The organism is Streptomyces sp. NPDC014870 (genome assembly GCF_043081505.1).
Classification (GTDB): domain Bacteria; phylum Actinomycetota; class Actinomycetes; order Streptomycetales; family Streptomycetaceae; genus Streptomyces.
Window position 1 is genome coordinate 224416 of record NZ_JBIBWQ010000007.1, and the last position, 55558, is coordinate 279973.

Consider the following 55558-nt stretch of genomic DNA (forward strand, 5'->3'; position numbering starts at 1 on the left):
ACGTCACGGTAGAAGGCGAGCGCCTTGTCGTGGTCGTCGACCGCGATGAAGCACTGTGCGAGCTTGATGGTCATGGCTCCGACGATAGGAGCCGGTGCCGGATTCCGCTGCCGCTACGGAACGTGGACCGCCGTGCCTTTCCTGACCGGGCGCGTGTGGATCTTCGCGAGGCAGGCCGGGATCGGCGCGCCCGCCTCGTGGCAGCGGGCCCGGTAAGCGCTCGGGCTCTCGCCGACCAGCTCGGTGAAGCGGGTGCTGAACGAGCCCAGGGACGTACAGCCGACGGCGAAGCAGACCTCGGTGACGCTCATGTCTCCGCGGCGCAGGAGCGCCTTCGCCCGCTCCACGCGACGGGTCATCAGATAGCTGTACGGCGTCTCCCCGAAGGCGGCACGGAAGCTGCGGGAGAAGTGCCCGGCCGACATGAGGGCGATGCGCGCGAGCGCCGGGACGTCGAGGGGCTGCGCGTAGTCGCGGTCCATCGCGTCGCGTGCGCGGCGCAGGCGCACCAGGTCTTCGAGCGTCACGTCACCAGCATCGCAGACGGGTCCGACAGTGGGGGATCACGGCGGGCTCCGGGGAGCGCCCTGAAGGCGACGGGGGCGGCAGCCCGGGGGCAGCGGGAGGTGGGAGCCCGGGGGCGACGGGGGCGGCAGCCCGGGGGCGGCGGGAGGTGGGAGCCCGGGGGCGGGGGCTTCGGGCGGGGAGCGTTCTGCCATTCTTGCGCCGTGCCGCAGCCCGAGCCGTTCGTGCCCAAATCCGTCGTGCCCGAGCCCGTCGTGCCCGAGTCCGTGGCCCCCGAGTCCGTGGCCCCCGAACCCGTCGTGCCCGACGCCCCCACCCGTATACGCGACCCGCTCCTCACCCAGGAGTGGCTCGACCTCGCGTTCGTCCACTGGGCCGTCGATCCGGACGCCGTGGCCCCGCTCCTGCCGAGCGGAACCGTGCCGGACACCCACGAAGGGCTCACGTACGTGGGGCTCGTGGCCTTCCGGATGCACAAGGTCGGGTGGCTGCGGCTGCCGGGGATCCCGTACCTCGGCTCCTTCCCGGAGACCAACGTGCGCCTGTACTCCGTCGACGCCCACGGGCGGCGCGGTGTCGTCTTCCGGTCGATGGACGCGTCGCGGCTGATCCCCGTGGTGTTCGGGCGGCTCGGTTTCCAGCTGCCGTACCTGTGGTCCCGGATGAGCGTCCGTACCGAGGGCCGGACGGTCGACTACACGAGCTCGCGCCGCTGGCCGGGCCCGCGCGGGGCCTACAGCCGCCTCAGGGTGGAGCGGGGCGAGCGCGTCGAGGAGCCCACCGAGCTCGAACACTTCCTCACCGCCCGCTGGGGACTGCACAACGCGTTCTTCGGCACGGCGGTGCACCTGCCCAACGAACATCCGCGCTGGCCGCTGTACCGCGCCGAACTGGTCGCCTGCGAGGAGAACCTGCTCGCCGCGGCCGGGCTCCCGACGCCCCAGGAGGCCCCGGTCAGCGTCCTGTACTCCCCCGGGGTCCCGGTCCGCCTCGGCCGGCCGTCGCGGTCCGCCCCGACCGTGCCGCACCCCCGCGGGCCCTCTCGCTAGAGAGCCTCGCCGGGGAGCCTCCGGCACGCTCCGAAAAACCGGATGCGCCCGGTCCGGGGCCTCCCCTAGCCTCGTAGGCATGTCTACGCCCCGAATTTCCTAGCTCAAGGACCCACTCCCACGCCACCCGTGTGTCCTTCTGCTTTTTCGGAGCGTTACCCCATGATCACCGTTCGTGCCGTCGACGTGCGCGCCGGCGCCCGCCTCCTGCTGTCCGACCTCTCGTTCCACGTCGCCCCGGGCGACCGGATCGGCCTCGTCGGCCGTAACGGAGCCGGGAAGACCACCCTGCTCGAAACCCTGGCCGGGCTGCGCCCGCCGGCCGCCGGGACCCTCACCCGTACTGGCGAGATCGGCCATCTCGCGCAGGACTCGCGCGCCGCCGACCCGGCCGTCTCGGTCACCGACCGCATCCTGTCCGCGCGCGGACTCGACCGCGCCGGCCGCGAGCTGCAGCGGGCCGCCGTCGCCCTCGGCGAGGCACCCGACGCGCGGCGCATGGCCGCGTACGCCCGCGCCGAGGCGGAGTTCGAGACCCGGGGCGGGTACGCCGCCGAGGCGGAGGCCGCCCGGGTGGCGGCCGGCCTGGGGCTGCCGACCGAGGTCATGGACCGGGCGGTCGGCACGCTCTCCGGCGGCCAGAAGCGCCGGGTCGAGCTGGCCAGGATCCTGTTCGCCGGGCACGGCCGCGAGGGCACGCTGCTGCTCGACGAGCCGACGAACCACCTCGACGCCGACTCGATCGGCTGGCTGCGCGGCTTCCTCGCGGCGCATCAGGGCGGTCTCGTCCTGATCAGCCACGACGTGCCGCTCCTGGCCGACACGGTCAACCGGGTCTTCCACCTGGATCCCACGCGCGCCACGATCGACGTGCACAACACCGGCTGGTCCGCGTACCTCGCCCAGCGGGACGCCGACGAGCGCCGCAGGACCAGGGAACGTGCCAACGCCGAGCGCAAGGCGGCCTCGCTGCACGCCCAGGCGGAGAAGATGAAGGCCCGCTCCGCGACGGCGACGACCGCACGGAGCATGGCCCGCCGCGCCGACCGGCTGCTCGACGGGCTCGATCCCGTACGGCAGGCCGAGCGCGTCGCGCGGATCCGGCTGCCCGAGCCCGCGCCGTGCGGCCGGATGCCGCTGGGCACGGTGTCGCTGACCAAGTCCTACGGGGACGGGCGCCCGGTCCTCGACAGTGTCGACCTCGCCGTGGACCGCGGCAGCCGCCTGGTCGTGCTCGGCCTCAACGGTTCGGGCAAGACGACCCTGCTGCGGCTGCTCGCGGGCGTCGAGGTGCCCGACGCGGGGCGGGTCGTGCGCGGGCACGGGCTGCGGATCGGGTACTTCGCGCAGGAACACGAGACGCTCGACCCCGCGCGCACCGTCCGGGCCAACCTCGCCGCGGCGGCGCCCCATCTGACGGACGGTGAGGTACGACGGGTGCTCGGGGCGTTCCTGTTCCGCGGCGACGACGCCGACAAGCCGGCCGGGGTGCTCTCGGGCGGCGAGCGGACGCGGCTCGCGCTTGCCGGTCTGGTCCACTCGGGCGCCAACGTCCTGCTGCTCGACGAGCCCACGAACAACCTGGACCCGGCCTCCCGCGACGAGGTCCTCGCCGCCGTCTCCACGTATCCGGGCGCGATCGTGATGGTCACCCACGACGAGGGGGCGATCGACGCACTGCGGCCGGACCGGGTCCTGCTGCTCCCGGACGGCGAGGAGGACCTGTGGAGTCAGGACTACCGAGAGCTGGTGGCCCTGGCCTGACGCGTACGGGAGTACGTGCCGGGGTCAGGCCGCGGCACCGCGCTTGACCGCCCGCAGGATCACGAACTTCGGGTCGCTCGCGACCAGTTCGCAGGAGCCGAAGATCCGGCGGAGCGTGACGTGGTAGCCGAGGTGCCGGTTGCCGACCACCCACAGCTCGCCGCCCGGCCGCAGGACGCGCCGCGCGTCGGTGAACATCCGGCGGGCGGTGCGGTCGGTGGTGGCCTGATGGCTGTGGAAGGGCGGGTTGTTCAGGACGAGGTCGACCGAGTCCGCGGCGAGCCCGGCCGTTCCGTCACCGACCAGGAACTCGGCGGTGCGGCCGGGCACGGCGTGGGTACGGAAGTTCTCCTCGGCCGAGGCGACGGCCTGGTACGACTCGTCGGCGAAGACCAGGTCGGCCCCGGGCTCGGCGAGCGCGACCGCCAGGCCGACGACTCCGTTGCCGCAGCCCAGGTCCACGACCCGGGCGCGATCGAGGCCGGTCGGCAGGTGCTTCAGGAAGAAGCGGGTGCCGATGTCGAGACGGTCCGCGCAGAAGACACCGGCCTGGTTGACGACGGTCCGCCCGGCGACGGTCCCGGCGTCGGCGGGGAGGTCGTAGCGGTACGGCCAGGGGTTCGCGGCCCGCTCCCGGCCGGGCTCCGGGGTGCAGAGGATCAGGCGGGCCTTCTTGGCGGCGAGCGAGGTGCGGGTGGGGCCCAGGATCGACTCGAAGAGCTGGAGCGTGGAGGTGTGGATCTCCTTGACCATGCCCGTCCCGACGACCACGGTCCCCTCGTGCAGGGCGGGTGCGAGCCGGTGCAGCTGGTCCTCCAGGAGCGCGAGGCTCTTGGGGACGCGGACGAGCAGCACGTCGATCCGCTCGGGCGGCGGGTCCTGGGTGGTGAGCAGCCGGACCGCGTCCGGGGCGGCGCCCGAGCGGGCCAGGTTCTCGGCGGTCGCCCGGCGGCCCAGGTAGGAGTCGGTGATCTGCGCGAGGGCGCCGGGGCGGCGGGCCGCGAGCGCCGTCGCGAGGGCGCCCCAGCGGTCGCCGACGACGGCCACCGTGCCGGACAGGTCGGTGTCCGTCTCGGCCAGGTGGCTCAGCAGGTACTCGTCGGAGGCGTCCCAGGCTCGGAGCGGGTCGCGCGGGTCCTCGGGGAATCGGGTGAGCGGGAACTCGCCCCATGACGTGGTCAAACGGTTCATCGTGCTCTCAGGCTAGCCGGTCCGCTCGCGCGGCCGATCCCCCACGGCCTCAGCCGACCGCCGCCTGGAGGTGCAGGTGCCAGAGGCCCGGGCGGCCGGTGAGGGTGACCGTGGACAGCGGGCGGACGTCGACGTTCCAGAAGGTGGCGGGCGGTGCCTTGAGCGCGTACACGAGGGCGGCCCGGACGACGGAGGGTTCGGCGACGGCGACGATGGAGCCGTCGTCGGCGGGGCGGGTGTCGAGCCAGCTCCCTATCCGCGCGATGAAGGCGAGCAGGGTCTCGCCGCCGTGCGGGGCGATGCGCGGGTCGGTGAGCCACGCGTCGACGGCGGCCGGTTCCAGCGCCGCGACCTCCGCGAGGGTCAGTCCGCGCCAGCGGCCCATGTCGCACTCGCGCAGGGCGGGCTGGGCGAGCGGGGCGTAGCCGAGCGCGGTGCCGGTCGCCCTGGAGCGGGGCGTCGGCGAGCAGTAGCGCAGCTCGGCCGCGCCGAGCGGGACCAGTGAGTGCGCGGCGAGCTGCACCTCGTACCAGCCGGCCTCGTCGAGCGGCCGGTCGTCGTCGAACCGCTCGGCGAGCAGAGAGGAGCTGCGCGCCGCTGCGACGAGCGTGACCCGTAGACCCATGGGCGCGATCGTGAGGCCGGACGGCTGGCAGGTCAAGAGGGCATATGCGCGGGCTCCGGTCAGGGCACCGGTCCTCTCGGGGGCCGGTGCTGTCCGACAACCGGCCGCTTGTCCGGAATCCACCGCGGATCGAATCAGGCCTTCTCCGACCACACCACACGCATCGTCCGTGGCCGGAAGGGGTCAGCCGGTCAGCTCGTCGACGGCCGTCCGCAGCCGGCGCACGCCCTCGGCGATCTCGGCGGGCCCGGCCACGCCCGCGAAGCTGAGGCGTACGTGCCCGGCGGGCGGTTCGGCGCTGAAGTACGGGCGGCCGGCGGCGACGGCGACCCCGGCCCGCAGGGCGCCCGCGACGAGGGCGGCCTCGGGCAGGGTGTCGGGGAGCCGGAGCCAGAGCTGGTAGCCGCCCACGGGGATGTGCGGCAGGGCCAGTTCGGGCAGGTGCTGGGCGAGCGCGCCCGCCATGGCGGCCCTGAGGTCCTTCAACTCCCGGGACACGGACCGCAGATGGCGGCCCCAGGCAGGCGATCCGACGAGTTCGAGCGCGGCTTCCTGCAGGGGGCGCGGAACGAAGAAGCTGTCGACGACCTGGATCGCGCGGAGCCGTTCCAGGACGGGGCCGCGCGCGGCGAGGGCGCCGACGCGCAGGCTGGGCGAGGTCGGCTTGGTCAGCGAGCGGATGTGGACGACGACACCGTCGGGGTCCTCGGCGGCCAGCGGTACGGGGAGCGGTCCGGCGTCCTCGTGGACGAGCAGGCGGGCGAAGTCGTCCTCGACGACGAAGGCCCCCGCGGCCCGGGCGATCCGGACGACGGCGTGCCGCCGTTCGGCGTCGAGCACGGCGCCGGTCGGGTTCTGGAAGAGCGGCTGGCAGACGAAGACCCGGGCGCCGGTGGCCCGGAAGGCGGCTTCGAGGAGTTCGGGGCGGACCCCGTCGGCGTCGACCGGAACGGGTACCGGACGCAGGCCGGCCGAGCGGGCGACGGCGAGCATGCCCGGGTAGGTGGGCGACTCGACGAGCACGGGCGTGCCGGGCGGGGCGAGCGCCCGCAGGGCGGTGGCGATGGCGGGCTGCCCGCCTGCGGTGACGAGGACGTCGGCGGCGGTGACGGTGCCGCCGATCTCGCGGGCGAACCACTCGCGGAGTTCGGGCAGTCCGTCGGTGGGCGGCCGGCCCCAGGCACCGGGGCGGCGTCCCGCGCGGGCGAGGGCGGCGGCCATGGCGCGCTCCGGCTGGAGCGAGGGGTGCAGATAGCCACCGTTGAACTCGACGACCCCGTGCGGGGGCGCCGACAGGGTCGCCAGGACTCCGGACGCGTCGACGCTGCGCGGGACAAGCTCCGTCGCCGCGTCGGCGCTGAGCGTGACCTCCTGCCAGGACGTGTCGCCGGCCGCGGTCGCGCGCTCGCGCGGCTCGGCGCGGTACGCACCGGCTCCCGGCCGGGTGACGACGAGGCCCTCGGCGGCGAGCTGGGCGAGTGCCCGGGTGACCGTCACCGGGGAGACGCGGTACCGCTCGACGAGGGCTCGACTGGACGGGAGCTTTCCACCTGGTGAGTAGCGGTCCAGCTCCGCTTTCAGGGATGCGGCCAGTTCAGCGACGCTGCTACGCTCGTGCATGACAGCACAGGATAGCGCTACTACTCCCTCGACGATAGCGGTCGCCACCAGCGGGCCCACCGGGGCGGTCTCGACGGCGGTCCCGACCGCGGCCTCGGTGGCGTCTTCCCGGCAGACCCGCGGCACGCTCCTGGCCGGCCTGGGCGTGGTCGCGTTCTCGCTCACGTTCCCGTCCACCGTCTGGGGCCTGGAGAGCTTCGGCCCCTGGTCGCTCGTCGCCGTGCGCTCGACCCTGGCCGCGCTCATCGCGGGCGCCTTCCTGCTGGCGATGAAGGTCCCGCTGCCCGAGCGCCGGCACTGGGCGGGCCTCGCCGTCGTCGCCGGCGGGGTCGTGGCGGGCTTCCCGCTCCTGACGACACTCGCCCTGCGCACCACGACCACCTCGCACGCCGCCGTGGTGGTCGGCCTGCTGCCGCTCACCACGGCGGCCTTCGCCGCGGTCCGCACCGGCCGCCGGCCCTCCCGCCGGTTCTGGCTCGCGGCCGTCGCCGGCGCGCTGGTGATCCTCGCCTTCACGCTCAAGGAGAGCGGCGGAGCCCTCTCCAGCGGCGACCTGTACCTGTTCGGCGCGCTGCTCGTCTGCGCGGCCGGATACACCGAGGGCGGGCGGCTCGCGGGGCTCATGCCGGGCTGGCAGGTCGTCGGCTGGGCCCTGGTCCTGTGCCTGCCGTTCATGCTCGTCGGCGCGGCCGTCGCCCTCTCCGTCGAACCCGTCCACCTGAACGCCCACGGTGTCGTCGGGCTTGTCTGGGTCGCGGCCGGCTCCACCTTCTTCGGCCTGTACGTCTGGTACCGGGGCATGGCGGCCATCGGCATCCCCAGGGCCAGCCAGCTCCAGCTCGCCCAGCCGCTGCTGACCCTGCTCTGGTCGGTGACCCTGCTCGGCGAGTCGCTCTCGCCCGCCGCACCCCTCGCGGCCTGCGCCGTGCTCGTCTGCATCGCGGTGACCCAGCGCGCGAAGAGCTGACGGACCCCGGCCCTGGCGCGCGCCCGAGAGTGACGCGGGTCACAATGGCGGACATAGACTCGGATCGAGGACAAGCACGGCCGCGAGGAGGTCACCCCGATGGAAGCGCGCGTGGGCGACAAACTGCTGGTGCACGGCCGGACCGTCGGTCAGCACGACCGTACGGCCGAGGTCCTTCAGGTGCTCGGCGAGAACGGCAATCCCCCGTACCGCGTCAAGTTCGACGACGACGGCCACGAGGCCCTGATGTCTCCGGGCCCCGACACCGTCGTACGCCACCACGAGAAGTCGTAACGAGAGAACGACCCGAACGACCGGTCGTCAGGAGAGCCGGACCGGGGTCGGGTAGTGATCGGCGACCACGGTCGCCATCGCCCCGATCCGGTCCGTGCCGACCTCCTTCGCCGCGAAGAAGCAGTGCCCGCCGACCCCCGCGTACCGCGCGGCGAGGGTCAGATGGCGGGAGAGCTCCTTACGGTCCTGCCAGGCCGCGGGCTGGGCGGGGTCACCGGCCTTGTAGAGCGCCTCACCGATGTGGAGCCCGACCCCGGTGCCCCGCACCACCGCGTCCCACCAGGGCAGGAGCTTGGCGTAGTCGGTGGCGGCGTTGCCGATGTGCCAGTACAGCTGCGGGACGACGTGGTCGATCCAGCCCTCCTTGACCCACTTCCGGGTGTCCGCGTGCAGGTCGTCGTAGCTCTGCACGCCCGAGCGGGTGTCCGAGCCCTTGGGGTCGGTCGAGGCGTGGCGCCAGACCCCGAAGGGGCTGATGCCGAAGGCGACCCGGGGGGCGAGCTGCTTGATCCGGGCGGAGGCCTCGGAGACCAGGAGGTCGACGTTGTTGCGCCGCCAGGACGCCCGGTCCCGGAAGCCCGCCCCGTACGACGCGTAGGCGTCGTCGTCGTCGAAGGCCTGCCCGGCCACCGGGTAAGGGTAGAAGTAGTCGTCCCAGTGGACGGCGTCGATGGCGTACCGGCCGACGGCGTCGAGCATCGCGTCCTGGACGAAGGCGCGGACCTCGGGCAGCCCGGGGTTGTAGTGCAGCTTCCCGCCGTACGGAACGATCCACTCGGGGTGGCGTCGGGCCGGATGGCCAGCCGCGAGCCGGGTCGGGTCCGTGTGGTTCGCCACACGGTACGGGTTGAACCAGGCGTGCAGCTCAAGACCGCGCGCGTGGGCCTCCTCGACGGCCGTCCCCAGCGGGTCCCAGCCGGGGTCGCGGCCCTGGACGCCGGTCAGGCACTCCGCCCACGGCTCGTGCGGCGAGGGCCACAGGGCGTCGGCGGTGGGCCGCACCTGCAGGAGGACGGCGTTCAGCCGGCGGTCCACGGCCCGGTCGAGGTGGGCGAGGAGTTCGGCCCGCTGCTCCCGGGCCCCCAGGCCCGCGCGGGACGGCCAGTCGCGGTTGAAGACGGTGGCGATCCACATGCCGCGGAACGCGCCCGCCGCCCGCCGCTCCGGCTCCTCCGCGTCCGCGCCCGCTCTCGTGCCCATGTCCTCCCGCGCGCTCGCGCCCGTCGTGGCGAGCATCGCGAGGGCGGTGCCCGCCACGAATCCCCTTCTCCCGATCAGACCCATATGTCGACCTTGCCGTCCGTCTTGTGTCGGATACGTCACACCTACAGGCAGAGCATGCCCGACCCGGCCGATCGATCATCGGTTAATGAGCGGTAACGTCGTGGGGTCGAGGCGGACGCACCGGAATCACACGGGGCCCGCTGCCAGTGAAGAGCGAAAGGCACGAGGTGACGGACTCCATGGCCGACATTGAGCGCGTCGGAGTGGTGGGCTGCGGCCAGATGGGCGCGGGCATCGCGGAGGTGTGTGCCCGCAGCGGTCTTGAGGTGAAGGTCGCCGAGACCACCGGCGAGGCGCTGGAGATCGGCCGTACGCGGCTCCACAACTCGCTCGCGAAGGCCGCCGAACGCGGCAAGATCAGCGAGGAGGAGCGCGATGCCGCGCTCGCGCGGCTCAGCTTCACCACCGACCTGGGCGAGTTCGCCGACCGCGACCTCGTGATCGAGGCCGTGGTGGAGAACGAGCAGGTCAAGACCGAGATCTTCAAGGTGCTCGACCAGGTGATGACCCGGTCCGACGCGATCCTGGCCTCCAACACGTCCTCCATCCCGCTGGTCAAGCTGGCGGTGGCCACCTCCCGCCCCGACCAGGTCATCGGCATCCACTTCTTCAACCCGGCCCCGGTGCAGAAGCTGGTGGAGCTCATCCCGGCGCTCACCACGTCCGAGGGCACGATCAGCCGTGCGCAGCTCTTCGCCGAGAAGGTGCTCGGCAAGCACGCGATCCGCGCCCAGGATCGGTCCGGCTTCGTGGTCAACGCGCTGCTGGTGCCGTATCTGCTCTCGGCGATCCGGATGTTCGAGTCGGGCATCGCGAGCCGCGAGGACATCGACAACGGCATGGAGTTCGGCTGCGCCCACCCGATGGGCCCGCTGAAGCTCGCCGACCTGATCGGTCTGGACACGATCGTCTCCATCGCCGACTCGATGTACACCGAGTACAAGGAGCCGCTGTACGCCGCTCCCCCGCTGCTCCAGCGCATGGTGGACGCGGGCCGACTCGGCCGCAAGACCGGTTCGGGCTTCTACCCGTACGCCTGAAGCACCAGCGAACTCTGAAGCACCACCGACCACCGTTCGGCCCGTACACCCGCACAGGTACGGGCCGTTCGGCGTCTCCCCCGTCCGTGCCGCACCGTCAGCCGAGCCGCAGGTGATGGAGCATGAGCAGCCCGGCGGCCATGTTGGCGGCCGGGATCTCGCCCCGGGAGATCATGTCCGGGACCAGTTTGAGCGGTATCCACTCGCGCCGTGAGGACTCGAAGTCGTCCTCGGGCGGGCCGATGTACGTGGCTTCCTCCGCCCAGTAGAGGTGGTGCCGGGCGTCGGTGAGGCCGTTGGAGGGCTCGACGGTGAGGAGATGGCGCAGGGGCCCCGGGCGCCAGCCGGTCTCCTCCTCCATCTCGCGGGCCGCGGCCGTTTCGAGGTCCTCGTCGTCCTCGACGACACCGGCGGCCAGCTCCCAGCCCCAGCTGTCGGTGATGAAGCGGTGCCGCCAGAGCATGAGGACTTCGTTGGCCTCGTTGACGGCGGTCGCGACGGCGACGGGACGGAGTCGGATCAGATAGTGGTCGAGGTGGCGGCCGTCCGGGAGTTCGACGTCCGCGAGGTTCACCCGGAACCAGCGGTTCTCATAGACAGGTTGTTCACTCAGTTTCGTCCACTGCACGTTTCTGCCACCTTCCGATTGGTCGGTGGCAACATGGGACCAGTCCCTGGCTCACAGGGGAACGCGTAGCGCCCCGTCGATGAGTTCGGCCGCCTGCCGGGCGTCCCCGCAGTCGCTCGCGAGCAGATGCTCCCGCACCAGCCGCAGCCGGTCCCGCAGCCGCTGCGACTCCATCCCGCGCGCCCGCTCGGTCATCTCCACCGCCGTCCGCGCGGCCGCGTCGGCCTCCCCCTGGCGCAGCTCGATCTGGCAGAGCATCGCCAGCCGGTGCACCCGGCCCCGGTCGTGCGCCGGTGTCTCCACCGCGGCCCGCGCGTGCTCCCGAGCCGCCGGAAGGTCACCCAGACTGAGCAGCGCCTCGGCGACCTGCACGTTGACGAGGCCCGGCTGGACATAGCCGGTCTCGGCCGGCTCGTGCCCGGGCCTGATCCGCTCCGCCTCCGCCTCCGCGCGCCGGATACCGGCCAACGCGGCGGCCCCGTCGCCGAGATGCGCGTACGCCTTGGCCTGCATCGCGGCGAGATCGGCGGCGAGCGCCGGGGTGATCCGCTCCCCGGCCGACCGCAGCGCCGCCTCGGCGAACGCCACCGCCTGCCGGTACTCCCCCATGAACAGCGACTGGTTGACGAGCAGCGCGACCACGTACGCGCCGAGGCCACGGTCCCCGCTGGCCTTCGCGAGCCGCAGCGCCTGGTGGAAGTACCGCTGGGCGAGGCCGAGGGCGTCGGAGTCGTACGCGCAGATGCCTGCCACGGCCACCAGAGCGCCCGTGGCGCGGTGCAACTGCCGCCCCAGACCGTCGCCGTACGCCCCGCGCAGCAGCGGCGCGGTCTCGGAATGGAGGAAGCCGACGATCCGCTGCCTGGTCGCCACCCCACCGGTCTTGCGGTACATCTGCTCGTAGTGGGCCCGGGCGGCACCGAGCATCGCGATGTCGGCGGTCGAGACCCGGGTCCGGCCGTCGCGCGAGACGTCGGAGTCCTCCGGCGGGTTCTCCCACTCCCAGACCGGCATCACCGCCGGGGTGCCGGTGACCGCCTGCACCCCGTGGACGTGCGGCCGCTGCTGCTCGTCGGAGCGCCACAGGGCGGTGGTCCGCTCGACGAACGCCGAGAGCGGCGAACCGTGGGCGACGGCGGCGGAGGTGGAGCCGGCGACACCCAGGCCGATGTCGTCGAGGGTGACCGCCCGGTGCAGCCGCGCCGCGAGCACCTCGCAGATCAGGTCGGGCACCTGGCCGCGCGGCCGCTGCCCCTTCAGCCAGCGGGCCACGGCGGTGTGTTCGTACCGCAGGGCCAGGCCCCGGGCGCGGCCTGCCCGGTTCACATGGGCGGCCAGTCCGGCGTGCGAGATGCCCGCCTCGTCCAGCAGGGCGTCCAGCAGGGTGTTGGGGTGCATGGGCCCCTCCGGTGGATCGGTCCGCCCAGGGTAGTGGTGGGCGGTTTCGCACGGGGTGTGAACGAAGTACCCGTTCTTCCGGTCCGTGCACTCTGCCGCCGTGCGCCCGGGACCGGTTGACTGAGCGCCTCGCCGCAAGGCGACCCGGGCCGCCGGGCTCCCCCTCGTACAGTGCGGCGGCCCGCAGCGCGCCGCCCGCCCGCCGACCTGCCCGACACTCCCAGGCGGTCCGGGCGGCGCCGACTCAGGGCCTGTCCACTCAACAGTGAGGGGAGGGTTCAGGTCGGGTACGGCGCAGCCCGGGTTCGGCGGGCTGCGCCGGCACCCGCATCCGGTCGTTGCGCACGACCAGCAGGGCCACGTCGTCGGCCAGTCGGCCACCGGTGTGCCGCAGCAGGGCGGCATGCACCCGGCGGACCAGCGCCGCCGGGGAGAGCGCCGCCTCACGGGCGGCCTGGGCCAGCACGGCTTCTAGGCCGAAGAAGCGGCCCGCTCCGTCCCGCGCCTCCTCCGCGCCGTCGGTGTGCAGGAAGAGCGCCTCGCCCGGCAGGAGCCGGCCGCACGGGTACGGCGAGAGGTCGGCCGGCAGCGGGAACGCGCCGAGCGGGGGATGCGGATCGCCGACCGGCAGTGCCTCCACACGGCGGCCGATCCGGTACGGGCCGGGGTGCCCGCAGTTGAGCGCGTACACCTCCCCGTCCTTGCCGATCTCCAGGACCAGTACGGTGACGAACTCCTCGGCCGCCGGATGCGCCGGCTCACGTCCGGCGCAGGCCGCCGGGTGCTCCTCGCGCGCCCGCTCCCGCAGATGGCGGGCGAGCGCCCGGTCGAGCCGCCGCAGGACCCCGCCGAGTTCCGGCTCGTCGTGCGCGGCCTCGCGGAAGCTGCCGAGGACCGCGACCACCGCGCCCAGGGCGGCGAGCCCGTGCCCCCGGACGTCTCCGATGACGATCCGCACACCGTAGGGCGTGGCCACCGCCTCGTAGAGATCCCCGCCGACGGACGCGCCCCGGGAGGCGGAGAGTTGGCCGGCGGCGACGGCGAGACCGTCGAGCCGGGGCGGGGGTGGCCTGAGCAGGACCTGCTGGGTGGCCTGGGCGATGGCGCGCACCCGCTCCAGCTCGCGCGAGAGGCCCCGGCGGATGCCGAGGATCAGTCCGGTGCCGACGCTGAAGAAGACCACGCTGGTCGCGATCCGCATCGGCAGCCCCGGCTGCTGGGCCAGCGGGCAACAGAGCTTCCAGGTCATGGCGACAGCACCCCAGAGGGTGGGAAGGGCGAGGGGCCCCAGCCCGCGCAGCCGGGAACCATCGGAGAGCGACGTCCTTGTACGGATCATGCACGGCCCTTCCTGAGGCCCTGCAGCGCCCGAAGGCCCTGCGGCAACAGGCCCGCCCCTGTGGCCGCGTCGATTCTTGCGGCCACGCGGGGCACGAGGGAACAGCGACCGGACATCTCACCCGAAGGAGTGAGCGCCCCCGGCGCGCCGCAGCACGCCACCCGTTCGCCACCCGCACGGACGCGGCGTCTTCGCACAGGGGCTCGACCGCAAAGGGCGCGGCCTCTGCGCACGGAGGCTCGACCGCGAAGGGCGCCGGCTCCGCCGGAGAACGCCGGAGGGGGCCGGCCCGGTCTTCACCGGGTCGGCCCCCTCCGGGAGCGGTCCGCTCAGGCGCCGCGCAGGACGGCGCCCGTGCGCTCGGTCGCCAGGGCGACGGCCGAGTCGCGCGCGGCGCTGGCCTCGTCGACCGTGAGCGTGCGGTCCCCGGCGCGGAACTTCAGCGCGTACGCCAGGGACTTCTTGCCCTCACCGAGCTGGTCGCCGGTGTAGACGTCGAACAGCCGGATGGCCTCCAGGAGTTCACCGGCGCCGTCGCGCAGCGCGGCCTCGACCGTCTCGGTCGGGACCGAGGCGTCGACGACCAGCGCGACGTCCTGGGTGGCGACCGGGAAGGAGGAGATGGCCGGGGCCTTCAGGGGGCCCTCGTTGGCCTGCTCCACCAGGTCCAGGTCCAGCTCCATCGCACAGGTGCGGTCGGGCAGGCCGAGCGCCTTGACGACGCGCGGGTGCAGCTCGCCGCCGTGGCCGACGAGGACCTTCTCGCCGGCGACGACCACGTGGAACGCGGCGCAGCGGCCCGGGTGCCACGGGGCGTGCTGGTCGGAGCTGATGATCAGCTCGACACCGGCCTCGGCGGCCACCGTCCGCGCCGCCTGGATCGCGTCGGCCCAGTCGGCCGGGTAGCCCTTGCCCCACCAGCCGGCCTGCTCGCGGGCCCCGGCGAGGACGACGGCGACCCGACGCGGCTGCGCGGGCAGCGCGGCGTTGACGCCGGCGATCTCCTCGTCGGTGGGACGGCGGTCGACGGGCAGCCGGACGGCGACCCCCGGCTGCTCGCCCGGCCGGAAGACCAGACCGGTCTCGAAGAGCGCCAGGTCGTGGCTGCCGCGCCCGTTGTTGCGGCGCAGCGCGCCGAGCAGGCCCGGCAGCAGCGTCGTACGGAGCGCGGGCTCCTCGTCGGAGAGCGGGTTGACCAGGGTGACCACGCGGCGACGGGCGTCGTCCGCGTCGAGGCCGAGCTGGTCGAAGACCTGCGCGCCGATGAACGGGTAGTTCAGTGCCTCGACGTAGCCCGCTCCGGCCAGTGCGCGGCCGACCCGGCGGTGGGTGCGCTGGCGCTCGGTGAGGCCACGGCCGGCGGGCGGCTTGGGCAGCGTCGAGGGGAGGTTCTCGTAGCCCTCGAGCCGGATGACCTCTTCGGCCAGGTCGTTCGGCACGTAGAGGTCGGGACGCCACGACGGGACGGTGACGACCAGCTCGTCCTGGCCGTAGACGTCGCAGCCGATCTCCTGGAGGCGGCGGACGACGGTCTCCCGGCCGTAGGCGACGCCCGCGACCTTGTCCGGGTGGTTCGCCGGCATGGTGACCGTGCGGGGCGCGGACGGCGCGAGGATCTCGGTGACCCCGGCCTCGGCCGTGCCGCCCGCGAGCAGCACGAGCAGGTCGACGCACCGCTGGGCGGCGGCGGACGCGGCCTGCGGGTCGACGCCGCGCTCGAAGCGCCGGGACGCCTCGGAGCCCAGCTTGTGGCGGCGGGCCGTGCGGGCGATCGAGATCGCGTCGAAGTGCGCGGCCTCGATGACGATCTCGGTGGTGCCCGTGACGACGCCCGTCTCGGGGTCGGTCACCGGGTCGGCGATCTCCGTGTGGGCGCCGCCCATCACACCGGCCAGACCGATGGGCCCGCTGTTGTCGGTGATCAGCAGGTCACCGGAGTCGAGGACGCGCTTGACGCCGTCGAGCGTGGTGATCGTCTCGCCGGCGGCGGCGCGACGGACGCCGATGGGGCCGTCGAGCCGGGTGCGGTCGTAGGCGTGCAGCGGCTGGCCGAGCTCCAGCATCACGTAGTTGGTGATGTCGACGGCGAGCGAGACGGAGCGCATGCCCGCCTTCTGCAGTCGGCGCTGCATCCAGATCGGGGAGCGCGCCTCGGGCGAGACGCCGACCACGGTGCGCGCGGTGAACCGGTCGCAGCCGATCGGGTCGGTGACCTGGACCGGGTAGCCGTACGAGTTCGGCGCGGGCACGTCGAGCAGCGCCGGGTCGCGCAGCGGCAGCCCGTACGCGATGGCGGTCTCGCGGGCGACACCGCGCAGCGAGAGGCAGTAGCCGCGGTCGGGCGTGACGGCGATGTCGAGGACCTCGTCGTACAGCTCGAGGAGCTTCGTCGCGTCGATGCCGATCTCGAGCTCGGGCGGCAGCACGATGATGCCGTGCGAGCCGTCGTCGCCCATGCCCAGCTCGTCGCCGGAGCAGATCATGCCGCGGGAGACCCGGCCGTACGTCTTGCGCTCGGCGATCCGGAAGTCACCGGGGAGCACGGCGCCGGGCAGCGCCACGACGACCTTGTCACCCTCGGCGAAGTTGCGGGCGCCGCAGATGATCTCCTGGGGCTCGCCGGTGCCGTTGGCCTGGCCGACGTCGACGGTGCAGAAGCGGATGGGCTTCTTGAACTCCGTCAGCTCCTCGATCGTGCGGACCTGGCCGACGACCAGCGGGCCGGTCAGGCCGGCGCCGAGCTGCTCGACGGTCTCGACCTCGAGTCCTGCCGAAATGAGCTTGGCCTGGACGTCACGTCCGGTCTCCGTCGCCGGCAGGTCGACGTACTCCCGCAGCCAAGAAAGCGGGACCCGCATCAGATCTCCATCCCGAACGGCCGGGTGAACCGGACGTCACCCTCGACCATGTCTCGCATGTCTTCGACGTTGTGGCGGAACATCAGCATCCGCTCGATGCCGAACCCGAAGGCGAATCCGCTGTACTTCTCCGGGTCGACACCGCAGGCGACGAGCACCTTGGGGTTGACCATGCCGCAGCCGCCCAGCTCGATCCAGCCCTCGCTGCCGCAGGTGCGGCAGGGCCGGTCGGGGTTGCCGACGGACTCGCCGCGGCAGACGTAGCAGAGCATGTCCATCTCGGCGGACGGCTCGGTGAACGGGAAGAAGTTCGGCCGGAGCCGGGTCTTCATGTCCGGCCCGAAGAGCGCCTGGACCATGTGGTCGAGGGTGCCCTTGAGGTCGGCCATGGTCAGGCCCTCGTCGACGGCGAGCAGCTCGATCTGGTGGAAGACCGGGGTGTGCGTGGCGTCGAGCTCGTCGGTGCGGTAGACGCGGCCGGGGCAGACGACGTAGACCGGGGGCTCCCGGTCGATGAGCGTGCGGGCCTGCACCGGGGAGGTGTGCGTACGGAGCACGACACCGGACTCGTCGCCGGTCGTCCCTTCCGGGCCCTGGACGAAGAAGGTGTCCTGCATCTGGCGCGCCGGGTGGTCCGGCACAAAGTTCAGGGCGTCGAAGTTGAACCACTCCGCCTCGACCTCGGGACCCTCGGCGACCTCGTACCCCATGGAGACGAAGACGTCGGCGACCCGCTCCATCATCGTGGTCAGCGGGTGGCGGGCGCCGGCCGGAACCCGGTCGTACGGCAGCGTGACATCCACCGCCTCCTCGACCAGGACGCGGGCGTCGCGCTCGTCCTCGAGCTCGGCCTGGCGGGTGGCGAGGGCCTTGGAGACGGCGCCGCGGGCCTGGCCCACGAGCTTGCCCGCCGCGGCCTTGGCCTGCGGCGGCAGCGCGCCGATCTCACGGTTGGCCAGCGCGAGCGGCGAGGTGCCGCCGGTGTGCGCGACCTTCGCGTGCGCGAGCGCGTCGAGGTCACCCGCGGCGGCGAAGGCGGCGAGCGCCTCGTCCCGCATGCGCTCGATCTCTTCCGGTTTCAAGGCCTCGACCTCAACCGGGTCGTACGACTTATTGGGTGCGGACATCTCTTCCCGTGCTTCCGTTTGGCTGGCTTGGGCGCGGCCCCGCTCGACGTCAAGGGCGCAAACGTGCCAAAGGTCGAGTCTAACGGGGCGCGGGGACGCGAATGTGCCCGTGGGCGGCCCGGGCGGCTCGAGATCTCGTCAGGCGAGATAGGCCGGGGCACCGACGGGCAAAATAAATCGGAACTCGGCGCCGCCGCGGGGGCCGCGTCCGACGGTGATCGTTCCGCCGTGGGCCTCGACGATGCCCTTGACGATGTAGAGGCCGAGTCCGGTGCCACCACGCTTGCTCCCCCGCCAGAAGCGGGTGAAGACACGGCCCATCGACTCTTCGGGGATGCCGGGGCCTTCGTCGCTCACGGTGACCGCCGTTCCCTTCTCTCCGTCGGGGGTGTCGCTGGTGGGTGCCACTTCGATGGTGACGGTTCCCTCGCCGTGGCGCACCGCATTTTCCAGGAGGTTGCCGAGGACCTGGTCGACCTTGTCGGGGTCGGCCCACAGGTCGGGCAGCTGGGCCCGGACGCGGACGAAGAAGCGGTCGGGGGACTGGCCCCCGGTGGTGTGGGCCTGGATGTGCCGGCCGACGGCGGCGGCGATGTCGACGGGCTGGCGGCGCACCTCAAGGCGTCCTGAGTCGATCCGGGAGATGTCGAGGAGTTCGGCGATGAGCCGGGTGACGCGGTTGGCGTCGGCGTCGACGGTCTCCAGCATCAGCCGCTTCTGGTCGTCGGTGAACCGCTCCCACTTGGCGAGCAGGGTCGCGGTGAAGCCCTTGACGGAGGTCAGCGGGGAGCGCAGTTCGTGGGCGACGGTGGCGATGAGCTCGGCGTGGCTGCGTTCGGTACGGCGCCTGGCCTCGGTGCCGCGCAGCGAGACGACGACGCGCCGGACGGGCCCGGTGGGGTGCTCGCGGACGTAGCGGGCGGAGACGAGGACCTCGCGGCCGCCCGGCAGGAGCAGGTTGCGCTCGGGCTGGCCTCGCCGGGTGGCGAGGCCGCCGTACGGGTCGGTGAGGGTCCACCAGCGGCGGCCCTTGAGGTCCTCCAGCGGCAGGGCCTGGTCGAGCGGGAGGCCGAGGGCCTCGCCGGGGGGTACGGAGGTGATGCGGGCGGCGGCCGCGTTGAAGCAGACGACGTGCCCGGTGGCGTCGGCGACGACGAGACCGTCGGGCAGCTCGTCGGGGTCGACGCCGTGGCCGCCCGGCGCCGCGAGGGAGTGTCCGTCCGGGCCCTCCGGGGCATCCGGCGCGGCGCTCCGTGCCTGTGCGGGACTGTCCGTGCCGACCGTCATCCCCGTTCCCCACCCCTCCGTGTACCGCAGTGGGCCCCCGAGTTCGTCACCCTACTAGGTGCGGGTGGCGCTTTGGAGCCCCTCAGCGGGAGGTTCGGGGGCGCTGGGCTCGCGCGGAGGCGTACAGGCACACGGCGGCCGCCGTCGCGAGGTTCAGGCTCTCGGCCTTGCCGTGGATCGGCACGCGCACCACGGCGTCCGCGAGGGCGCGGGTCTCCTCGGGAAGCCCCCATGCCTCGTTGCCGAAGACCCAGGCGGTGGGCCCGCCCATGGTGCCCGCGTCCAGCTCGTCGTCGAGGTCGTCCTGCCCGGCGCCGTCGGCGGCGAGGATCCGTACGCCCACGCTCTTCAGGCCGGCGACGGCCTGCTCGACCGGGACGCCGACGACGACCGGGAGGTGGAAGAGGGAGCCGACGGAGGCGCGGACGGACTTGGGGTTGTAGAGGTCCACGGAGGCGTCGGTGAGGACGACGGCGTCGGCGCCGGCCGCGTCGGCGCAGCGCAGCACGGTGCCGGCGTTCCCGGGGTCGCGCACGTGGGCGAGGACGGCGACCAGTTTGGGCCTGGCCGCGAGGACCTCCTCGAACGGGGAGTCGAGGAAGCGGCAGACCCCGACGAGCCCCTGCGGGGTGACGGTCTGGGAGACCTCGGCGAGGACGGCGGCGTCGGCGTAGTGGACCCGGGCTCCGGCCGCGCGGGCGGCCTCGACGATCCCGTCGTACCGCTCGGCCGCCTCGACGGTGGTGAAGAGCTCGACGAGGGTGGGCTCGCCGGAGCCGCTGCGGTGCTCGACGGCCTCGCGGACGGCCTGCGGGCCCTCGGCGATGAAGAGGCGGTCCTTGCCCCGGAAGTTGCGCTTGGCGAGCCGCCTGGCGGCGACGACACGCGGCGAACGCGGGGAGATCAGCTCGGGGGTACCCATGGGGTCGGTGGCTCTTTTCGGCGGTCCGGGCGGGGTGATCGGGGTCCGGGCGGGGATCGGGATCCGGGCGGGGATCGGGATCCGGGCGGGGATCGGGATCCGGGCGGTCGGGGCGCGGGGCCCGGCGGGTCGGAGCCCGGTCGGGCTCATGGCCGGCGCATGGCTCCGAACACGACCGGACCCGCAGGCCCGAAGGCCTGCGGGTCCGGTGCAGAAGATCTGCGGCCTGGAGATCAGGCAGCGGCCTTCGGGGCGTTGACGTCGGCCGGAAGGGCCTTCTGCGCGACCTCGACGAGCGCGGCGAACGCGTTCGAGTCGTTGACGGCCAGCTCGGCGAGGATCTTGCGGTCCACCTCGATGTTGGCGGCCTTCAGACCCTGGATGAGGCGGTTGTACGTCATGCCGTTGGCGCGGGCAGCGGCGTTGATGCGCTGGATCCACAGCTGACGGAAGTCGCCCTTGCGCTTCTTGCGGTCGTTGTAGTTGTAGACCAGCGAGTGGGTGACCTGCTCCTTGGCCTTGCGGTACAGGCGCGAACGCTGACCGCGGTAGCCGGAGGCCGCCTCGAGGATCGCCCGGCGCTTCTTGTGGGCGTTGACTGCCCGCTTGACGCGTGCCACTTCTTAACTCCTTGTAGCGGGGCCGTGGGGGTACTCACACGACCCGGAAAACGGATGGGTCCCGGTCTTGGCCGGATGCCCTCGTCGCCGAGGGCGGACGATCAAGATCAGATGCCCAGCATCTTCTTGATCTTGGCCGCGTCGCCCGGGGCCATCTCCGCGTTGCCGGTGAGGCGACGCGTCAGCTTGGACGACTTGTGCTCGAGCAGGTGGCGCTTGCCGGCGCGCTCGCGCAGCACCTTGCCGGAGCCGGTGATCTTGAAGCGCTTCTTGGCACCGGAGTGCGTCTTGTTCTTCGGCATCGCGCCGTTATCTCCTCGTCAGTGGCGCTCCCCCCGGTGCGGGCACCGGTCAGCCGGGAGCGTCAGTTCTTGGTGTGGTGGTTCCGGGCGAGGCCCGGGGCTGCCTGGATGGCAGCCCCTCGGGTCACGCCTCGGGGTTCTCGGCCTCGGCGGGAGCCTCGGCCGAAGCCTCCGTGGCCGGAGCCGCAGCGGTCTCGTCGGACGAACCGCCCTGACGTTCCGCCTTGCGCGCGGCCTGAGCCTCACGCGCCTCGGCCATGGCCTCGGTCTTCTTCTTGTGCGGGCCAAGAACCATGATCATGTTCCGGCCGTCCTGCTTGGGGTTGGACTCGATGAAGCCAAGCTCCTCGACGTCCGATGCCAGCCGCTGGAGCAGCCGGAAGCCAAGCTCGGGGCGGGACTGCTCGCGACCACGGAACATGATCGTGATCTTGACCTTGTCACCCTGCTTGAGGAACCGAACGACGTGACCCTTCTTGGTGTCGTAGTCGTGCGGGTCGATCTTCGGCCGGAGCTTCATCTCCTTGATGACCGTGTGCGCCTGGTTCTTGCGCGCCTCACGGGCCTTCATGGCCGACTCGTACTTGAACTTCCCGTAGTCCATGAGCTTGCAGACGGGCGGACGGGCGTTCGCCGCCACCTCGACCAGGTCGAGGTCGTACTCCTGAGCAAGCTCAAGGGCCTTGGCAAGCGGAACAATCCCGACCTGCTCGCCGCTGGGACCGACAAGTCGCACCTCGGGAACGCGAATCCGGTCGTTGATGCGGGGCTCGGCGCTGATGGATCCTCCTAAGTAGCACCACGTGACCGCCTGGCGGACGGACACGTATGTCTGTTCAGTAGACCAACCGCGCCGGTACATGAAAAATGCCCCGGACGGGACACAGGCGGGGCTCCACGGAAATACCGGAGCACCGCCGCGGTCAACCGCGGGGCGCACATCGGGCGGCTCCATCGTCCGTACGGAACGATGGGCGCCGCCTGACCGGTGACCCGCCGCCCGCGAGGGCAGCCAGGTGGGAGATCGGAGCCTCCACTTGTGGGCCGGGCACACAGGTGTCCGGCCGGTCGTTACACCAGGTTAGCAGGACCCGTCCCGGTACGCGAACGGGGACGGCGGCGCCGGGCGGGCGGCCCGGTCCGCTTATCGTGTGAGGCATGAGCGAGACGCCCCAGAACGAGTCCCCCGACTTCGACGAGATGACCCGTGACATCGCGGAGGTCCCCGCGGTGGAGGTCATCGTGACCGTCGCGGTGAACCTGATGAGCGCCGCCGCGGTGAAGCTCGGACTCACCGAGGACGGCGAGAAGCACAAGGACCTCGACGAGGCCCGCAAGCTGGTCCACGCCCTGGCCGGCCTCCTCGACGCCGGCGCGACGGAGATCAGCTCCTTCCACGCGGCGCCGCTGCGGGACGGCCTGAAGTCCCTGCAGCTGGCCTTCCGCGAGGCGTCGATCGTCCCCGACGAGCCGGGCCAGGGCCCGGGCGAGAAGTACACGGGGCCGGTGTACGGCTAGCGGCTGCGCCGAATCGATCGGGGGTACGGGGGTCGTCCCCCGGAAGATGGCAGCCACGGGGCCGGTGTACGGCTAGCGGCTGCGCCGATTCGATCGGGGGTACGGGGTGCTCCCGTACCCCCTTTTCAGTTCCGTACGTAAAAGGGCTCGCCCGGAGGCGTGGCCGAGGCCGGCAGGAGTGCCAGGTCGAGGCCGCGCACCAGGCGGGCCCTCAGTGTTTCGTCGGCGGCGAGGCCACGGGCCACCCGCTGGGCCGCCTCCGCCGGGGCGGCGTCCTCGGCGAGGACGAGGGCGAGGGTGCCGTCGGCGGTGCCGGGGCCGAGGTGGGCCCGCAGGACGGCGGGCTCGGCGGCAACCGCGTTCCGCACCGCTTCCCGTACCGCCGGGTCGTCCAGCGGGTCCAGGCTGGTGCGGCCCTCGGCGAGGGCGAGCAGCGCGGGGCCGGTCAGCTGGTAGGGGACGGGGCCCGCGAGGTCGAGGACGAGGGTGTCGGCCTTCTCGTGCGCGGCGGCCTGGAGGGCCTGGTGCAGGGGGACGGCCACCGGCCGGGCCTCGGGGTCCCAGAGCGCGAGCGAGGCGATCGAGGTGAACGCGGGGAGCGCGCGGCGGTCTCCGGCGGTGAGCGTGGGCACGGCCATGTCGCTGGTCTTCTCGCGGCGCAGCCCCGTCTCGGGGTCCTCCTCGACCTCGCCGAGGACGGCGACGACGGGGACGAGCAGCCGCGCCTCCTTCAGTGCCGCGAGCACCGGGCCGTGGGCGGTTCTGTCCGTCGCCCAGGCCGCGAGGGCCTCGGCGAGCCGCGGGTCGGCGGTGCCGTCGTCGTCGGAGAAACCGGGGTCAGGGATGTTCTTGAGCGCCACGTACCGAGCCTAACCGCCGGGGCGGGGCGGTCAGCGCGGAGGGCGGGGCCCGGTGGCGCGGCCGCCGCGCCACAGGACGACCGCGGCGGCGAGCAGGACGGCGCCGAGGCCGCCGGCGGCCGGTGCGAGCAGGCCGATCGGCTTGCCGTCGTCCTCGGCGGGCGGCTGCGGGCCGGGGCCGAAGAAGCGGCCGCGGTAGCCGGCGGCGGCGTTCTTGGGGTCGGCGGCCTTGAGCCGGAGGCCGGCCTCGATGGCGGCGGCCGGGTCGACGGTGCCGTAGCCCTTCTCGTCGCTGCGGCCGCCCTTGGGCCGGTTGCGGGCGGTGTCGATGAGGAGCTGCTTGACCTGGGCCGGGCTCAGGTCGGGGTGGGCGGACCTGACGAGGGCGACGGCGCCGGAGACGAAGGCGGCGGCCGCGCTGGTGCCCCAGCCGGAGTAGTAGCGGCGGTCCGGGTCGGCGATGACGATGTCGAGGCCGGGTGCGCTGACGGTGGCGTACCAGCGGCTGGTGGAGAACGAGGCGCGGGTGCCCCAGCGGTCGACGGCGGTGACGGCGACGACGCCGGGGTAGGCGGCGGGGTAGGAGATGTGGTCACCCTTCTCGCCGCCGTTGCCGGCCGAGGCGACGACGGAGACTCCCTTGGAGAGGGCGTACTGGACGGCGGCGTCCTCGCCGGCGTCCGGGTGGGCGGACTTGGAGTCGTCGCCGAGGGAGAGGTTGATGACGTCGGCGCCGTGGTCGACGGCCCAGCGGATTCCTTCGGCGAGGGCGGTGCCGCGGGTCTTGCGGGCCTTGTCGCGGGACTTGTCGGCACCTTCGAGGATGACGCGGACGGGCAGGATCTCGGCCTTGGGCGCGATGCCGAGGACGCCGTCCTGACGGCCGGCGCCGTGGCCGTGCCCGGCGATGATGCCGGCCATGGCGGTGCCGTGGCGGGCCCACGCGCGGTCGCCGCGCTCGGCGCCGAAGCCGACGAGGTCCTTGCCGGGGAGGACGGAGCCGACGAGGTCGGGGTGCTGGGCGTCGACACCGGTGTCGAGCACGGCGACGGTGATGCCCTCGCCCTTGGTGGTGCGCCAGGCCTCGGTGGTGTGCATGGCTTCGAGCCCCCACTGGCGGGCGCGGATGGTGTCCGCGTAGGCCGGTGCGGTGGTGGCGGGGAGCACGGCGAAGGCGGCGGCGAGGAGCGCGGCGAGGGCGCGGGGGTTGCGGAGGGTCCGGTTCACGTGTCGGCGTCCTTCGCTGCCGTGGCGACCGAGGCGCGCAGGGCGCGTTCGATCTGGTCGGCGACGCCCTTGGCCTCGTGGCCGAGGCCGGCCTGGGCGGCGGGGCTGGTCTGGCGTTCGGCCATGGCCCGTGCGGCGGATTCGGGGGCGGCGACGGCGCGGCCGTCGGCGAAGCCGGAGACGGCGGTGACGACGACGGGCAGGTCGGTGAGGGCGTGGGTGGACCAACTGGCGCGCTGCGCGGGGCCGAAGCGGGCGGCCACGGTGCCGGGGCCGGCGAGCGCGGGCGGTACGTCGGCGGCGAGCGCGGCGGCGGAGCGGGTCGCGAGCGTACGGGTGGTGGTGGGATCGGCCTGGGTGAAGACGAGGCCGACGGTGATGACGCTGGAGGCGGTCGCGTCGGTGTAGGTGGCGCGCAGGACGCGGTCGCAGCCGAGGGGGCGGAGCGTGGTGAGCACGCTCGCGGGCAGCGCGGCCGCCGTGCAGGGGGTGTCGGGCGCGACGACGACGCGGGTCCAGGTGCGGTCGGCGGCGCCGGGGCCCTTGCCGGGACCGGCGAGGGTGCGGGGGAAGAGCGTGTCGACGGGGACGCTGTGCCAGAGGGTGGCCGCCTCGGTGTAGCCGACGGGCTCGGCGGGCGCGCCGGCGTCGGTGGCGGCGAGGACGGCTCCGGCGAGGGCGCCGCCGACGAGGCCGACGCCGAGGACGAGGCAGGCCCCGGCCGCGACGACCCGACCGACGCGTCGCTCGCGGATGGGCCGCAGACGGGTGGTGGTCTCGACGGGTGTCTCGGGCGGTGCGGTGAAGGCCCGGTAGGCGCCGTACGTCCCGTAGGTCTGCGCGCGCGGGGGCGGGGCGACGGCGGCAGCGCCCGTGGCGGGCGGGGTCATGGGTGCGGTGCGGGGTGCGGTGCCCGGCGCGGTGCGGGGCCCGGGCGTGATGGGCGCGCCGGGGGCGGGTGCGGGGCAGGGCACGGGGGCGATGGCCGCGCCGGACGCGGTGGTGCCGGGGGTGGCTTCGCGTATCGGGCGGAGGCGCGTGGTGGTCTCGACGGCCGGCACGTCGCCGGGGGCGCGCGGAGCGGTCGCGGGGCGCGGCGGGGCGCCAGCCGGGCCGACGACGGGGTCGGGACCTTGGCGCGGGGCGCTCGCCGGACGGGGCGGTACGACGCGCCGAGCGCCTGCCGCGTCGGGAGCGGTGTGCGGGGCGGTCGCCGGGCGCGGGGTCGACGCCGGGGCCGAGGGCGGGCGGGTGTCCGTCGGAGGGTGTGTCGGCCTCGGAGGGACGGCCGGGCGGCTCGCGGCGGTGTCCGGCGCGGCGGTGGGGGCGTTCTCCCCGGCGCGGCCGGTCGGTTCCTCGGGCGGCAGCAGGGCGTCGGTGATGCGCGAGGAGGCAGGGCGGTGCGCGTCCGTGCTCATGCCCGCCCCCTGGTCGTTCCTTGTTGTGCCGCCCTCGCAATGCCCGCCACTCTACGGGCTGTTCCCCCGACCACGGGAACTCAGGGGCTACCCACCCGTAAACCCGTCTGGCAAGCTCGGGCCATGACTCCCCGCGCCGCCGACCGGGCCCGGTACGACCGGGCCACCGCCCATCTCGACGCGCCCGTCGCCATCGTCGACCTGGAGGCCTTCGACGCCAACGCCGACGACCTCGTCCGGCGGGCCGGGGGCAAGCCGATCCGGGTGGCGAGCAAGTCGGTGCGGTGCCGGGCGCTCCTGGAGCGGGTGCTGGCGCGCGAGGGCTTCGCGGGAATCATGTCGTTCACGCTCGACGAGTCGCTCTGGCTGGCCCGTGCCGGGTTCGAGGACGTGCTCCTGGCCTATCCGTCCGCCGATCGCACCGCGTTCGGCGAGCTGGCGAGCGACGCGAAGCTCGCCGCCGCGGTGACCGTGATGGTCGACGACCCGGCGCAGCTGGAGCTGATCGACGCGGCCCGCGCGGGCGGTGGCGAGGAGATCCGGGTCTGCCTGGAGCTGGACACGTCGCTGCGGACGCTCGGCGGCAAGGTGCGGATAGGCGCGCTGCGCTCCCCGCTGCGGGAGCCCGCCCAGCTCGCCGAGCTGGCCCGCTCGATCGCCCGCCGCCCCGGGTTCCGGCTGGTCGGGATCATGGCGTACGAGGGGCATGTCGCCGGGGTCGGGGACGCGGTGGCCGGGCGGCCGCTGCGGTCGCGGGCGATACGGCTGATGCAGGCGGCGGCCCGCCGGGAGCTGGCGGCCCGGCGGGCCGCCGTGGTCCGTGCGGTACGGGCGGTCGCGCCGGACCTGGAGTTCGTCAACGGCGGGGGTACGGGCAGTGTGCAGCACACGGCGGCCGAGGAGGCGGTGACCGAGATCGCCGCGGGTTCGGGGCTCTACGTGCCGCGGCTCTTCGACAACTACACGTCCTTCACCGGCCGTCCGGCGGCCCTCTTCGCCCAGCCGGTCGTGCGCCGCCCGGGCGTCGGCGTGGTAACCGTGCTCGGGGGCGGCTACCCGGCCTCGGGCGCCGCGGGCATGGACCGGCTGCCCGTCCCGTACCTCCCGGAGGGGCTGCGCTACGACCCGCAGGAGGGCCCCGGCGAGGTGCAGACCCCGCTGCTCGGCTCGGCGGCGGACGATCTCCTCATGGGGGACAAGGTGTGGTTCCGGCACGCGAAGGCCGGGGAGTTGTGCGAGCGGTTCGACAGCCTCCAGCTGGTCGAGGGCGACCGGGTCACGGCCACGGTCCCGACGTACCGGGGCGAGGGCCGCACGTTCCTCTAGGGTCTGTCCGGCGGATCAGGGCCGGCTAGGACGCGGCGTCTGGTGCGGTGCATCGCAAGGCGCCGGAGCGTCTCGATAGCGGAGCTATCGGGGCGTTTCGGCAACGCGGCGAGGCGCCGTGCCAGGCGTGGCGGCCCCGGTCATGATCCGCCGGACAGGCCCTAGCCTCCGCCCGACCGGACCGTCCGTCCCCCCGGGCCTGCGGAGACCGTCCGTCCCCCCGGGCCTGCGGAGACCGTCAGCTCCCGGGCGTGCGGAGACCGTCAGCTCCCGGGGGTGATCGAGCTGCCCACTCCCCCGTTGGTGTCGCTGCCGATGGGACGGATGCCGCGCGCGATCTCGTCCATCACGGCGAGCGAGGGGCCTTCCGGGCCCGCGTCGAAGACGAAGCGGACGACGACCGGGGACTCGCTGCCCGCCGGGGAGGGGAAGGCGAGGGACTGGACGTACCCGCCGGGGCCCTTGTCTGTGGTGACCTGCCAGCGGACCAGGTAGCCGGTGCGGCCGGCGACGGCGGTGGGGCGGGCGGCGATCACCTTGTAGGAGATCATCCTGCCGTAGGGAAGGCTGCCGAGGATGTCCTCCTCGTAGGTCTCCTTGGCGGCGGCGGCGACGTCCTCCTTGGCGATGGCCTCGGGGGTCGCGGCGTCGGTGCGCGAGACCGCGTGCGAGGACACCGTGCCGTGGCGGCACTCCTTGGAGCCACTGGGGCACGGGTAGGTGCCGGCGGTCGTGACGGTCGGCGCCGGTCCCGAGTAGTACTCCGGCTTCTCCCAGCCCTTGAGGACGGGCAGGGTGATGCCGTTGAGCTGGTCGTCGACCCGGGTGGGCTTCTCCTCCTCTTCGCCGACGGGTTCTTCGCTCGCCGAGGAGGTGGGGGCGGTGGGGGTGTCCGTGACCGCCGTCGGGCCCGCCGACGGCGGGTTCTCCTCGTCGTCGCCGCCGAGCACGAGGACGCCGGCGACGACCGCCGCGACCACGGCCACCGCGACGGCGGCCAGGAGGGCGGCCCGGTTCCGGCCGTTGCGTACGGGCGGTACCGGTGCCGGGGCCGTCGCCGGGGCGAAGACGGTGGCCGCGGTCTGCGCCTGGCGGGTGTGCGCGGTCCAGTTCGTCCCGTCCCACCAGCGTTCGACGCCGGGCACGGAGGAGTCCGGGTACCAGCCGGGAGGGGTCGTCATGCTCATCCCACCAGACTAGGGCCCGGACTTCGGCCGCTACAGCGGGGTCACGTACGCGCCCGAAATGCCGCCGTCCACGAGGAAGTCGGTGGCGTTGACGAAGGACGAGTCGTCGCTGGCGAGGAAGGCCACGGCGGCGGCGATCTCCTCTGCCTCGGCGAACCGGCCGACGGGGATGTGCACGATCCGGCGCGCGGCCCGCTCCGGGTCCTTGGCGAACAGCTCCTGCAGCAGCGGGGTGTTGACCGGTCCGGGGCAGAGCGCGTTGACGCGGATGCCCTCGCGCGCGAACTGGACGCCCAGTTCACGGGACATGGCCAGCACGCCGCCCTTGGAGGCGGTGTACGAGATCTGGCTGGTGGCCGCGCCCATGATGGCGACGAAGGAGGCGGTGTTGATGATGGAGCCCCGGCCCTGCCGCCGCATGTAGGGCAGGGCGGCCTTGCAGCACAGGTACACCGAGGTGAGGTTGACGTCCTGGACCCGCTTCCAGGCCTCCAGGCCGGTCTCCAGGATCGAGTCGTCGTCGGGCGGCGAGATGCCCGCGTTGTTGAAGGCGATGTCGACGGAGCCGTAGGTGTCGAAGGCGGTCTTGAAGAGCGCCTCGACCTCCTCGGGGTCGGTCACGTCGACGCGGACGAAGGTGCCGCCGACCTCCTCGGCCGCCGCCTTGCCGGCCGTCTCGTCGATGTCGCCGCAGACGACGTTGGCGCCCTCGGAGGCGAGGCGGCGGGCGGTGGCCAGGCCGATGCCGCTGCCGGCGCCGGTGATGACGGCGGTGCGGCCGACGAGGCGGCGGCAGACGATCTCTTCGGTGCTCATGCGGTTCAGGCCTCCGTGGCTTCCGTGCTGATGAAGACGTTCTTGGTCTCGGTGAAGGCGGTCAGTGCGTCGGGGCCCAGTTCCCGGCCGAGGCCGGACTGCCGGTAGCCGCCGAAGGGGGTCCAGTAGCGGACGCTGGAGTGGGAGTTGACGGAGAGGTTGCCGGCCCTGACGGCGCGCGAGACGCGCAGGGCACGGCCGACGTCCCGGGTCCAGATCGAGCCGGACAGGCCGTACTCGGTGGCGTTGGCGAGCCGTACGGCGTCCGCCTCGTCCTCGAAGGGCAGGACGACGGCGACCGGTCCGAAGACCTCCTCGACGGCGCAGGGCGCGTCCTCGGCGATGTCGGTGAGGACGGTCGGCGGGAACCAGAAGCCGGGGCCCTCGGGGGCCTTGCCGCGGATGCCGGGGAGGGTGTCGGGAACGTAGGCCCGTACGCGCTCCAGCTGCGCCCGCGAGATCAGCGGGCCCATCTGGGTCTTCTCGTCGGCCGGGTCGCCGACGACGATCTCCTCGATCGCGGGCGTGAGCAGCTCCAGGAAGCGGTCGTACACGGAGCGCTGGACGAGGATCCGGGTGCGGGCGCAGCAGTCCTGGCCGCTGTTGTCGAGGAAGGACATCGGCGCCGCGGCTGCCGCCGCCTCGACGTCCGCGTCGGCGAAGACGATGTTCGGGCTCTTGCCGCCGAGTTCGAGCGTGAGGCGCTTCACCTGGTCGGCGCACTTGGCCATGATGCTCTTGCCGACCCGGGTGGAGCCGGTGAAGACGATCTTGGCGACTCCGGGGTGGGTGACGAGCGCGTCGCCGGCGACGGCTCCCTCGCCGGGCAGGACCTGGAAGAGGCCTTCGGGAAGTCCGGCCTCCAGGGCGAGTTCGGCGAGGCGGAGCGCGGTGAGCGGGGTGGTCTCGGCGGGCTTGAGGATCACCGCGTTGCCGGCCGCGAGGGCGGGGGCGGTGGCCCAGGCGGCGATCGGCATGGGGAAGTTCCAGGGCGCGATCACGCCGACGACGCCGAGGGGTTCGAGGATGGTGACGTCGAGGCCGCCGGCGACCGGGATCTGCCGGCCGTTCAGCCGCTCGACTCCCCCGGCCGCGTAGTCGAGCAGGTCGCGGACGTTGCCCGCCTCCCAGCGGGCGTTGCCGAGGGTGTGTCCTGCCTCGCGGACTTCGAGGAGGGCGAGCTCCTCGGTGTGGGCGTCGACGACGGCGGCGAAGCGGCGCAGCAGCCTGGCCCGGTCGGCGGGGGCGGCGGCGGCCCAGCCGCGCTGGGCCTCGGTCGCCCGTGCGACGGCGGCGTCGACGTCCTGCCTGGTGGCGGCGGGGACGGTGGCGACGACCTCCTCGGTCGCCGGGTTGAGTACCTGGAGTTCCTGAAGCAACTCGTTCCTCACATGCGTTCGAAGGAGCGGCGCAGCTCCCAGTCGGTCACCGCGGCGTCGTACGCGTCCAGTTCGACGCGGGCCATGTTGCGGTAGTGCGCGACGACCTCGTCGCCGAAGGCGGCCTTGGCGATGGGGCTGGTCTCCCAGAGCTCGGCGGCCTCGCGCAGGGTGGTGGGGACGTGGGCGTAGTCGCCGGTGTAGGCGTTCCCGTCGCAGGCGGCGGGGAGTTCGAGCTTCTGCTCGATGCCGTACAGGCCGGCGGCGATCAGCCCGGCGACGGCGAGGTGCGGGTTGACGTCTCCGCCGGGGAGCCGGTTCTCGAAGCGCGTCGAGCGGCCGTGGCCGACGACGCGCAGGGAACAGGTGCGGTTGTCGACGCCCCAGGCGACGGCGGTGGGGGCGAAGGAGCCGGGCTGGAACCGCTTGTAGGAGTTGATGTTGGGGGCGTAGAGGAGGGAGAAGTCGCGCAGGGCAGCGAGCTGTCCGGCGAGGAAGTGCCGCATGACCTCCGACATCCCGGCGGGCCCGTCGCCGGCCATGACGTTGGTGCCGTCGGCGTCCTGGAGGGAGAGGTGGATGTGGCAGGAGTTGCCCTCGCGCTCGTTGTACTTCGCCATGAAGGTGAGCGAGACGCCTTCCTGGGCGGCGATCTCCTTGGCGCCGGTCTTGTAGACGGCGTGCTGGTCGCAGGTGACGAGGGCCTCGTCGTACTTGAAGGCGATCTCGTGCTGGCCGGGGTTGCACTCGCCCTTGGCGGACTCGACGGTCAGTCCGGCGCCCGCCATCTCGTTGCGGATCCGCCGCAGGAGGGGCTCGACGCGGCCGGTGCCGAGGATCGAGTAGTCGACGTTGTACTGGTTGACCGGGGTCAGGCCCCGGTAGTTCGCGTCCCAGGCCTGTTCGTAGGTGTCCTTGAAGACGATGAACTCCAGCTCCGTGCCGACGTGCGCGGTGTAGCCGTGCTCGGCGAGCCGCTCGAGCTGGCGGCGGAGGATCTGGCGGGGCGCGGCGACGACGGGCGAGCCGTCGTTCCAGGCCAGGTCGGCGACGAGCATGGCCGTGCCCGCGTTCCAGGGCACGCGGCGCAGGGTGTCGAGGTCGGGGCGCATGGCGAAGTCGCCGTAGCCGCGGTCCCAGGAGGACATCGCGTATCCGTCGACCGTGTTCATCTCGGTGTCGACGGCCAGGAGATAGTTACAGCCCTCGGTTCCGTGGTCGAGGACCTCGTCGAGGAAGAACGGTGCGGCGAACCGCTTGCCCTGGAGCCGTCCCTGCATGTCGGGGAAGGCCAGGACGACCGTGTCGATCTCACCGCTCGCGACGAGGGCGCGGAGCTCCTCGACGGAGAGCGGGGCTTTGCGGTCTGCCACGGGATTACTCCTCCTTGGGTCAGCCGGAAGCCATAAGGTATTGCCGAAGACCATTGCTTGGGAAGGGGAAACGGGAACGTGTCCAGTTCGAGTGATACGAGCGAGTCCAGTACGAGTGACACGAGCGATACGAGTGCGACTCCCGCCCCGCAGGCGGACCGGCTGACGCCCGTGCTGCGGCCGGTCCGGGCGGGCAACGGTTTCGAGGAGGCCCTGGAGCAGATCCTCCAGGTCGTGCGGCTCGGGCTGGTGCCCGGCGGCGAACGGCTGCCCGCCGAGCGGGAGCTGGCGGACCGGATGGGGATCAGCCGGGTCACCCTGCGCGAGGTCCTGAAGGTGCTCCAGGAGCAGGGCCTGGTCGAGAGCCGGCGTGGGCGGTACGGCGGAACGTTTGTGCTGCACCGGCCGCAGACGGCGGACGAGGACGAGCTGCGGCGCCGGATCGCCGCCGTCGACGTCGAGGACACGCTGCGGTTCCGGGAGGTCCTTGAGGTGGGCGCGGCGGGGCTGTGCGCGGCGCACGGGCTGGACGACGAGGGCGCCGAGCGGCTCCGCACGGCCCTTGCGGCCACGCACGACGCCCCGCTGGACGACTACCGCCGCCAGGACACCCTGCTCCACCTCACGCTGGCCGAGCTCTCGGGCTCCCCGACGCTGACGGCGCAGTACGCGGCCGTACGGGCCACGGTGAACGACCTTCTGGACTGCATCCCGCTGCTCGTACGGAACCTGGAGCACTCCCAGCACCAGCACACCGCCCTGGTGGAGGCCGTCCTCGACGGCGACGCGGACGCGGCCCGCGAGGTCATGCGCGAGCACTGCGGCGGCACGGCGGCGCTGCTGCGGGGCTTCCTGACCTGAGGCAGGGGGCGACGGCCGGGGCGTGCGGGCGACGGGGCGGGCGGGGCGGGCGGGCGGCCGGGGCGCTCACGTAACCCGAAAGTAACGCACGGGGGTTGCGTTCCGGCCGGTGCGGCGCAAAGGTATGGCTCCATTCCATTGGGCCCGACGCGGGAGCTGACGCTGCCATGACGCTCGAAGACACCTCCGGGGAAAAGACGGCACCAGGAGACAGGACGGCACCGGACGACTACCTCGAACGCCGGGCCCTGCGCCGGGGCAGCGCCGGCTGGCTGCTGCTGACCGGACTCGGCGTCGCCTACGTCGTCTCCGGCGACTTCTCCGGCTGGAACATCGGCCTCTCCAAGGGCGGCTTCGGCGGCCTGGCCATCGCGACCGTCCTGATGGGCGCGATGTACGCCTGTCTCGTCTTCGCCCTCGCCGAACTCTCCGCCATCCTGCCGACCGCCGGCGGCGGCTACGGCTTCGCACGCCGGGCGCTCGGCACCTGGGGCGGCTTCCTCACCGGCACCGCGATCCTCATCGAGTACATCCTCGCGCCCGCCGCGATCTCCATCTTCATCGGGGACTACGTCGAGTCCCTCGGCCTGTTCGGCCTGGAGTCCGGCTGGCCGGTCTACCTCGCCTGCTTCGCGATCTTCATCGGGATCCACCTCTGGGGCGTGGGCGAGGCGCTCCGCTTCAGCCTGATCGTCACGGCGATCGCGGTCGCCGCGCTGGTCATCTTCGCGCTCGGCGCGCTGAGCGACTTCCACGTCGACGGCCTGAACGACATCCCGGCCGACGCGGACGCGTTCGGCGCCAACTCCTGGCTGCCGTACGGGCTCCTCGGGATCTGGGCGGCGTTCCCGTTCGGCATGTGGTTCTTCCTCGGCGTCGAGGGCGTGCCGCTCGCGGCGGAGGAGGCCAAGGACCCGGTCCGCTCGATGCCCCGTGCGCTCGCCCTGTCCATGGGCATCCTGGTGCTGCTCGCCGTGATCACCTTCGTCGCCGCGACGGGCGCGCGCGGCTCCGCCGCGATCCAGGAGGCGGGCAACCCGCTGGTCGTGGCGCTGCAGGGCGACGGGGAGCCGACGGCGCTCAGCCGCTTCGTCAACTACGCGGGGCTCGCGGGCCTCGTGGCCTCGTTCTTCTCGCTCATCTACGCCGGTTCGCGCCAGCTCTTCGCCCTCTCCCGGGCCGGCTACCTGCCGCGCTTCCTCTCCCTCACCAGCCGCCGGAAGTCCCCCTACCTGGGGCTCCTGATCCCCGGCGGGATCGGCTTCGCCCTCGCGGCGGGGACCGGGGACGGCGCGCGGATGCTGAACATCGCCGTGTTCGGCGCGACCATCTCGTACGCCCTGATGGCGCTCTCCCACATCGTGCTGCGCCGCCGCGAGCCCGACCTGGCGCGGCCGTACCGCACCCCCGGCGGCGTCGTGACCTCGTCGGTGGCGTTCGTGCTCGCCCTGTCCGCGCTGGTGGCGACGTTCCTCGTGGACAAGGACGCGGCGTTCATCGCGCTCGGGGTGTACGTGATCGCCCTCGCCTACTTCGCGTTCTACAGTCGGAACCACCTGGTCGCCAAGGCGCCGGAGGAGGAGTTCGCGGCGCTCGCGGCGGCCGAGGCCGAACTCGAACGCGACCGCGACCGCGACCGCGACTGACCTCATCCGTCCGCTGATCCGTTCGCTGATCTGGAGGAGTACCCGTGCCCAAGCCGCTCATCGGCGTGACGACCTATCTGGACCAGGCCCGTTGGGGGGTGTGGGACATGCCGGCGGCGCTGCTGCCCGCGCAGTACCCACGGCTGGTGCAGGCGAGCGGCGGCCTCGCGACGATGCTCCCCCCGGACGAGCCGTCCGCCGCCGCGTCGGTGGTGGCACGGCTCGACGGCCTGGTGATCGCGGGCGGTGCGGATGTGGAGCCGGTCCGGTACGGGGCCGAGCCCGACCCCCGTACCGGCCCGCCGGCCCGGGCCAGGGACAGCTGGGAACTGGCCCTGATCGAGGCGGCCCTTGCCTCCGGGACGCCGGTGCTGGGCATCTGCCGCGGCATGCAGCTCCTGAACGTGGCCATGGGCGGCACGCTGGTGCAGCACCTGGACGGCCATGTGGAGTCGGTCGGCGTGATCGGCCGCCACACGGTGAAGCCGGTCCCGGGCACGCGCTACGCGTCCCTGGTCCCGGAACTGACCTCGGTGCCCACCTACCACCACCAGGCGGTGGACCGCCTCGGCCGGGACCTGACCCCGTCCGCGTACGCGGAGGACGGCACGATCGAGGCGATCGAACTCTCCCCGACCTGGGCCCTGGGCGTCCAATGGCACCCGGAGATGGGCGAGGACCTGAGGGTGATGCAGGGCTTGATCACAGCGGCAGGCTGAGGGGCGGCGGGGGCACGCGGGCGCGGGGCGGTCGACTCCAGGGCCCCCGAGGCGCAGGCGCGGTGGCCCTCAGGGGCTTCAGGGGCGCGGGGAACTGCGCGAACAACCACAACGGACCCGCACCCGCCCACCGGCCGCACCCGCCAACCCCCCACCCCTCACCCCGCAGGGGCCGCCCGGGTCAACGACAGAAGGTCCCGCGCCGGCCCCGTCGGCCGATGCCCCACAGGCCACACCGCACGAAGATCCCGCCGCAGCAGCACCCCGTCGACCGGGATCTCCACAAGCCGCCGCGAGGCCAGCTCCTCCGCGATCGCCAGCTCGCTCAGCACGGCAGGCCCCGCACCGCTCACCGCCGCCGCCTTCACCGCCGTCGTGGAGGCGAGTTCGAGCAGCGGCTGCGCGAGCCCCCCGTGCGCGGAGAGCGCCGAGTCGAGAACCTGCCGGGTCCCCGAGCCCCGCTCGCGCAGGATCAGCGGGGTCGCCGCCAGCTCGCCCGGGTCCAGCGCCCTGCGCCGCCGCGCCCACGCGTGGGAGGGCGCGGCGACCACGACCAGCCGGTCCCGGGCGACGACCGCCCCGTCCAGGCCGTCCGGCACGGCGAGCCCCTCCACGAACCCCAGGTCCGCCTCGTCGCCGAGGAGTCGCTCCGCGACCGCCGCCGAGTTCCCCGCCATCAGCGACACCGCCGTGTCCGGCCGCTCCGCGCGCAGCGCGATCAGCCACCCGGGCAGCAGGTACTCCGCGATCGTCATCGACGCCGCGACCCGCAGCCGCGAGTCCCGCCGCCCCCGCAGCGCCTGCGCCCCCGCGTCGAAGGCCTCGGCCGCCTCGACGATCCGCCGCGCCCAGTCCGTGACGAGTGCCCCCGCGTCCGTGAGCCGCGAACCGCGCGGCGAGCGGTCGACCAGGGCCACCCCGAGCTGCCGCTCCATCGAGCGGATCCGGCTGCTCGCGGCGGGCTGGGTGATCCCCACCTCGCGGGCCGCCCGCCCCAGGCTCCCGTGCCGGGCGACGGCGAGCAGCAGTTCGAGCGCGCCGAGGTCGGGGACCCGGTGGGACAGCGGTGGGATCTCGGCAGGCTCGTTGCTCATAAAGTCAGCTTATGACGTCATAGCGCCAAGATCCCTGGTCGGACCTGCCACGCCGGACGAGGGTGGAGCCATGGCAACCCTCGCACCTTCCCGTCCGGCCCCCCTCGCCACCACCCCCGGCGTACGGGCGGCCTCGGTCCGTCACCTCGGCCCCAACTGGTACGCCTCGGTGATGGGCACCGCCATCGTCGCCAACGCGGGAGCCACACTCCCGGTGGACGTCCCCGGTCTGCGCACCGCCTGCGCCGCCATCTGGGTGCTCTCCCTCGCGATGCTCCTCACCCTCCTCACGGCCCGCGCCCTGCACTGGATCCACCACCGCGACCGCGCCCGCGAGCACCTCCTCGACCCGGCCGTGGCCCCGTTCTACGGCTGTCTGTCGATGGCCCTGCTCGCCGTCGGCGCCGGCGCGCTGATCGTCGGCCAGGACTGGATCGGCCCGACCGCGGCCGTCGCCCTCGACACCGTCCTGTTCACCGCCGGTACGCTGATCGGCCTGGCGGCCGCCCTGACGATCCCGTACCTGATGGTCGTCCACCACCGGATCGAGGGTGCCTCGCCCGTCTGGCTGCTGCCCGTCGTCGCGCCCATGGTCTCCGCGGCCGTCGGCCCGCTGCTCCTGCCCCACCTGCCCGCGGGGCAGCCCCAGCAGACCCTGCTGATCGCCTGCTACACCATGTTCGGCATCAGCCTGCTGGCGACCCTGGTCATGCTGCCCCTGGTCTTCGGCCGGCTGGTCACCGGGGGGCCGCTGCCGCTCGCGCTCACCCCGACGCTCTTCCTGGTCCTCGGCCCCCTCGGCCAGTCGACGACCGCCGCGAACAAGTTCGCCGACTACGCCCCCGGTCTGCTGCCGGAGCCGTACGCGCACGGCTTCGCCGCCTTCGCCGTCCTCTACGGCGTGCCCGTCATGGGCTTCGCCCTGCTGTGGCTGGCGCTGGCCGGGGCGATGGTGCTGCGGGCCCGCAGGCACGGCATGGGCTTCGCGATGACCTGGTGGGCCTTCACCTTCCCCGTCGGCACCTGCGTGACGGGCGCGGAGGGCCTCGCCCACCACACCGGTCTCGCCGTCTACAGCGGCCTCGCGATCGTGCTGTACGTCTTCCTCGTCGCGGCCTGGCTGATGGCCGGATTCCACACCCTGCGCGGGCTGTTCAGCGGTGCGCTGCTCGCAGGGCCCGGGCGAGGACCCGTGGCGCCTCGGCCAGTGACGGCCCGTACCACGTGAGATGGCGGCCGCTGACGAGCGCGGCGGCGGTCCCGGGGAACGCCTCGGGGCCGTCGTCGCGCGTGAAGCGGTACGGCTCGTCGGGCAGGACGACCAGGTCGGCACCGGCCGCCCGCAGTTCGTCGAGCGGGACGCGCGGGTAGCGCTCGGGGTGGTCGGCGTACAGGTGGCGGACGCCGAGGCGGGCCAGCAGGTCGCCCGCGAAGGTGTCACGGCCGAGGACCATCCAGGGGCGGCGCCAGATCGGCACGACGGCGGTACGCCCCCCGCCCGGCGGCGCGTCGACGGCCGCCCATGCCTCCTCCGCCTCGTCCAGCCAGCGCGGCCGGTCCGGTACGCCGCAGGCCCGCAGCACCCGGTCCAGCTCCTGGAAGGCCTGGGCGAGCGTGCGCACCTCGGTGACCAGGACCTCGCCCCCTGCGGCGCGCAGGGCGGCCAGGTCCGGGGCGCGGTTCTCCTCCTCGTTGGCGATCACGAGGTCGGGGCGGAGGGCCGTGATCGCGGCGACGTCGGGGTTCTTGGTGCCCCCGATCCGTACGACGTCGAGGTCGGCGGGGTGGCTGCACCAGTCGGTGGCGCCGACGAGCAGCCCGGGTGCGGTGACGGCGACCGCCTCGGTCAGCGAGGGGACGAGGGAGACGACCCGCCGCACGGCCGGACTCACGGCCGGACTCACGTGTCGTCGGCCTCGATGTGCTCGGCGACGGCCACGACGAGGAGGCGGGTGCCGGGCTCGGTGGCGCGCCACCGGTGCCGTACGCCGCCGGAGAGGTAGAGCGTGTCGCCGCGCTCGAGACGGTACGCCCGGCCCTCGGCCTCGACCTCGGCGGCGCCGTCGGCGACGAACAGCAACTCGTCGTTGCGGTGCTGGAATTCCCGGCCCGCGTCCCGCTCACCGGTGAACTCCAGCGCGTGCAACTGCTGCCGGCCGCGGACCAGGGACCGTACGCCCTCGGGCATCGCGTGCGGATGCTCCTCGGCCCGGACGACGTCGACGGTCCGGGCGGCCTCCGCGGCGGCGAGGAGCTCGCCGGCCGAGGTCTCCAGGGCGCCGGCGACGAGTTCGAGGGAGCGCTTGCTGGGGCGCGCCCGCTCGTTCTCGATCTGGCTGAGGAAGGGCACGGACAGACCGCTGCGCGAGGCCACGACGGCCAGGGTGAGCTTGAGGGCCCGGCGGCGCTTCTTGACGGCCGCGCCCACCCGCAGCGATTCCTTGTCGTCCATGTCGGCTCCCTCCCTCGTGCCTCGGTGCCTGCGTACTGGTCGGTTAACTGAACCTTACGCAGCTTTGGCGTGGGGTTTCGCGTCGTGGCGAAAAGGGGTGGTCGCCGAACACGTTCGGCGACCACCCCTTTTCGGACAGCAGTCAGGAATCAGACATCGAGCCCAGCGGGCCCTACTGCGGCGCGAGCTTCTCCGCGAGGCCGGGGTTCTTCTCCAGCCAGCCGCGGACGGCCTCCTGCTCCTTGCCCTTGCCGGTCTCCTGGATGGCGGCCTCGAGATCCGTGAGCTGCTTCTCGGTCAGCGCGAAGTTCTTCAGCCAGGCGCCGATCTCGGGGTTCTCGGCCGAGAACCCCTTGCGGGCGAGGGTGTGCACGCCGTCGCCGGTGCCCCAGGTGCCCTTGGGGTCCTTGAGCTTCTTCAGGTCGTAGGTCGAGTAGGCCCAGTGCGGCGACCAGAGCGTCACGACGACCGGTTCCTTCTTGTCGTACGCGCGCTTCAGCTCGGCGAGCATGCCGGGCGTGGAGCCGTCGACGACCTTGTACTCGCCCTCCAGGCCGTACTCCTTGAGGACCTTGTCCTTGAGGATGCCCATCATTCCGGCGCTCGGCTCGATGCCGATGATCCGTCCCTTGAACTGGCCGCTCTTGCCCTTGAGGTCGTCGAGCGAGTCGACGTCCTTCATGTAGGACGGCACGGACAGCTCCAGGGATGTGGGGCCGAACCAGGAGCCGAGGTCCTCCAGCTTGTTCTGGTACTTCTCCCAGTACTGGGCGTGGGTGACCGGAAGCCAGGAGTCGGTCTGGAAGTCGATCTGGCCGCCCGCCAGGCCGGTGTAGAGCGCGCCGGCCTCCAGCTGCTTGGCGTCGACCTCGTAGCCGCGCCGCTCCAGGAGCTCCTTCCAGAGGAAGGTGGAGGCGATTCCCTCGTCCCAGGGGATGTAACCGAGGTTGATCTTCTTGCCGTGGCCGATGTCCTTGCCGCCCGCGGTCGTCGAGGACGTACCGCCGCCGAGGAAGCCCATGCCGCCCGCGACGAGCGCCAGGATCACGACCCCCACGAGGGCGGTGACGGGCTGCGGGCGGTGGTTCCAGAGCTTGGCCCCGGCGCGGGCGGCGACCGCGGCCCGCGCCTTGGCGAGCGCGCGGCGGCCGAGCGGCGAGACCTGCCGGCCGAGCGCACCGGTCATCCGGTCCAGGTACATGGCCAGGATGACGATGGAGATGCCGGCCTCGAAGCCGAGACCGATGTCGACGTTGCCGATGGCGCGGTAGACCGCGCCGCCGAGCCCGCCGCCGCCGACCATGCCGGCGATGACGACCATGGACAGGCCGAGCATGATGACCTGGTTGATGCCTGCCATGATCGTCGGCAGGGCGAGCGGCAGCTGCACGCGCAGCAGCGTGTTGCGCGGGGTGGTGCCGAACGCCTCGGCCGCCTCGACGAGTTCGCCGTCGACCTGGCGGATGCCGAGTTCGGTCATGCGCACGCCGGGCGGCAGGGCGAAGACGATGGTGGCGATGATGCCGGGGACCACGCCGACGCCGAAGAAGATGATGCCCGGGATCAGATAGACCATGGCGGGCATGGTCTGCATGAAGTCCAGGACCGGGCGCAGCACGGCGCTGACGGTCGTGGATCGCGCCGCCCAGATGCCGAGCGGGACCGCGATCACCAGCGTCACGAGTGTCGCGACGAGGACCAGGGAGAGCGTCGCCATGGCGTCGTCCCACAGGTCGACGGAGTCGACGAGTGCGAAGCCCGCGAAGGCGAGCACACCGGCGGGCAGGCCGCGCAGCCACCAGGCGACGACGGCGAGGATGCCGGCGAAGAGCAGGGGCTCGGGCGCGGAGAGGACGGCGTCGATGCCGTCGTAGAGGCCTGTGACGACGGTGGTGATGGCGTCGAAGAGCCAGGAGAACTGGGCCTGGAGCCAGTCGACGGAGCTGTCGACCCACTGGCCGAGGGGGAGCCTAGGCATGCGCGGCCACCTCCTTCGTACCGGTGGTACCGGCATTGCAGGCGACGGGCGGGCGCTGCTCGTCCCCGATGAAGCCGATCAGGCGGGACTGCGGTACGACGCCGAGGACGGTGCCGTCGGCGTCCTTGACGGCCACCGGGTGCGGGACGCGCGCGCTGACGGCGCACAGGTCGGCGACGAGGGTGTCGGGGCCGACGGTCTCGCAGGCGCAGGCGTCCGCCTTCCCGGGCGCGTCGGCCTCGGTCATCACGGCGGCGGCCGTGAGCACGCGGGAGCGGTCGACGTCCTGGATGAAGGAGGCGACGTAGTCGTTGGCGGGGCGGACCAGGATGTCCTCGGCGCTGCCGAGCTGGACGATCCGGCCGTCGCGCATGACCGCGATGCGGTCGCCGAGGCGCATGGCCTCGTTGAGGTCGTGGGTGATGAAGACGATGGTCTTCTTCAGGCGCTTCTGCAGTTCGAGGAGCTGGTCCTGCATGTCGCGGCGGATCAGCGGGTCGAGGGCGCTGAAGGACTCGTCCATGAGGAGCAGGTCGGCGTCGGTGGCGAGCGCGCGGGCCAGGCCCACGCGCTGCTGCATGCCGCCGGAGAGCTCGTCGGGCCAGGACTTCTCCCAGCCGGCGAGCCCGCACAGCTCCAGGGCCTCGGTGGCCCGGGTCTCGCGCTCGGCGCGCGGGACGCCCTGGACCTCCAGGCCGTAGGCGGCGTTCTCGAGGACGCTGCGGTGCGGGAAGAGCGCGAAGTGCTGGAAGACCATGCTGATCTTCGTGGACCGCACGGTGCGCAGATCGCGGGGGCTCAGCGCGGTGAGGTCCTTGCCGTCGAACAGCACGCGGCCCGCGGTGGGCTCCAGCAGGCCGTTGAGCATGCGCAGGAGGGTGGACTTGCCCGATCCGGACAGACCCATGACGACGAAGATCTGGCCGGGCTCGACGGTGAAGGAGGCGTCGATCACCGCCGCCGTCGTGCCGTCGGCACGGAGTTCGTCGCGCTCCGCGCCGTTCGCGAGCTTCTTGACGGCCTCGTCGGGTCGTCTGCCGAACACCTTGTACAGATGGTCGGCCTGGAGCCTGGACACATACACCTCACGCGTCGGAACGAGAACGGCCCTCCACCCCCGCAGCAGGACCGTGGAGCGGGGCGGGTTCGGCCCGCGGCTCCCGTGGCGTACGGCGATTCGTAGATGAATCCCCGTACCGGGTCCGCTCCGGGCCCGCGCCTGCCCTGGGGCCCCGGAGGCAAACCCGAAGGTGACGGGGGTCACAGAGGACGGCCCGGTTCGCCGGTCGGGGCTCGTCTGGGCTGTCGTCGGGGCCGGTGTCAGTGGGGTGGGGCATGATCGGGGTGTGACGCGACGCCTGATGCTCCTCGACACCGCCTCCCTCTACTTCCGCGCGTACTTCGGCGTGCCGGACTCGGTCCGGGCCCCGGACGGCACGCCGGTCAACGCGGTGCGCGGGCTGCTGGACTTCATCACCCGGCTCGTCCAGGACCATCACCCGGACGACCTGGTGGCCTGCATGGACGCCGACTGGCGCCCGCAGTGGCGGGTGGACCTGATCCCGTCGTACAAGGCGCACCGGGTCGCCGTGGAGACGGAGACGGGTCCGGACGAGGAGGAGATCCCGGACACGCTCTCCCCGCAGGTGCCCGTGATCGAGGACGTCCTGGACGCGCTGGGCATCGCCCGGGTCGGGGTCGCCGGCTACGAGGCGGACGACGTGATCGGGACGCTGGCGGGGTGGGCGAAGGGCCCGGTGGACATCGTCACGGGCGACCGGGACCTCTTCCAGCTGGTCGACGACGAGCGCGCGGTGCGCGTGCTGTACCCGCGCAAGGGTGTCGGCGACTGCGACCTGGTCGACGACGAGCTGATCCGTACGAAGTACGGGGTGCGGGCCGACCAGTACGCCGACTTCGCGGCGCTGCGCGGCGACGCCAGCGACGGGCTGCCCGGGGTGAAGGGCATCGGCGAGAAGACGGCTGCGCAGCTGATCACGGAGTACGGCGATCTCGCGGGTGTGCGGGCCGCCGCCGTGGACCGTACGTCGAAGCTGACCCCGGCCAAGCGGCGCGGGATCGTGGAGGCGGCGGAGTACCTGGACGTGGCGCCCACGGTCGTCCGCGTCGCGGGGGACGTACCCCTGCCCGACTTCGACCCGGCGCTGCCTCGCGTGGCCAAGGACCCGGAGGCGCTGGCCGGCCTGGTGGAGCGCTGGGGTCTCGGCGGCGCGGTGGGCCGGCTGCTGCCGGTCCTGGAGCGCGAGCGGTCCTAGAAAGCGCCTCGCTCCTGGGTGCGGGTGCTCTGGGCCGTCGAGCGCCCGGGATGCTAGCTTAGGCAAACCTAAGTTCGCGAGTCAGTCAGGGAGACCGTCGTGGCAGAGCAGCCGGCGCGCAAGGCACCGCAGGCCCATGAGGCACGGGTCGTGCGCACGGAGCGGATCACGCCCCACATGGTGCGGGTCGTGCTGGGCGGGGACGGCCTCGACGCGTTCTCGGTGGGCGAGTACACCGACCACTACGTGAAGCTGCTCTTCGCGCCGGAGGGCGTGAGCTACCCGGAGCCGTTCGACATGGAGCGGATCCGCGCGGAGTACCCGCGGGAGCAGTGGCCCACGACGCGGACGTACACGGTCCGGAACTGGGACCCGGTCCACCGCGAGCTGACCGTCGACTTCGTGGTCCACGGCGACGAGGGCCTGGCCGGCCCGTGGGCGGCGCGCGCCCAGGCCGGCGAGACAATGCGCTTCCTGGGCCCTGGCGGCGGATACGCCCCGGACACGGAGGCGGACTGGCACCTGCTGGTGGGCGACGAGAGCGCGCTGCCGGCGATCGCGGTGGCTCTGGAGCGGCTGCCGGAGGGTTCCACGGCCCATGCCTTCGTGGAGGTCGCGGACGCGACCGAGGAGCAGAAGTTCGCGACTGCGGCGGGCATCGAGGTGACCTGGCTGCACCGCGGCGACCGCCCGGCGGGCGAGGCGCTGCTGGACGCCGTGAAGGGCCTGGACTTCCCGGCAGGCGACGTCCACGCCTTTGTGCACGGCGAGGCGGGCTTCGTGAAGGAGCTCCGCCGCCACCTGCGCCTGGAGCGCGAGGTGCCGCGCGAGCGCCTGTCGATCTCGGGCTACTGGCGCCTGGGCAAGACGGACGAGGCCTGGCGCGCGATCAAGCGCGATTGGAACGACCAGGTCGAACGCGAACAGGAAAGCTGAGGCGAGGCGCGGCCCAGGGCCGGGCCGCGCGGGGGCCCGTCAGGGCCCGGGCCCGGCCAGCGGGCGCGACCGGGCAGCGGGCGGGGACGGCCAGTAGGCGGCGACGGCCGGCCGGGCGGGACGGGCAGCGGGACGGCCCAGCCCGGGCAGCGACGGGCCCGGGAGCCGGAAGCCCGTCATGGACCACGCCGGGCAGCGCCCGGCCCGGGCCGGGCGGTCACGCCGACCGCCCTACCGACGGCCGGGGTGCCCACCCGGCCGCCCCACCCCGCACCTCCCGCACCCCGCACGTCCCCCACCGGCTCAGCGCCCGGTGCCGAACACCTTCCCCGACGCGTCCACGTGCGCCATCCTCCGTAGCGCCGTGAAGATCGCGTCGCCGAGCACCGTGCCCACCACCACGCCCTCCACCAGCTCGTCCCGCTCCAATGTGCGCGCGACGTACTCCAGGTCCGCCTCGGCCACCCGCTCCGCCGCCGCCGCGTACGTGTCGAGCACCTCCGCGAACCCCTCGTGGCCGACCTCCGTCAGCGCCGCGAGCGCGACCGCGAGCGCCTCCGCCGCCGGACTGCCCTCGTACGTGCGCCAGCCGCGCCGGTCGATCAGTTCGGCCACGGCCGCCCGCGCCTCGACGATCCCCTCGCCCGACTCCTCGCTGTAGCGCGGCACCACCCGGTCGGCGGCCGCGCCCAGCACCTTGTGCACCGGGCGATCACGGTCCTCTATCGCCTCCAGGACCTCACGGATCGCGGCGACCGACAGCCCACCGATGTCCAGGAGCGCCCGGATCAGGCGCAGGCGGCGCTCGTGCGTCTCCCCGTACGAAGCCTGGTTCGGGCTGGTCAACTCCCCTGCCGGAAGCAGCCCTTCCCGTACGTAGTACTTGATCGTGGGCACCGACACCCCGGTCCTGCGACTCAACTCTCCGATGCGCACCCTGCGTTCACCTTCCCGTTCTCGCTCCGGTCTTGCCGAGCGACCCACCCATCATAGATAGTGGCGCTATCAGATAGCGGCGAGTGCCACTATCCATAATGTTCGGGACAACCCACGGGGGGTACCCATGTCCTCACCCTTTCCGCAGGCCCGCGAGCTGCATCGGCCGCTGGTCTGGTTCTCCGCGTCGATGGCGTTACTCGCGCTCGTCGCACTGGGCGGCCTGATAGTCGACGATCGGGTCCTGCTCGGCGCCCCGATATGGGCCAAGCCGCTCAAGTTCGCGGTCTCGTTCGTCGCGTACTGCATGACGCTCGCCTGGATGCTCACCCTCCTCCCCCGTGCCCGCCGGCTCGGCTGGTGGGCGGGGACGGTGGTCGCAGCCACCGGTCTCGTCGAGATCGCGCTGATCACCCTGCAGGCGGTGCGCGGCAGGCGGAGCCACTTCAACAACGAGACGCCCTTCGACGCCGCCGTCTTCCAGGCCATGGGAGCCACGGTGGTCGTCCTGTGGCTGGCCACCCTGGTCATCGCGGTCCTGCTGCTGCGCGCCCGGATCCTGGACCGCGCCACCGCCTGGGCCGTACGCCTCGGCTCCCTGATCGCCCTCGTGGGCGCGGCGATCGGCTTCCTCATGGTGACGCCCACCCCCGAGCAGCTGGCCGCGGGGGACGACCCGCCGATCGTCGGCGCGCACAGCGTCGGCGTCCCGGACGGCGGCCCGTCGATGGCCGTGACCGGCTGGTCCACGACCGGCGGCGATCTGCGCGTCGCCCACTTCTTCGGCATGCACGCCCTGCAGCTGATCCCGCTTCTGCTGCTCGTCCTGGTCACACTCGCCCCGAGGTTCGCCCGACTGCGCGACCCCCGCGTACGGCTCCGGTTGACGCTCGTGGCCTCGGGCACCTACGCGGCGGTCCTCGCCCTCCTCACCTGGCAGGCCCTGCGCGGCCAGCCGCTGTTCCACCCCGACGGCACGACACTCGCCGCCACGGCCGCCATCGCCCTGCTCGGGCTCGCGGCGACCTGGATCTCTCTGCGCACCACCTCGACCACCCAGGAGTCCACCTCGTGACCGGCTTCCTCTTCGAACTCAGCTTCTACCTCGCCGCGCCCATCTGGCTGCTGATGATCTTCGCTCCGGCCTGGCGGGGCACCGAGCGCCTGGCAGCCTCCCCGCTGACCGTCGTCCCGATCCTGGCGGTCTACCTCGCGCTGGCGCTGCCTGCCTTCCCCGAACTGTGGGCGGCGGTCACCGATCCGGACCTGGACTCCTTCCGTGCGCTCACGGCCGGGGCCGAGGGCGCGGGCGCGGTCTGGGCCCAGATCATCGCCTGGGATCTGCTGATCGGTCAGTGGATGTACCGCGAGGCCCGCGATCTCGGCCTCTCCCCCTGGCTGATGGGTCCCCTCCTGATCCTGACGGTCCTCCTGTCCCCCTTCGCCCTCCTCGTCTTCCTGGCCGTCCGGGCCGTCCGCACCGCGAGGACGACGACTCCCGTCCGCGCCGCGAGGACGACGGCTCTCGACCGCTCAACGGGGAAGCCGGCTCCCGACCGCACCTGAGGAGTCGGCCCGGGCACCTCATGCCCCGGGCAGCAGCCGGACCTCACCGCCCGTGAGCTTCTTCCACCAGTGGTCGTATCGGCGGTAGACGCGGGGGTCGCGGTCGGCGAGGAAGGCCGTCAACGCCCGGGCCTCCTCGGAGAGGCCTTCCCAGACCTCGTCCGGCAGGTCGTGGAACGCGGTCGCCTCGACACCCCCGTCGGTCGGCCGCCACACGCCGGCGACGTAGCCGTCGACCAGCAGGGTTGGCAGCACGTCTCCGTTCCTGCGGATCACCTCCGCGCGGTAGGCGGGCGGGATGATCCGCGACCGGTCGGCGTAGGCCAGCAGGGTGCTGTCCCACATCGCCATCAGCCGTGGCGGGGCGGGGGTGTCCTCGTCCGGGCGGGGCGCGCCCGGCAGGTCGAACAACTCCTCGCCGTCCGGGCCCTCCCCTCGGTCGAGCTCGTCAGCCAGCGTCGCCAGCACCCTTCTCACACGGGCCCGTTGGACCAGAGCGAACTGCGCCATGTCCGGCGCGGACGCGGGCCCGAAGCCCTCCAGATAGCGCAGGAGGAGCGTCCGCAGGGCGGCGTCGGACGCCTCCGGCGCGGCCGGCCCCGGCGGGTCGGGGGGCGCCACGTACCAGGGGCGCTCCCCGAAGGACCACGGTCGCGCGGTGGGCGCGTGCACCAGGGGCGTGTAGTGCCGCAGCGCCCACCACGCGCCGGACTTCGGCGCGGCCCCCGCCCGTTCCTGGATCCACGCCTCGTACTCCGCACCCGTCCGTGGCCTGTCGGCGAAGGCCAGCAGCTCCGGGACGAGCCGATCCGCGTCCTCGGCGGTCAGGCCGGATGCGGCGAAGCGCGCGTCGCCGATCCTGGCCCCCCTCAGCAGCGGGTGCACGGCCTCGCGGAACGTACGGAAGTCGTCGACGTGGACGGCGTGCAGGGTGACCCGCATGAGCGTCGACTTGAGGACCGTCCCCCGGGCGAAGGCCTCGTCCAGCTCGGCGGGGTCGAAACCGGCGGTCCGGTTCCACAGCGCGAGGTAGGGGGAGGCCGGCTGCTGGGCCTGCAGCGCGACCGCCTTCCGTACCGCTTCGGCTGCGCCGAGCCGCTCCCGCCGCAGCAGCGACTGCCGGGCCAGCGTGGACCGGTTGAGCCCTCGCGCACTGATCTTCATACCGGAATCGTCTCCCATCTCACGGGCGGGCGCGGACCGTGGCGAGGACGTCCCGGTCGGGCTGGAGGGTCAGGCTCGGTACCGGGCGTATCTCCCCCGCCCCGAGGTCCAGGTCGAGCCGGAACCGCCGGGCGAGGACGGCGAGGATCAGGACGGCCTCGACCATCGCGAAGCGGGTGCCGAGACAGGCCCGGGGCCCGCCGCCGAAGGGGAACCAGGCGTACTCCGGTATCTCCTGGGCGGGCTCGCCCTCCACCGCGCCCCAGCGCTCCGGGCGGAACTCCTCCGGCTCGGCGAACCAGCGCCCGTCCCGATGGGTGGCCCACTGGCTGGACCACACCCGCGTGCCGGCCGGGATCGCCCGCCCGCCGAGGCTCGCGCCGTCCCGGGCGACACCGGTCAGGAGCCAGATCGTCGGGTAGAGCCGGAGCGTCTCCTTCACCACGGCTTGGGTGTACGGCAGCCGGGCGTAGTCCTCGAACCCCGGCTCGCGGTCGCCGAGGACCCGGTCGAGCTCGTCGCCGAGTGCGTCCCGCACGCGGGGGTTGTGGGAGAGCAGCTGCCAGGCCCAGACGAGGGTGGAGCTGGTGGTCTCGTGTCCGCCGATGTACAGCGTCACGGTCTCGTCGCGGATCTCCTGATCCGAGAGGTGCGTGCCGGTCTCGTCCTGGGCTGCGAGGAGCCGGCTCAGCAGGTCGGGCCGCTCGGTGTCGCCGCCGCGATGGCGGGCGACGACACGGCCCACCTCGGCGTCGATGACAGCCGCGGCCCGCTTGATGCGGGCCCGGCCGGGCGTGGGCACCCAGTCGGGCAACAGGGCGCCGATCCCGCTGAATTCGGCGCCGATCTCCTTCTGCGCGACGTCCATGGCCCGGCCGATGGCCTCGGCGTCGGCCGCGGTGTCGACACCGAAGATGGTGCGGACGGCGATCAACTGGGTCAGCGCCGCCATCTCCTTCTTGATGTCGATCCGCTCCCCGTCGCTCCACCGGTCGGCCAGGGCGATGGCGCACTCGGCCATGGTGGCGGCGTAGGACCGGACCTGCTTGGGCCGGACCGACGGCTGCACGAGGGAGCGCTTGCGCCGCCACTCCGCGCCCTTGGCGACGACCACGCCGTTCCCCATCACGGTGCGGAACGCGATGCCGAGGTCGGGCTGGTCGAAAGTGTGTTCCACCTCGGTGAGGAGTTCACCGATGGCGTCGGGGTGGGCGATGAAGAGCGCGGGCCCCCTCCCGAACCGCCAGCTGACGAAGTCTCCGCGCTCGCGCAGCCGCTCGAAGAACGCGAGCGGGTCCTTGCCGAACTCCGGCAGGTTCCCCAGCAGCGGAACGCCCCGTGGCCCCGGCACGGTCTTGTGCCCGTCGCCGGACGTCTCGTCGTCGGACGTCTCGTCGTCTCCCGTCTCGTCGACGGCGGCCGAACCGGCTTGCGTGGTCACGTGCGTCCCCTCCCAGCGGTGTTGCCCGGTGTGATGCGGTGTCGACATCCATGGAATCGGAGACGTCCGACACTCCGCCACCCCTGTGGACAACGCCCTGTGGACAACACCCGCGAGACCCGGACAACCTGCCCCGCCCCACAGACCGAAGGCCCGCGGCCGCACCGATCCGGCGTCAACCACGGGCCCCCACGGGCCACTTGAGGATGCGTCAGCCCACCGAGCTGTACGCCACCACACCCCGCAGCAGCGAGTCGACCGCCTTGCGGGCGTTCTTGGCCACCGTGCTGTTCTCCTTGGGCGCGGCGGCCGCGATCTGTCCGAGGACGTCGATGACCTGCTTGCACCAGCGCACGAAGTCACCGGCGGGCATCTCGGCCTCCCGCAGGACCTCGTCGAGCCCCTTGTCGGAGGCCCACTGGTACGCCGCCCAGGCGAAGCCCAGATCGGGTTCGCGCTGGCCGACACCCTCCGCCTGATTGATCTTGAACTCTTCCTCCAGGGCGTCGAGCCGCCCCCAGATCCGCACCATCTCGCCCAGCGCGGCCTTCGCGTTCCCGGTGGGCAGCTTCGGCGCCACGGCGTCGTCGGACTGCCGGGCCTCGAACACCAACGCCGAGACGCACGCCGCCAGTTCGGGCGGGGTCAGGCCCTCCCAGACCCGGTCGCGCAGGCACTCGCTGGCCAGCAGGTCGAGCTCGCCGTAGAGCCGGGCGAGCCGCTTGCCGTTGTCGGTGACGTCGTCGCCGCGCAGATAGTCGAGCTCGGTGAGGAGCGCGACGATCCGGTCGAAGGTGCGGGCGATGGTGTTCGTCCGGCCCTCGATGCGCCGCTCCAGCTGCCGCGTGTCCCGCTGCAGCCGGTGGTAGCGCTCGGCCCAACGGGCGTGGTCCTCGCGCTCGTCGCAGCCGTGGCAGGGGTGGGCCCGCAGCTCGGTGCGGAGCCGGTTGATCTCGCGGTCGTCGGCCGCTGTGGAACGCTGCTTGCGCTGCCGGTCGGGGTTCAGGTGCCCGGCCTTGCTCCGCAGCGCGGAGGCGAGGTCCCGACGGGACTGCGGGGAGCGGGGGTTGAAGGACTTGGGGATCCTCAGCCGCTCCATCGCCTCCACCGGGACCGGGAAGTCGATCGACGCGAGCCGCTTGACCTGCCGCTCCGCGGTGAGCACGAGCGGGCGGGGCCCGTCGTGGTGCTCGAAGCCGCGGTGGCCGTTGGTCCGCCCTGCCGGGATCCCCGGGTCCAGGACGAGGGCGAGCCCGGCGAACTTACCCGTGGGCACGTGGATGACGTCACCCGGCTTCAGCTTCTCCAGGGACGCGGCGGCCGCCGCACGGCGCTGCGCGGCGCCCTGCTTGGCCAGTTCGGTCTCACGGTCCTTGAGGTCGCGGCGCAGCCGCGCGTACTCCTCGAAGTCTCCGAGGTGGCAGGTCATGCCCTCGCGGTAGCCCTCGAGGCCCTCCTCGTTCTTCTGCACCTGGCGCGAGATGCCGACGACCGACCGGTCCGCCTGGAACTGCGCGAACGAGGTCTCCAGGAGCTCGCGCGAACGGTGGCTCCCGAACTGGTCGACCAGGTTGACCGCCATGTTGTACGAGGGCTTGAAGCTGGAGCGGAGCGGGTAGGTGCGGGTGCCCGCGAGGCCGGCCAGGTGGCCGGGGTCCAGGCCCCGCTGCCACAGGACGACGGCGTGCCCCTCGACGTCGATGCCGCGCCGCCCGGCACGGCCGGTGAGCTGGGTGTACTCGCCGGGGGTGATGTCGGCGTGCTGCTCGCCGTTCCACTTGACGAGCTTCTCCAGGACCACGGACCTGGCGGGCATGTTGATGCCGAGCGCGAGGGTCTCGGTCGCGAAGACCGCCTTCACCAGGCCGCGGACGAACAGCTCCTCGACGACCTCCTTGAAGGTCGGCAGCATGCCGGCGTGGTGGGCGGCGATGCCGCGCTCCAGGCCTTCCAGCCACTCGTAGTACCCGAGGACGTGCAGGTCCTCGGAGGGGATCGCGGCGGTGCGCTCCTCGACGATCTCACGGACGCGCTGCCGCGCCTCGTCGTTGTTGAGCCGCAGTCCTGCGTAGAGGCACTGCTGGACGGCGGCCTCGCAGCCGGCCCGGCTGAAGATGAAGGTGATGGCGGGCAGGAGCCCCTCGGCGTCGAGGCGTTCGATGACCTCGGGCCGTCCGGGCGTCCAGATGCGGGAGCGCTGGCGGCGCTCGCGCTCCCGGTCGGCCTCGCGGATCATCTTGCCGCGCCGCCGCTCACGCGGGTTGTACGTACGGGAGTTCTCCGTGCGGGCCAGCCGCAGCAGGTCGGGGTTGACCTCGCGGCGGGACGCGCCTCGGCCGCCGTGGTCGGTCTCCTCCTCGAAGAGGTCGTACATCCGGCGCCCGGCCAGGACGTGCTGCCAGAGCGGCACGGGACGGCTCTCGGAGACGATGACCTCGGTGTCGCCCCGCACGGTGTCGAGCCAGTCGCCGAACTCCTCCGCGTTGGAGACCGTCGCGGAGAGTGAGACCAGCGTCACCGACTCGGGGAGGTGGATGATCACTTCCTCCCAGACGGCGCCGCGGAACCGGTCGGAGAGGTAGTGCACCTCGTCCATGACCACGTATCCGAGGCCGCTGAGCGCCTGCGACCCGGCGTACAGCATGTTGCGGAGGACCTCGGTGGTCATGACGATGACCGGGGCGTCTCCGTTGACGCTGTTGTCACCGGTGAGGAGGCCGACCTTGGCGGCGCCGTAACGCTTCACGAGGTCGGCGTACTTCTGGTTCGACAGCGCCTTGATCGGTGTCGTGTAGAAGCACTTGCGCCCCTGGAGCAGGGCGAGGTGGACGGCGAACTCGCCGACGATGGTCTTGCCGGAGCCCGTGGGCGCGGCGACGAGCACGCCCTTGCCCTCTTCGAGGGCCTTGCACGCCTCGATCTGGAAGGGGTCCAGACCGAACTCGTACATCTCGCGGAAGGGGGCCAGCGCCGTCGCCTGCTCGGCGTTGCGGGCGCGAGCAGCTGCGTACGCTTCGGCTGGTGTGAGGTCCTCTGTCATCTTGCTGTCGAGCCTACCCGCCACCTCTGACAGTGACGCGATCTTTAATGAGGGAGCGCGGATCAGGGCAGGAGGGACCTCGGATCAGGGCCCGGAGGACCGCGGATCCGGGCCCCTCACGGGCTCGGCGGCGCCAGGACCCGCAGCGCCCCCGGTACGCACGCGGCGGTGAGCGGCAGCGGTCCGAGCGGCTCGCCGTCGGCGTATCCCGTGATGCCGGGGGCGTCCAGGGTGAGCGTGCGGACGCGGTGCACGGTGACGGCCGGGTGGTCGAGGTGGGTGCCGCGGTAGACCCGGGGGAAGACCTTGATCAGCGTCGTGCGGCTGCAGTCCCCGACGACGGTGACGTCGAAGAGGCCGTCGTCCATGCGGGCGTCGGCGCAGATCCGCATCCCGCCGCCGTACGAGGTCCCGTTGCCGACGGCCACCAGGGTCGCCTCGATCTCCCGCTCGGTGCCGTCGTCGAAGCCGAGGCGGAACGGGGTGGGCCGGAAGGCGGCCAGCTCGGCGATCATGGCCAGGTCGTACTTGAACCGCCCGACGGGCAGCCGCATGCGGTTGCCGCGGTCGTTGACGCGCGAGTCGAAGCCGGCGGCGAGGACCGTGCCGAACCAGCGGTCGCCGACCCTGCCGAGGTCGATGTCGCGCCCGCCGCCGCCCTTGAGCAGCTCGGCGGCGAGCCGCCCGGCGGCCGACGGTGCGCGGACGGGCAGGCCCAGGGACCGGGCGAAGTCGTTGCCGGTGCCGACCGCCACCACCCCGAGCGGGGTACGGGTGCCCGCCAGGGCCTGGAGCGCGAGCGAGACAAGGCCGTCCCCGCCGACGGCGACCAGAGCGCCGGTGCCGCCCGCGACGGCCTCACGGGCGCGCCGCAGGGCGTCCTCCGCGTCGGCGCCGAGGACGGTTCGGACGGAGAATCCGGCGTCCCGGAGCGCGCGGGCGGCCGGCTGCGCGGCGTGCGCGCCCCGGCCGCGTCCCGCGGTGGGATTGACGAAGAGGGTGATCTCGCTGGTCATGGGTGTCCCCCCGGACGGAGTCTGGGGGGAGGACCCTACAAGATCAGGTGACGTCGTCGTAACTGCCGGGCCTGAGGGCCCTGCCGCCGTCGGTCTCGCCGCCGGACTGCTCGGGCAGCGCGCGGGCCGCGCCGACGGGCTCGACGGCTCCGACGGCCTGAGGCGTGAGGTCGAGGCTGGAGGCCTCGTCGTCGTCCAGCTCGGCGTCCGGGTTGTTGCGGGCCCTGCGTCGGTCGTTGAGCATCGAGATGCCGACCGCGATGAAGTAGAGGACGATGATCGGCCCGGAGAGGGCGATCATGCCGAAGGGGTCGGTCGACGGGGTGGCGACCGCGCCGAAGACGAAGACACCCATGATCACGCCGCGCCACCAGCCGGCCATGCGCCTGCCGGTCACGACTCCGGCGATGTTGAGCATGATCAGCAGCAGGGGCAGTTCGAAGGCGAGCCCGAAGACGAGCACCATGCGCGTGGTGAAGTCGAGGATGTCGTCGAGCGAGACGAAGTTCGAGGCGACGTCGGGCGTGATGCTGATCAGTACCTTCACGCTGACGGGCATGATCAGGTACGCGACGTAGGCGCCGGCGGCGAAGAGCGGCACGGCGACGGCCGCGAAGTAGTACGTGTACCGCTTCTCACTCTTGTGCAGGCCGGGCGCGACGAACGCCCACAGCTGGTAGAGCCAGACCGGGGAGGCGGCGATCACACCTGCCAGCATGATCACCTTCACCGTCGAGGTGAAGGGGGACAGCACTGTCTGGTACGCGATGACGACGCAGCGCCCGCCGGTGTTGTCGGCGATCGAGGTGCCGGGCGGGCACTTCGGAACGGGCGAGGAGAGGAAGTCCATCAGCTGCTGGCTGAAGAACGCGGCCACGACCGAGGTCACGATGACCGCGAGCATCGCCTTGGCGACGCGGTTGCGCAGCTCGCGCAGATGCTCCACGAGTGGCATCCGCCCCTCGGGGTCCTTCTCCTTCTTCGTGCGGGCAGGCTTGAGCAACCCACGTCCTCATCTCGTGCGGCAGGCCGGTATCAGGCGGCCTTGGGGTCGAACGGGGTCAGCGCTGCGTGGTGTCCGAGGGCTCGGTCACGGGGCGGGCGGAGGTGACGTCGCCGGGCGCGGCCTTGATGGTGCGCTGCGCGGCGGGCTGCTCGGCCGGCGGGTCGGCGGGGGCGGGCTGCTGGCCGCCCTCGCTCTTCATCGCCTTGGCCTCGCTCTTGAGGATGCGCGCCGACTTGCCGAGGGAACGGGCCATCTCGGGGAGCTTCTTGGCGCCGAAGAGGAGCACGATGACAAGGAGGATCAGGCTGATCTCGAGAGGACCGATCTGACGGAACATAAGCGTGGTCTACCTTCTCATCGAGGCGGCTGGGATGGGGCTTGCGGTCGCCGCCCGGACTGGTGCCCGAACCCCGACCGTCAGCGATCGTAACGCGCACGAGTAAACGCAGGGCAATCCCCGTGCGTACACCCGTTTGCGGCCCGCACCTCTTGATCAGGGCCGCGCTCACGAGCGTACCCCGCGCCGCTCCGCACGAGGAGAGCGCTACCGGCCTCCCCTCGGGGGGCCTGGACGCGCGCTAGCGCAGCGCCCCGCCGGTCCGGGTGAGGTCCGCGGCGGCCCGCTCCAGCTCCTCGGCGGCGCGGTTGATGCGCTCCGTGGTGTGGGTCACCTGGCGGCCGAGCCGCTGGGCTTCGATGAAGACCTTGATGCCGAGGACGCCGAGGACGGCGATGCCGAGGAATCCGAGGGCGATGGCGAGCATGGGCCAGAACATGGGGTGAGCCTAGGGCCTTTCGTTTGGATCAGGCCGGATCAGGGAGCGGGGTCCGGTGCCGTGGATCGCAAGGCGGAGGAGGGAGTCAACGCGGAGCGTTGGGGACTGACGACAACGCGGCGAGGCGCGGTGCCAGACCCCGCGAGCCCGGCATGATCCAAACGGGAGGCCCTAGAGGGTCGGCGCCTGTCGGGGCGTCAGACGGTGGAGTGCAGGCGCAGTGTGCGGACGCCGCCTCCGGTGAGGAGCTCGACGATCCGCTCGCCGGCGGGCTTGCGGACGGAGCTGCCGCACTCGGGACAGGTGAACGAGTAGAAGGTCGTACGGCTGCTGGCTCCGATGGCCAGCCGCAGGGAGCCCGCCGAGAGCTCGAAGCGGGCACGGCACTCGGGGCAGGCGGCCTTGAAGAAGACCGGCGCGATCGAAGCAGTCATTCCGTGCATCACGGACATTTCCCTCATCCCTCTCCCCTGTCCCGTGGACCTGCCGTGCCTCACGCCTGGCTCTCGTAGGCCGCGAGCGCCGCGGCCGCCGCCTCCCGCGCGCTGTCGGCGAGCTCCTGCGGAGCCACGATCCGACCGTCGCTCCCCAGCCGCAGCGCCAGTCTGCGCAGCGAGGCCGGTGCGGGCGTCCGCAGCGTGATCCGCAGGCCCCCGTCGGGCAGCTCGTCGGCCCGGTCGTGCGGGTAGTACTCGGCGACCCAGCGG

Annotated in this window: 53 protein-coding genes (2 of these 53 running past the window's edge); 15 read left to right on the forward strand and 38 right to left on the reverse strand. The window is 72.8% G+C overall.

From position 1 onward, the window contains the following. Together ACF09C_RS21390 and ACF09C_RS21395 are read right to left on the reverse strand one after the other, a co-directional pair. On the reverse strand, positions 1 to 74 hold the beginning of the coding sequence (locus ACF09C_RS21390) for a VOC family protein (RefSeq protein ID WP_392093319.1). The gene continues 343 nt to the left of window position 1, outside the view; the window shows 74 of its 417 coding nt (coding positions 1–74); the start codon lies at positions 72 to 74; its stop codon lies off the left edge, out of view. A gap of 39 nt (positions 75 to 113) precedes the next feature. After that, positions 114 to 527, reverse strand: coding sequence for a helix-turn-helix domain-containing protein (locus ACF09C_RS21395; protein ID WP_392093321.1), 414 nt, complete (start codon positions 525 to 527; stop codon positions 114 to 116). Between the two features lie 279 nt (positions 528 to 806). Here ACF09C_RS21395 and ACF09C_RS21400 point away from each other — a divergent pair, with 279 nt between their 5' ends. Both ACF09C_RS21400 and ACF09C_RS21405 read left to right on the forward strand, forming a co-directional pair. Beyond that, complete coding sequence (locus ACF09C_RS21400; protein ID WP_392093666.1) at positions 807 to 1574, forward strand: YqjF family protein; 768 nt, start codon at positions 807 to 809, stop codon at positions 1572 to 1574. Between the two features lie 162 nt (positions 1575 to 1736). Then, positions 1737 to 3338 (forward strand): ABC-F family ATP-binding cassette domain-containing protein, encoded by a 1602-nt coding sequence (locus ACF09C_RS21405; protein ID WP_392093323.1) that lies wholly within the window; start codon positions 1737 to 1739, stop codon positions 3336 to 3338. A 24-nt stretch (positions 3339 to 3362) separates the two neighbouring features. Here the strand turns inward: ACF09C_RS21405 and ACF09C_RS21410 are convergent, their stop codons facing one another. From ACF09C_RS21410 to ACF09C_RS21420, 3 genes are all read right to left on the reverse strand, one after another. Continuing rightward, complete coding sequence (locus tag ACF09C_RS21410) at positions 3363 to 4520, reverse strand: methyltransferase (RefSeq protein ID WP_392093325.1); 1158 nt, start codon at positions 4518 to 4520, stop codon at positions 3363 to 3365. A gap of 58 nt (positions 4521 to 4578) precedes the next feature. Next, positions 4579 to 5154 carry a histidine phosphatase family protein gene (locus ACF09C_RS21415; protein WP_362004597.1) on the reverse strand — a complete coding sequence of 192 codons (576 nt, stop codon included), beginning with the start codon at positions 5152 to 5154 and terminating at the stop codon, positions 4579 to 4581. A 183-nt stretch (positions 5155 to 5337) separates the two neighbouring features. After that, positions 5338 to 6774: a PLP-dependent aminotransferase family protein gene (locus tag ACF09C_RS21420; RefSeq protein WP_392093328.1), complete on the reverse strand. Its 1437-nt coding sequence runs from the start codon at positions 6772 to 6774 to the stop codon at positions 5338 to 5340. Between ACF09C_RS21420 and ACF09C_RS21425 the strand changes: the two genes are divergently transcribed. Together ACF09C_RS21425 and ACF09C_RS21430 are read left to right on the forward strand one after the other, a co-directional pair. Beyond that, positions 6773 to 7741 carry a DMT family transporter gene (locus ACF09C_RS21425; RefSeq protein WP_392093330.1) on the forward strand — a complete coding sequence of 323 codons (969 nt, stop codon included), beginning with the start codon at positions 6773 to 6775 and terminating at the stop codon, positions 7739 to 7741. The two genes, ACF09C_RS21420 and ACF09C_RS21425, sit on opposite strands and share 2 nt — an antisense overlap. A gap of 99 nt (positions 7742 to 7840) precedes the next feature. Then, entirely contained in the window at positions 7841 to 8035 is a 195-nt protein-coding gene (locus ACF09C_RS21430) for a DUF1918 domain-containing protein (RefSeq protein ID WP_392093332.1), read from the forward strand. Positions 8036 to 8062: 27 nt separating this feature from the next. On the opposite strand, the gene ACF09C_RS21435 is transcribed toward ACF09C_RS21430, so the two are convergent. After that, positions 8063 to 9319 (reverse strand): glycoside hydrolase family 10 protein, encoded by a 1257-nt coding sequence (locus ACF09C_RS21435; RefSeq protein ID WP_392093333.1) that lies wholly within the window; start codon positions 9317 to 9319, stop codon positions 8063 to 8065. Between the two features lie 179 nt (positions 9320 to 9498). Here ACF09C_RS21435 and ACF09C_RS21440 point away from each other — a divergent pair, with 179 nt between their 5' ends. Further along, the gene (locus ACF09C_RS21440) at positions 9499 to 10359 is read left to right on the forward strand and encodes a 3-hydroxybutyryl-CoA dehydrogenase (protein WP_392093335.1); all 861 of its coding nucleotides are present in this window, start codon (positions 9499 to 9501) and stop codon (positions 10357 to 10359) included. 97 nt (positions 10360 to 10456) lie between these two features. Here the strand turns inward: ACF09C_RS21440 and ACF09C_RS21445 are convergent, their stop codons facing one another. The 10 genes from ACF09C_RS21445 to infC form a co-directional block, all read right to left on the reverse strand. Beyond that, the gene (locus tag ACF09C_RS21445; protein WP_392093337.1) at positions 10457 to 10987 is read right to left on the reverse strand and encodes an NUDIX hydrolase; all 531 of its coding nucleotides are present in this window, start codon (positions 10985 to 10987) and stop codon (positions 10457 to 10459) included. A 51-nt stretch (positions 10988 to 11038) separates the two neighbouring features. Beyond that, complete coding sequence (locus tag ACF09C_RS21450; protein WP_392093339.1) at positions 11039 to 12385, reverse strand: transcriptional regulator; 1347 nt, start codon at positions 12383 to 12385, stop codon at positions 11039 to 11041. 259 nt (positions 12386 to 12644) lie between these two features. Further along, complete coding sequence (locus ACF09C_RS21455) at positions 12645 to 13724, reverse strand: PP2C family protein-serine/threonine phosphatase (protein ID WP_392093341.1); 1080 nt, start codon at positions 13722 to 13724, stop codon at positions 12645 to 12647. Between the two features lie 329 nt (positions 13725 to 14053). Beyond that, complete coding sequence (pheT, locus tag ACF09C_RS21460) at positions 14054 to 16582, reverse strand: phenylalanine--tRNA ligase subunit beta (RefSeq protein ID WP_392093343.1); 2529 nt, start codon at positions 16580 to 16582, stop codon at positions 14054 to 14056. Next, positions 16582 to 17709: a phenylalanine--tRNA ligase subunit alpha gene (pheS, locus tag ACF09C_RS21465; protein WP_392093345.1), complete on the reverse strand. Its 1128-nt coding sequence runs from the start codon at positions 17707 to 17709 to the stop codon at positions 16582 to 16584. The genes pheT and pheS overlap by 1 nt, the downstream gene beginning before the upstream one ends. A gap of 138 nt (positions 17710 to 17847) precedes the next feature. Continuing rightward, the gene (locus ACF09C_RS21470) at positions 17848 to 18996 is read right to left on the reverse strand and encodes an ATP-binding protein (protein WP_392093347.1); all 1149 of its coding nucleotides are present in this window, start codon (positions 18994 to 18996) and stop codon (positions 17848 to 17850) included. 82 nt (positions 18997 to 19078) lie between these two features. Beyond that, positions 19079 to 19918, reverse strand: coding sequence for a TrmH family RNA methyltransferase (locus tag ACF09C_RS21475; RefSeq protein ID WP_392093668.1), 840 nt, complete (start codon positions 19916 to 19918; stop codon positions 19079 to 19081). Positions 19919 to 20151: 233 nt separating this feature from the next. Beyond that, positions 20152 to 20538, reverse strand: coding sequence for a 50S ribosomal protein L20 (gene rplT / locus ACF09C_RS21480; protein ID WP_362418871.1), 387 nt, complete (start codon positions 20536 to 20538; stop codon positions 20152 to 20154). Between the two features lie 107 nt (positions 20539 to 20645). After that, a complete protein-coding gene (gene rpmI / locus ACF09C_RS21485) occupies positions 20646 to 20840 on the reverse strand; it encodes a 50S ribosomal protein L35 (protein ID WP_019884943.1) in 195 nt (64 codons plus the stop codon). A gap of 124 nt (positions 20841 to 20964) precedes the next feature. Continuing rightward, a complete protein-coding gene (infC, locus tag ACF09C_RS21490; protein ID WP_392093670.1) occupies positions 20965 to 21702 on the reverse strand; it encodes a translation initiation factor IF-3 in 738 nt (245 codons plus the stop codon). Between the two features lie 296 nt (positions 21703 to 21998). On the opposite strand from infC, the gene ACF09C_RS21495 reads away from it, so the two are divergent. Continuing rightward, positions 21999 to 22358, forward strand: a complete 360-nt coding sequence (locus ACF09C_RS21495; protein ID WP_362418877.1) for a DUF1844 domain-containing protein — start codon at positions 21999 to 22001, stop codon at positions 22356 to 22358. Positions 22359 to 22483: 125 nt separating this feature from the next. Here the strand turns inward: ACF09C_RS21495 and ACF09C_RS21500 are convergent, their stop codons facing one another. Genes ACF09C_RS21500 through ACF09C_RS21510 form a run of 3 tightly spaced genes read right to left on the reverse strand, consistent with a single transcriptional unit; the run spans position 22484 to position 25863 of the window. Further along, a complete protein-coding gene (locus ACF09C_RS21500) occupies positions 22484 to 23218 on the reverse strand; it encodes an SseB family protein (protein ID WP_392093350.1) in 735 nt (244 codons plus the stop codon). Positions 23219 to 23248: 30 nt separating this feature from the next. Then, entirely contained in the window at positions 23249 to 24445 is a 1197-nt protein-coding gene (gene mycP, locus ACF09C_RS21505; RefSeq protein ID WP_392093352.1) for a type VII secretion-associated serine protease mycosin, read from the reverse strand. Continuing rightward, positions 24442 to 25863, reverse strand: a complete 1422-nt coding sequence (locus ACF09C_RS21510) for a hypothetical protein (protein WP_392093354.1) — start codon at positions 25861 to 25863, stop codon at positions 24442 to 24444. The genes mycP and ACF09C_RS21510 overlap by 4 nt, the downstream gene beginning before the upstream one ends. A gap of 123 nt (positions 25864 to 25986) precedes the next feature. On the opposite strand from ACF09C_RS21510, the gene ACF09C_RS21515 reads away from it, so the two are divergent. After that, positions 25987 to 27189: an amino acid deaminase/aldolase gene (locus ACF09C_RS21515; protein ID WP_392093356.1), complete on the forward strand. Its 1203-nt coding sequence runs from the start codon at positions 25987 to 25989 to the stop codon at positions 27187 to 27189. A gap of 263 nt (positions 27190 to 27452) precedes the next feature. On the opposite strand, the gene ACF09C_RS21520 is transcribed toward ACF09C_RS21515, so the two are convergent. From ACF09C_RS21520 to ACF09C_RS21535, 4 genes are read right to left on the reverse strand one after another with little or no spacing between them, the layout of a single operon-like run. Continuing rightward, positions 27453 to 28376, reverse strand: coding sequence for a DUF2510 domain-containing protein (locus tag ACF09C_RS21520; protein ID WP_392093357.1), 924 nt, complete (start codon positions 28374 to 28376; stop codon positions 27453 to 27455). 30 nt (positions 28377 to 28406) lie between these two features. Then, positions 28407 to 29192, reverse strand: a complete 786-nt coding sequence (locus tag ACF09C_RS21525; RefSeq protein WP_392093359.1) for a 3-oxoacyl-ACP reductase — start codon at positions 29190 to 29192, stop codon at positions 28407 to 28409. A gap of 5 nt (positions 29193 to 29197) precedes the next feature. After that, entirely contained in the window at positions 29198 to 30571 is a 1374-nt protein-coding gene (locus ACF09C_RS21530; RefSeq protein ID WP_392093361.1) for an aldehyde dehydrogenase family protein, read from the reverse strand. Between the two features lie 8 nt (positions 30572 to 30579). Next, on the reverse strand, positions 30580 to 31944 hold the full coding sequence (locus ACF09C_RS21535; protein WP_392093363.1) for a glutamine synthetase family protein: 1365 nt from the start codon (positions 31942 to 31944) through the stop codon (positions 30580 to 30582). Positions 31945 to 32106: 162 nt separating this feature from the next. On the opposite strand from ACF09C_RS21535, the gene ACF09C_RS21540 reads away from it, so the two are divergent. From ACF09C_RS21540 to ACF09C_RS21550, 3 genes are all read left to right on the forward strand, one after another. Continuing rightward, a complete protein-coding gene (locus ACF09C_RS21540; protein WP_362427322.1) occupies positions 32107 to 32805 on the forward strand; it encodes an FCD domain-containing protein in 699 nt (232 codons plus the stop codon). 167 nt (positions 32806 to 32972) lie between these two features. Then, positions 32973 to 34451 (forward strand): ethanolamine permease, encoded by a 1479-nt coding sequence (eat, locus tag ACF09C_RS21545; RefSeq protein WP_392093365.1) that lies wholly within the window; start codon positions 32973 to 32975, stop codon positions 34449 to 34451. Between the two features lie 44 nt (positions 34452 to 34495). Further along, on the forward strand, positions 34496 to 35170 hold the full coding sequence (locus tag ACF09C_RS21550; RefSeq protein ID WP_392093367.1) for a gamma-glutamyl-gamma-aminobutyrate hydrolase family protein: 675 nt from the start codon (positions 34496 to 34498) through the stop codon (positions 35168 to 35170). A 158-nt stretch (positions 35171 to 35328) separates the two neighbouring features. Here the strand turns inward: ACF09C_RS21550 and ACF09C_RS21555 are convergent, their stop codons facing one another. Beyond that, the gene (locus ACF09C_RS21555) at positions 35329 to 36264 is read right to left on the reverse strand and encodes a LysR family transcriptional regulator (RefSeq protein WP_392093369.1); all 936 of its coding nucleotides are present in this window, start codon (positions 36262 to 36264) and stop codon (positions 35329 to 35331) included. A 70-nt stretch (positions 36265 to 36334) separates the two neighbouring features. Between ACF09C_RS21555 and ACF09C_RS21560 the strand changes: the two genes are divergently transcribed. Beyond that, a complete protein-coding gene (locus tag ACF09C_RS21560; protein WP_392093371.1) occupies positions 36335 to 37492 on the forward strand; it encodes a TDT family transporter in 1158 nt (385 codons plus the stop codon). Here the strand turns inward: ACF09C_RS21560 and ACF09C_RS21565 are convergent. From ACF09C_RS21565 to ACF09C_RS21580, 4 genes are all read right to left on the reverse strand, one after another. Continuing rightward, positions 37419 to 38156, reverse strand: coding sequence for a helical backbone metal receptor (locus ACF09C_RS21565; protein WP_392093372.1), 738 nt, complete (start codon positions 38154 to 38156; stop codon positions 37419 to 37421). The genes ACF09C_RS21560 and ACF09C_RS21565 overlap by 74 nt on opposite strands. Before the next feature lie 8 nt (positions 38157 to 38164). Continuing rightward, on the reverse strand, positions 38165 to 38716 hold the full coding sequence (locus ACF09C_RS21570; protein WP_392093374.1) for a helix-turn-helix domain-containing protein: 552 nt from the start codon (positions 38714 to 38716) through the stop codon (positions 38165 to 38167). Positions 38717 to 38888: 172 nt separating this feature from the next. Further along, positions 38889 to 40694 (reverse strand): ABC transporter permease/substrate binding protein, encoded by a 1806-nt coding sequence (locus tag ACF09C_RS21575; protein ID WP_392093375.1) that lies wholly within the window; start codon positions 40692 to 40694, stop codon positions 38889 to 38891. Beyond that, positions 40687 to 41772 carry a glycine betaine/L-proline ABC transporter ATP-binding protein gene (locus ACF09C_RS21580; RefSeq protein WP_392093377.1) on the reverse strand — a complete coding sequence of 362 codons (1086 nt, stop codon included), beginning with the start codon at positions 41770 to 41772 and terminating at the stop codon, positions 40687 to 40689. The genes ACF09C_RS21575 and ACF09C_RS21580 overlap by 8 nt, the downstream gene beginning before the upstream one ends. A gap of 283 nt (positions 41773 to 42055) precedes the next feature. Between ACF09C_RS21580 and ACF09C_RS21585 the strand changes: the two genes are divergently transcribed. Both ACF09C_RS21585 and ACF09C_RS21590 read left to right on the forward strand, forming a co-directional pair. Further along, a complete protein-coding gene (locus ACF09C_RS21585) occupies positions 42056 to 42970 on the forward strand; it encodes a 5'-3' exonuclease H3TH domain-containing protein (protein WP_392093671.1) in 915 nt (304 codons plus the stop codon). 99 nt (positions 42971 to 43069) lie between these two features. Further along, entirely contained in the window at positions 43070 to 43906 is an 837-nt protein-coding gene (locus tag ACF09C_RS21590) for a siderophore-interacting protein (protein WP_392093379.1), read from the forward strand. 303 nt (positions 43907 to 44209) lie between these two features. Here ACF09C_RS21590 and ACF09C_RS21595 read toward each other — a convergent pair whose 3' ends face one another. Then, the gene (locus ACF09C_RS21595; RefSeq protein ID WP_392093380.1) at positions 44210 to 44842 is read right to left on the reverse strand and encodes a MerR family transcriptional regulator; all 633 of its coding nucleotides are present in this window, start codon (positions 44840 to 44842) and stop codon (positions 44210 to 44212) included. 190 nt (positions 44843 to 45032) lie between these two features. Here ACF09C_RS21595 and ACF09C_RS21600 point away from each other — a divergent pair, with 190 nt between their 5' ends. Continuing rightward, positions 45033 to 45917 (forward strand): hypothetical protein, encoded by an 885-nt coding sequence (locus tag ACF09C_RS21600; RefSeq protein ID WP_392093673.1) that lies wholly within the window; start codon positions 45033 to 45035, stop codon positions 45915 to 45917. Further along, the gene (locus ACF09C_RS21605; RefSeq protein WP_392093381.1) at positions 45914 to 46408 is read left to right on the forward strand and encodes an ABA4-like family protein; all 495 of its coding nucleotides are present in this window, start codon (positions 45914 to 45916) and stop codon (positions 46406 to 46408) included. The genes ACF09C_RS21600 and ACF09C_RS21605 overlap by 4 nt, the downstream gene beginning before the upstream one ends. Positions 46409 to 46426: 18 nt before the next feature. On the opposite strand, the gene ACF09C_RS21610 is transcribed toward ACF09C_RS21605, so the two are convergent. From ACF09C_RS21610 to ACF09C_RS21650, 9 genes are all read right to left on the reverse strand, one after another. Next, a complete protein-coding gene (locus tag ACF09C_RS21610; protein ID WP_392093382.1) occupies positions 46427 to 47572 on the reverse strand; it encodes a winged helix DNA-binding domain-containing protein in 1146 nt (381 codons plus the stop codon). Between the two features lie 19 nt (positions 47573 to 47591). Continuing rightward, positions 47592 to 48923 carry a cytochrome P450 gene (locus ACF09C_RS21615; RefSeq protein ID WP_392093675.1) on the reverse strand — a complete coding sequence of 444 codons (1332 nt, stop codon included), beginning with the start codon at positions 48921 to 48923 and terminating at the stop codon, positions 47592 to 47594. 301 nt (positions 48924 to 49224) lie between these two features. Beyond that, entirely contained in the window at positions 49225 to 52053 is a 2829-nt protein-coding gene (locus ACF09C_RS21620; protein WP_392093384.1) for a DEAD/DEAH box helicase, read from the reverse strand. Positions 52054 to 52169: 116 nt separating this feature from the next. Beyond that, complete coding sequence (locus tag ACF09C_RS21625) at positions 52170 to 53069, reverse strand: diacylglycerol kinase (protein WP_392093385.1); 900 nt, start codon at positions 53067 to 53069, stop codon at positions 52170 to 52172. A 43-nt stretch (positions 53070 to 53112) separates the two neighbouring features. Then, positions 53113 to 54024, reverse strand: a complete 912-nt coding sequence (tatC, locus tag ACF09C_RS21630; RefSeq protein ID WP_392093677.1) for a twin-arginine translocase subunit TatC — start codon at positions 54022 to 54024, stop codon at positions 53113 to 53115. 106 nt (positions 54025 to 54130) lie between these two features. Next, positions 54131 to 54412, reverse strand: a complete 282-nt coding sequence (tatA, locus tag ACF09C_RS21635; protein ID WP_362004492.1) for a Sec-independent protein translocase subunit TatA — start codon at positions 54410 to 54412, stop codon at positions 54131 to 54133. 241 nt (positions 54413 to 54653) lie between these two features. Continuing rightward, on the reverse strand, positions 54654 to 54851 hold the full coding sequence (locus ACF09C_RS21640; protein ID WP_362421091.1) for a hypothetical protein: 198 nt from the start codon (positions 54849 to 54851) through the stop codon (positions 54654 to 54656). Positions 54852 to 55048: 197 nt separating this feature from the next. Further along, on the reverse strand, positions 55049 to 55312 hold the full coding sequence (locus tag ACF09C_RS21645) for a hypothetical protein (RefSeq protein WP_392093386.1): 264 nt from the start codon (positions 55310 to 55312) through the stop codon (positions 55049 to 55051). 32 nt (positions 55313 to 55344) lie between these two features. Beyond that, positions 55345 to 55558: the 3' portion of a helix-turn-helix transcriptional regulator gene (locus tag ACF09C_RS21650; RefSeq protein ID WP_392093388.1), read on the reverse strand. The gene runs 743 nt beyond the window's last position; the window shows 214 of its 957 coding nt (coding positions 744–957); its start codon lies beyond the right edge, outside the window — the gene reads right to left on this strand; its stop codon occupies positions 55345 to 55347.

What these genes read in the sequence shown, in the direction of transcription:
- ACF09C_RS21405 (WP_392093323.1), top strand. Translation starts at nt 1,737, where the DNA reads ATGATCACCGTTCGTGCCGTCGACGTGCGCGCCGGCGCCCGCCTCCTG.
- ACF09C_RS21415 (WP_362004597.1), bottom strand. Translation starts at nt 5,154, where the DNA reads ATGGGTCTACGGGTCACGCTCGTCGCAGCGGCGCGCAGCTCCTCTCTG.
- ACF09C_RS21425 (WP_392093330.1), top strand. Translation starts at nt 6,773, where the DNA reads ATGACAGCACAGGATAGCGCTACTACTCCCTCGACGATAGCGGTCGCC.
- ACF09C_RS21420 (WP_392093328.1), bottom strand. Translation starts at nt 6,774, where the DNA reads ATGCACGAGCGTAGCAGCGTCGCTGAACTGGCCGCATCCCTGAAAGCG.
- ACF09C_RS21430 (WP_392093332.1), top strand. Translation starts at nt 7,841, where the DNA reads ATGGAAGCGCGCGTGGGCGACAAACTGCTGGTGCACGGCCGGACCGTC.
- ACF09C_RS21435 (WP_392093333.1), bottom strand. Translation starts at nt 9,319, where the DNA reads ATGGGTCTGATCGGGAGAAGGGGATTCGTGGCGGGCACCGCCCTCGCG.
- ACF09C_RS21440 (WP_392093335.1), top strand. Translation starts at nt 9,499, where the DNA reads ATGGCCGACATTGAGCGCGTCGGAGTGGTGGGCTGCGGCCAGATGGGC.
- ACF09C_RS21450 (WP_392093339.1), bottom strand. Translation starts at nt 12,385, where the DNA reads ATGCACCCCAACACCCTGCTGGACGCCCTGCTGGACGAGGCGGGCATC.
- ACF09C_RS21455 (WP_392093341.1), bottom strand. Translation starts at nt 13,724, where the DNA reads ATGATCCGTACAAGGACGTCGCTCTCCGATGGTTCCCGGCTGCGCGGG.
- pheT (WP_392093343.1), bottom strand. Translation starts at nt 16,582, where the DNA reads ATGCGGGTCCCGCTTTCTTGGCTGCGGGAGTACGTCGACCTGCCGGCG.
- pheS (WP_392093345.1), bottom strand. Translation starts at nt 17,709, where the DNA reads ATGTCCGCACCCAATAAGTCGTACGACCCGGTTGAGGTCGAGGCCTTG.
- ACF09C_RS21470 (WP_392093347.1), bottom strand. Translation starts at nt 18,996, where the DNA reads ATGACGGTCGGCACGGACAGTCCCGCACAGGCACGGAGCGCCGCGCCG.
- ACF09C_RS21475 (WP_392093668.1), bottom strand. Translation starts at nt 19,918, where the DNA reads ATGGGTACCCCCGAGCTGATCTCCCCGCGTTCGCCGCGTGTCGTCGCC.
- rpmI (WP_019884943.1), bottom strand. Translation starts at nt 20,840, where the DNA reads ATGCCGAAGAACAAGACGCACTCCGGTGCCAAGAAGCGCTTCAAGATC.
- infC (WP_392093670.1), bottom strand. Translation starts at nt 21,702, where the DNA reads ATGTACCGGCGCGGTTGGTCTACTGAACAGACATACGTGTCCGTCCGC.
- ACF09C_RS21495 (WP_362418877.1), top strand. Translation starts at nt 21,999, where the DNA reads ATGAGCGAGACGCCCCAGAACGAGTCCCCCGACTTCGACGAGATGACC.
- ACF09C_RS21510 (WP_392093354.1), bottom strand. Translation starts at nt 25,863, where the DNA reads ATGAGCACGGACGCGCACCGCCCTGCCTCCTCGCGCATCACCGACGCC.
- ACF09C_RS21515 (WP_392093356.1), top strand. Translation starts at nt 25,987, where the DNA reads ATGACTCCCCGCGCCGCCGACCGGGCCCGGTACGACCGGGCCACCGCC.
- ACF09C_RS21520 (WP_392093357.1), bottom strand. Translation starts at nt 28,376, where the DNA reads ATGAGCATGACGACCCCTCCCGGCTGGTACCCGGACTCCTCCGTGCCC.
- ACF09C_RS21525 (WP_392093359.1), bottom strand. Translation starts at nt 29,192, where the DNA reads ATGAGCACCGAAGAGATCGTCTGCCGCCGCCTCGTCGGCCGCACCGCC.
- eat (WP_392093365.1), top strand. Translation starts at nt 32,973, where the DNA reads ATGACGCTCGAAGACACCTCCGGGGAAAAGACGGCACCAGGAGACAGG.
- ACF09C_RS21555 (WP_392093369.1), bottom strand. Translation starts at nt 36,264, where the DNA reads ATGAGCAACGAGCCTGCCGAGATCCCACCGCTGTCCCACCGGGTCCCC.
- ACF09C_RS21560 (WP_392093371.1), top strand. Translation starts at nt 36,335, where the DNA reads ATGGCAACCCTCGCACCTTCCCGTCCGGCCCCCCTCGCCACCACCCCC.
- ACF09C_RS21570 (WP_392093374.1), bottom strand. Translation starts at nt 38,716, where the DNA reads ATGGACGACAAGGAATCGCTGCGGGTGGGCGCGGCCGTCAAGAAGCGC.
- ACF09C_RS21575 (WP_392093375.1), bottom strand. Translation starts at nt 40,694, where the DNA reads ATGCCTAGGCTCCCCCTCGGCCAGTGGGTCGACAGCTCCGTCGACTGG.
- ACF09C_RS21585 (WP_392093671.1), top strand. Translation starts at nt 42,056, where the DNA reads ATGCTCCTCGACACCGCCTCCCTCTACTTCCGCGCGTACTTCGGCGTG.
- ACF09C_RS21600 (WP_392093673.1), top strand. Translation starts at nt 45,033, where the DNA reads ATGGCGTTACTCGCGCTCGTCGCACTGGGCGGCCTGATAGTCGACGAT.
- ACF09C_RS21610 (WP_392093382.1), bottom strand. Translation starts at nt 47,572, where the DNA reads ATGAAGATCAGTGCGCGAGGGCTCAACCGGTCCACGCTGGCCCGGCAG.
- ACF09C_RS21620 (WP_392093384.1), bottom strand. Translation starts at nt 52,053, where the DNA reads ATGACAGAGGACCTCACACCAGCCGAAGCGTACGCAGCTGCTCGCGCC.
- ACF09C_RS21625 (WP_392093385.1), bottom strand. Translation starts at nt 53,069, where the DNA reads ATGACCAGCGAGATCACCCTCTTCGTCAATCCCACCGCGGGACGCGGC.
- tatC (WP_392093677.1), bottom strand. Translation starts at nt 54,024, where the DNA reads ATGCCACTCGTGGAGCATCTGCGCGAGCTGCGCAACCGCGTCGCCAAG.
- tatA (WP_362004492.1), bottom strand. Translation starts at nt 54,412, where the DNA reads ATGTTCCGTCAGATCGGTCCTCTCGAGATCAGCCTGATCCTCCTTGTC.
- ACF09C_RS21640 (WP_362421091.1), bottom strand. Translation starts at nt 54,851, where the DNA reads ATGTTCTGGCCCATGCTCGCCATCGCCCTCGGATTCCTCGGCATCGCC.
- ACF09C_RS21645 (WP_392093386.1), bottom strand. Translation starts at nt 55,312, where the DNA reads ATGAGGGAAATGTCCGTGATGCACGGAATGACTGCTTCGATCGCGCCG.